The sequence below is a fragment of the Brevibacillus sp. BC25 genome (assembly GCF_000282075.1).
Taxonomy (GTDB): Bacteria; Bacillota; Bacilli; order Brevibacillales; family Brevibacillaceae; genus Brevibacillus.
This window is the reverse complement of the sequence record NZ_AKIX01000021.1, coordinates 1-55,133: the sequence shown is the minus strand read 5'-3', so window position 1 is coordinate 55,133 and position 55,133 is coordinate 1. Positions and strand designations below refer to the sequence as shown.

The 55,133-nt window shown below is 47.2% G+C and carries 46 protein-coding genes; 10 read left to right on the top strand and 36 right to left on the bottom strand.

Annotation, left to right across the window (positions count from 1 at the left end):
* Window positions 1–280: 280 nt before the first annotated feature.
* Together gntK and PMI05_RS05010 are read left to right on the top strand one after the other, a co-directional pair.
* Window positions 281–1,822: a gluconokinase gene (gene gntK, locus PMI05_RS05015; RefSeq protein ID WP_007718066.1), complete on the top strand. Its 1,542-nt coding sequence runs from the start codon at window positions 281–283 to the stop codon at window positions 1,820–1,822.
* A 25-nt stretch (window positions 1,823–1,847) separates the two neighbouring features.
* Complete coding sequence (locus PMI05_RS05010; protein WP_007718063.1) at window positions 1,848–3,176, top strand: GntP family permease; 1,329 nt, start codon at window positions 1,848–1,850, stop codon at window positions 3,174–3,176.
* 75 nt (window positions 3,177–3,251) lie between these two features.
* Here the strand turns inward: PMI05_RS05010 and PMI05_RS05005 are convergent, their stop codons facing one another.
* Window positions 3,252–3,674, bottom strand: coding sequence for a VOC family protein (locus PMI05_RS05005; RefSeq protein WP_007718060.1), 423 nt, complete (start codon window positions 3,672–3,674; stop codon window positions 3,252–3,254).
* Window positions 3,675–3,855: 181 nt separating this feature from the next.
* On the opposite strand from PMI05_RS05005, the gene PMI05_RS05000 reads away from it, so the two are divergent.
* A complete protein-coding gene (locus PMI05_RS05000; protein ID WP_369751196.1) occupies window positions 3,856–4,068 on the top strand; it encodes a glycine zipper 2TM domain-containing protein in 213 nt (70 codons plus the stop codon).
* Between the two features lie 62 nt (window positions 4,069–4,130).
* Here the strand turns inward: PMI05_RS05000 and PMI05_RS04995 are convergent, their stop codons facing one another.
* From PMI05_RS04995 to gltB, 4 genes are all read right to left on the bottom strand, one after another.
* On the bottom strand, window positions 4,131–6,089 hold the full coding sequence (locus tag PMI05_RS04995) for a hypothetical protein (protein ID WP_157230841.1): 1,959 nt from the start codon (window positions 6,087–6,089) through the stop codon (window positions 4,131–4,133).
* A 63-nt stretch (window positions 6,090–6,152) separates the two neighbouring features.
* Complete coding sequence (locus PMI05_RS04990) at window positions 6,153–6,776, bottom strand: WG repeat-containing protein (protein ID WP_369751195.1); 624 nt, start codon at window positions 6,774–6,776, stop codon at window positions 6,153–6,155.
* Entirely contained in the window at window positions 6,713–7,099 is a 387-nt protein-coding gene (locus tag PMI05_RS04985) for a WG repeat-containing protein (RefSeq protein ID WP_007718049.1), read from the bottom strand. The genes PMI05_RS04990 and PMI05_RS04985 overlap by 64 nt, the downstream gene beginning before the upstream one ends.
* 127 nt (window positions 7,100–7,226) lie before the next feature.
* Window positions 7,227–11,840: a glutamate synthase large subunit gene (gltB, locus tag PMI05_RS04980; protein WP_007718047.1), complete on the bottom strand. Its 4,614-nt coding sequence runs from the start codon at window positions 11,838–11,840 to the stop codon at window positions 7,227–7,229.
* A gap of 124 nt (window positions 11,841–11,964) precedes the next feature.
* On the opposite strand from gltB, the gene PMI05_RS04975 reads away from it, so the two are divergent.
* Together PMI05_RS04975 and PMI05_RS04970 are read left to right on the top strand one after the other, a co-directional pair.
* On the top strand, window positions 11,965–12,867 hold the full coding sequence (locus PMI05_RS04975; RefSeq protein WP_007718045.1) for a LysR family transcriptional regulator: 903 nt from the start codon (window positions 11,965–11,967) through the stop codon (window positions 12,865–12,867).
* 91 nt (window positions 12,868–12,958) lie between these two features.
* A complete protein-coding gene (locus PMI05_RS04970; protein WP_007718043.1) occupies window positions 12,959–13,393 on the top strand; it encodes a VOC family protein in 435 nt (144 codons plus the stop codon).
* A 112-nt stretch (window positions 13,394–13,505) separates the two neighbouring features.
* On the opposite strand, the gene PMI05_RS04965 is transcribed toward PMI05_RS04970, so the two are convergent.
* The 4 genes from PMI05_RS04965 to PMI05_RS04950 form a co-directional block, all read right to left on the bottom strand.
* Window positions 13,506–14,297, bottom strand: coding sequence for an SDR family NAD(P)-dependent oxidoreductase (locus PMI05_RS04965; protein ID WP_007718040.1), 792 nt, complete (start codon window positions 14,295–14,297; stop codon window positions 13,506–13,508).
* A 188-nt stretch (window positions 14,298–14,485) separates the two neighbouring features.
* Window positions 14,486–15,511, bottom strand: coding sequence for an AraC family transcriptional regulator (locus PMI05_RS04960; protein ID WP_007718038.1), 1,026 nt, complete (start codon window positions 15,509–15,511; stop codon window positions 14,486–14,488).
* Window positions 15,512–15,651: 140 nt separating this feature from the next.
* Entirely contained in the window at window positions 15,652–16,626 is a 975-nt protein-coding gene (locus tag PMI05_RS04955) for an ABC transporter substrate-binding protein (RefSeq protein WP_007718023.1), read from the bottom strand.
* A 145-nt stretch (window positions 16,627–16,771) separates the two neighbouring features.
* Window positions 16,772–17,488, bottom strand: a complete 717-nt coding sequence (locus tag PMI05_RS04950; protein WP_238543251.1) for a helix-turn-helix transcriptional regulator — start codon at window positions 17,486–17,488, stop codon at window positions 16,772–16,774.
* Between the two features lie 386 nt (window positions 17,489–17,874).
* On the opposite strand from PMI05_RS04950, the gene PMI05_RS04945 reads away from it, so the two are divergent.
* Window positions 17,875–18,699, top strand: coding sequence for a hypothetical protein (locus PMI05_RS04945; protein WP_007718018.1), 825 nt, complete (start codon window positions 17,875–17,877; stop codon window positions 18,697–18,699).
* Window positions 18,700–18,739: 40 nt separating this feature from the next.
* Here PMI05_RS04945 and ybaK read toward each other — a convergent pair whose 3' ends face one another.
* The 14 genes from ybaK to PMI05_RS04875 all read right to left on the bottom strand — a co-directional run bounded on the left by ybaK (window position 18,740) and on the right by PMI05_RS04875 (window position 37,429).
* Window positions 18,740–19,219, bottom strand: coding sequence for a Cys-tRNA(Pro) deacylase (gene ybaK / locus PMI05_RS04940; protein WP_007718015.1), 480 nt, complete (start codon window positions 19,217–19,219; stop codon window positions 18,740–18,742).
* A 115-nt stretch (window positions 19,220–19,334) separates the two neighbouring features.
* A complete protein-coding gene (locus tag PMI05_RS04935) occupies window positions 19,335–20,912 on the bottom strand; it encodes a glutathione ABC transporter substrate-binding protein (RefSeq protein WP_007718013.1) in 1,578 nt (525 codons plus the stop codon).
* Window positions 20,913–21,219: 307 nt separating this feature from the next.
* Complete coding sequence (locus PMI05_RS04930; RefSeq protein WP_007718011.1) at window positions 21,220–21,510, bottom strand: hypothetical protein; 291 nt, start codon at window positions 21,508–21,510, stop codon at window positions 21,220–21,222.
* 24 nt (window positions 21,511–21,534) lie between these two features.
* Window positions 21,535–23,193, bottom strand: a complete 1,659-nt coding sequence (locus PMI05_RS04925) for a hypothetical protein (RefSeq protein ID WP_007718009.1) — start codon at window positions 23,191–23,193, stop codon at window positions 21,535–21,537.
* 2 nt (window positions 23,194–23,195) lie between these two features.
* A complete protein-coding gene (locus tag PMI05_RS04920) occupies window positions 23,196–26,663 on the bottom strand; it encodes a DUF4132 domain-containing protein (protein ID WP_007718007.1) in 3,468 nt (1,155 codons plus the stop codon).
* A gap of 19 nt (window positions 26,664–26,682) precedes the next feature.
* A complete protein-coding gene (locus PMI05_RS04915) occupies window positions 26,683–27,822 on the bottom strand; it encodes a VWA domain-containing protein (RefSeq protein WP_007717998.1) in 1,140 nt (379 codons plus the stop codon).
* Window positions 27,807–30,209, bottom strand: coding sequence for a DUF5682 family protein (locus PMI05_RS04910; RefSeq protein ID WP_007717990.1), 2,403 nt, complete (start codon window positions 30,207–30,209; stop codon window positions 27,807–27,809). The genes PMI05_RS04915 and PMI05_RS04910 overlap by 16 nt, the downstream gene beginning before the upstream one ends.
* The gene (locus tag PMI05_RS04905) at window positions 30,170–31,270 is read right to left on the bottom strand and encodes an AAA family ATPase (RefSeq protein ID WP_007717988.1); all 1,101 of its coding nucleotides are present in this window, start codon (window positions 31,268–31,270) and stop codon (window positions 30,170–30,172) included. The genes PMI05_RS04910 and PMI05_RS04905 overlap by 40 nt, the downstream gene beginning before the upstream one ends.
* A 200-nt stretch (window positions 31,271–31,470) precedes the next feature.
* The gene (kynA, locus tag PMI05_RS04900; RefSeq protein ID WP_007717985.1) at window positions 31,471–32,331 is read right to left on the bottom strand and encodes a tryptophan 2,3-dioxygenase; all 861 of its coding nucleotides are present in this window, start codon (window positions 32,329–32,331) and stop codon (window positions 31,471–31,473) included.
* Between the two features lie 80 nt (window positions 32,332–32,411).
* Window positions 32,412–33,407 carry an aliphatic sulfonate ABC transporter substrate-binding protein gene (locus tag PMI05_RS04895; RefSeq protein WP_007717982.1) on the bottom strand — a complete coding sequence of 332 codons (996 nt, stop codon included), beginning with the start codon at window positions 33,405–33,407 and terminating at the stop codon, window positions 32,412–32,414.
* Window positions 33,408–33,437: 30 nt separating this feature from the next.
* Window positions 33,438–34,193, bottom strand: coding sequence for an ABC transporter permease (locus PMI05_RS04890; protein ID WP_039960273.1), 756 nt, complete (start codon window positions 34,191–34,193; stop codon window positions 33,438–33,440).
* Window positions 34,126–34,968 carry an ABC transporter ATP-binding protein gene (locus PMI05_RS04885; protein WP_007717977.1) on the bottom strand — a complete coding sequence of 281 codons (843 nt, stop codon included), beginning with the start codon at window positions 34,966–34,968 and terminating at the stop codon, window positions 34,126–34,128. Before PMI05_RS04885 ends, PMI05_RS04890 begins: the two co-directional genes overlap by 68 nt.
* Before the next feature lie 181 nt (window positions 34,969–35,149).
* Window positions 35,150–36,634: an amidohydrolase family protein gene (locus PMI05_RS04880; RefSeq protein WP_193375246.1), complete on the bottom strand. Its 1,485-nt coding sequence runs from the start codon at window positions 36,632–36,634 to the stop codon at window positions 35,150–35,152.
* A gap of 183 nt (window positions 36,635–36,817) precedes the next feature.
* A complete protein-coding gene (locus PMI05_RS04875) occupies window positions 36,818–37,429 on the bottom strand; it encodes a DedA family protein (protein WP_007717970.1) in 612 nt (203 codons plus the stop codon).
* A gap of 256 nt (window positions 37,430–37,685) precedes the next feature.
* Here PMI05_RS04875 and PMI05_RS04870 point away from each other — a divergent pair, with 256 nt between their 5' ends.
* Complete coding sequence (locus PMI05_RS04870) at window positions 37,686–38,513, top strand: hypothetical protein (RefSeq protein WP_007717967.1); 828 nt, start codon at window positions 37,686–37,688, stop codon at window positions 38,511–38,513.
* A gap of 81 nt (window positions 38,514–38,594) precedes the next feature.
* Here PMI05_RS04870 and PMI05_RS04865 read toward each other — a convergent pair whose 3' ends face one another.
* Window positions 38,595–39,101 carry a GNAT family N-acetyltransferase gene (locus tag PMI05_RS04865; RefSeq protein WP_007717962.1) on the bottom strand — a complete coding sequence of 169 codons (507 nt, stop codon included), beginning with the start codon at window positions 39,099–39,101 and terminating at the stop codon, window positions 38,595–38,597.
* A gap of 279 nt (window positions 39,102–39,380) precedes the next feature.
* On the opposite strand from PMI05_RS04865, the gene PMI05_RS04860 reads away from it, so the two are divergent.
* On the top strand, window positions 39,381–41,126 hold the full coding sequence (locus tag PMI05_RS04860) for a cysteine desulfurase-like protein (protein ID WP_007717959.1): 1,746 nt from the start codon (window positions 39,381–39,383) through the stop codon (window positions 41,124–41,126).
* A gap of 40 nt (window positions 41,127–41,166) precedes the next feature.
* Here the strand turns inward: PMI05_RS04860 and PMI05_RS04855 are convergent, their stop codons facing one another.
* The 5 genes from PMI05_RS04855 to cyoE all read right to left on the bottom strand — a co-directional run bounded on the left by PMI05_RS04855 (window position 41,167) and on the right by cyoE (window position 48,166).
* On the bottom strand, window positions 41,167–42,774 hold the full coding sequence (locus PMI05_RS04855; protein WP_007717956.1) for a SagB family peptide dehydrogenase: 1,608 nt from the start codon (window positions 42,772–42,774) through the stop codon (window positions 41,167–41,169).
* Window positions 42,775–42,796: 22 nt separating this feature from the next.
* Window positions 42,797–44,737, bottom strand: coding sequence for a TOMM precursor leader peptide-binding protein (locus PMI05_RS04850; RefSeq protein ID WP_007717953.1), 1,941 nt, complete (start codon window positions 44,735–44,737; stop codon window positions 42,797–42,799).
* Window positions 44,734–46,635, bottom strand: a complete 1,902-nt coding sequence (locus PMI05_RS04845) for a putative thiazole-containing bacteriocin maturation protein (protein ID WP_007717950.1) — start codon at window positions 46,633–46,635, stop codon at window positions 44,734–44,736. Before PMI05_RS04845 ends, PMI05_RS04850 begins: the two co-directional genes overlap by 4 nt.
* Window positions 46,636–46,785: 150 nt before the next feature.
* A complete protein-coding gene (locus tag PMI05_RS31750; protein ID WP_369751194.1) occupies window positions 46,786–47,010 on the bottom strand; it encodes a hypothetical protein in 225 nt (74 codons plus the stop codon).
* A gap of 232 nt (window positions 47,011–47,242) precedes the next feature.
* Window positions 47,243–48,166 (bottom strand): heme o synthase, encoded by a 924-nt coding sequence (cyoE, locus tag PMI05_RS04835; RefSeq protein ID WP_007717948.1) that lies wholly within the window; start codon window positions 48,164–48,166, stop codon window positions 47,243–47,245.
* Window positions 48,167–48,346: 180 nt separating this feature from the next.
* On the opposite strand from cyoE, the gene PMI05_RS04830 reads away from it, so the two are divergent.
* The gene (locus tag PMI05_RS04830; RefSeq protein WP_007717946.1) at window positions 48,347–48,946 is read left to right on the top strand and encodes a TetR/AcrR family transcriptional regulator; all 600 of its coding nucleotides are present in this window, start codon (window positions 48,347–48,349) and stop codon (window positions 48,944–48,946) included.
* A 13-nt stretch (window positions 48,947–48,959) separates the two neighbouring features.
* Here the strand turns inward: PMI05_RS04830 and PMI05_RS04825 are convergent, their stop codons facing one another.
* From PMI05_RS04825 to PMI05_RS04810, 4 genes are read right to left on the bottom strand one after another with little or no spacing between them, the layout of a single operon-like run.
* Window positions 48,960–50,156: a sugar MFS transporter gene (locus PMI05_RS04825; RefSeq protein ID WP_007717942.1), complete on the bottom strand. Its 1,197-nt coding sequence runs from the start codon at window positions 50,154–50,156 to the stop codon at window positions 48,960–48,962.
* Window positions 50,157–50,179: 23 nt separating this feature from the next.
* The gene (locus PMI05_RS04820; RefSeq protein WP_007717939.1) at window positions 50,180–50,554 is read right to left on the bottom strand and encodes a hypothetical protein; all 375 of its coding nucleotides are present in this window, start codon (window positions 50,552–50,554) and stop codon (window positions 50,180–50,182) included.
* Window positions 50,555–50,578: 24 nt separating this feature from the next.
* Complete coding sequence (locus PMI05_RS04815; protein ID WP_007717936.1) at window positions 50,579–50,914, bottom strand: hypothetical protein; 336 nt, start codon at window positions 50,912–50,914, stop codon at window positions 50,579–50,581.
* A gap of 10 nt (window positions 50,915–50,924) precedes the next feature.
* Window positions 50,925–51,869, bottom strand: coding sequence for a YafY family protein (locus PMI05_RS04810; protein ID WP_007717933.1), 945 nt, complete (start codon window positions 51,867–51,869; stop codon window positions 50,925–50,927).
* 114 nt (window positions 51,870–51,983) lie between these two features.
* Here PMI05_RS04810 and PMI05_RS04805 point away from each other — a divergent pair, with 114 nt between their 5' ends.
* Complete coding sequence (locus PMI05_RS04805) at window positions 51,984–52,799, top strand: alpha/beta fold hydrolase (protein WP_007717930.1); 816 nt, start codon at window positions 51,984–51,986, stop codon at window positions 52,797–52,799.
* 77 nt (window positions 52,800–52,876) lie between these two features.
* Here the strand turns inward: PMI05_RS04805 and PMI05_RS04800 are convergent, their stop codons facing one another.
* The 3 genes from PMI05_RS04800 to PMI05_RS04790 form a co-directional block, all read right to left on the bottom strand.
* A complete protein-coding gene (locus PMI05_RS04800; protein WP_007717926.1) occupies window positions 52,877–53,374 on the bottom strand; it encodes an SRPBCC domain-containing protein in 498 nt (165 codons plus the stop codon).
* Window positions 53,375–53,464: 90 nt separating this feature from the next.
* Window positions 53,465–54,811 (bottom strand): acetyl-CoA carboxylase biotin carboxylase subunit, encoded by a 1,347-nt coding sequence (accC, locus tag PMI05_RS04795; protein WP_007717922.1) that lies wholly within the window; start codon window positions 54,809–54,811, stop codon window positions 53,465–53,467.
* A gap of 14 nt (window positions 54,812–54,825) precedes the next feature.
* Window positions 54,826–55,133 (bottom strand): biotin/lipoyl-containing protein (locus tag PMI05_RS04790; RefSeq protein WP_039960267.1); only part of this gene is annotated, 308 nt, incomplete at its 5' end.

Here is a 55,133-nt window from a genome sequence, read left to right as displayed (position 1 = left end):
TTTAGCCGTATCCTTACGGCGGCAGGATGATACGATCGCCAATATCCAGCACATCCGCGAAGCCATCTCACTCAAACGCCTGTAAATCAGGCGTTTTTTCTTTTGCTTGCGTCCTCTTGCAACTTGCAGGAGAAAAATGCAAATCATACAAGCATCGTGTGAAGTGTTCAATTGTGAAATAATTTTTTTCTTAATGCTTAACAAATGAAAAAAATTTCGATATAATCGCGTTATCTCCATGACAACACGTTGAAAGCGCATTCAATTAGGGGTGACTACTATGACGCAAACCTACTTTATCGGGCTTGATATCGGGACAACCAGTACCAAAGCAATTGTTTTCACTCCTTCCGGCGCCATCCGCGGTACGGGTAATATCGATTATCAGCTACTCGTTCCCCAGCCCTCTTGGGCTGAGCAAGAGCCGGAGACGATTTTTTCTGCTGTCATCCAGGCATTGAAACAAGCACTGGAGCATGCAGGCATTGCCAAAAGCGAGATCGGTGGTATTGGCTTCTCTACTGCCATGCACAGTCTGATCGCTGTCGACCCGAGTGGCAATCCCCTGACGAACAGCATCATCTGGGCTGATAATCGGAGCGTGGCACAAGCAGATCGACTAAAAGCAGACGGTGTCGGTCATCAAATTTACTTAGCGACAGGCACACCCATCCATCCCATGTCGCCACTGCCCAAAATCATGTGGCTACGGGAGAACTTGCCAGATACGTTTCGGCGGGCAGCCAAGTTTATTTCGATCAAGGAGTATGTCATTTATCGGCTTTTTGGTGAGTACATCGTCGATTACTCTATTGCTTCAGCTACGGGGCTGTTCAATCTGAGAAAGCTGGACTGGGATGAGGAGGCGTTGCAAGTCGCAGGCATTTCCAAGCAACATCTCAGTGAGCCTGTACCGACTACTCATATCCTGCGAGGAATGAAGATTCGTTATGCGGAAGAGATCGGGATCGATCCAGATACGCCTTTCGTCGTCGGTGCCAGCGATGGGGTTTTGGCCAACCTCGGTATCGGTGCCATTGCTCACGGACAAGTAGCCATCACCATTGGCACGAGTGGCGCTGTAAGAACAGTTGTACCAGAGCCAATCACCGATCCAAAAGGACGGACTTTCTGCTACGTGCTAACGGAAGATCATTGGGTGATTGGCGGACCCTCGAACAACGGTGGGATCATGCTTCGCTGGTTCCGTGACGAATTCAGTTGGCCCGAAGTTGAAAAAGCCAAACAGCTCGGCGTTGATCCCTATGAAGTCATGATTCAAGCTGCTGAGCATGTTCGAGCTGGTGCCGACGGTTTACTCTTTCTCCCCTTCCTATCCGGCGAACGAGCTCCGTACTGGAACGCCCAAGCAAGAGGCTCCTTCTTCGGTATCGGCCTCCATCATAAGCGTGAGCATTTTATCCGAGCAGTTCTCGAAGGAATCTTGTTTAGCGTCTACAGCATCGGTATCGCCTTGCGCGATCTGGCAGGTGGAGCCAAGGAAATCCGTGCATCGGGTGGATTCGCTCGCTCGCGGGAATGGCGCCAGATTATGTCCGACATGTTCGGGTATGAAGTGCTGATTCCGGAGAGTCATGAAAGCTCGAGCTTTGGTGCCGCTCTCTTGGCGATGCATGCATTGGGGGCGATGGATCATTTGCAAGATGTGAAAAAGATGATTCATATTTCCCATCGCCATGAGCCAGATTTGGAACGATCCAGTGTCTATTTGGAGCTTTTCTATATATACGAGCGTGTTTATTACAACCTGCTGGAAGAGTACAAGCTGATAGCCGAATTCCAAAAGCGGTTGAACAACTAGAGACAACAACTATGGAGGGTTCATCATGCCACTCGTCATTACACTGCTGTCCATCGTCTTCCTGCTCGTTCTCATTACTCGCTTCAAACTGAACCCATTCATCGCACTGTTATTGGCCGCTGGATTTGTAGGAATCGCATCCGGCATGCCGCTTGTAAAAGTTGTGGATTCAATAAAAGATGGAATGGGTGGCACTCTCGGCTTTATCGCGATCGTGCTTGCCTTGGGAACCATGCTTGGCAAAATGATGGCAGAATCTGGCGGTGCCGAGCGCATTGCCCGTACTCTCATCAATCGCTTCGGTGAGAAGAACGTACACTGGGCCATGATGTTCGTCGCGTTTATCGTAGGGATTCCGGTATTTTTCCAGGTTGGTTTTGTTCTTTTGATTCCACTTGTGTTTACGATTGCGAGACAAACAGGTGTCTCCCTTGTCAAAATCGGTATTCCGCTCGTAGCTGGCCTTTCTATCGTTCACGGGATCGTGCCGCCGCACCCTGCTGCTATGGCCGCTGTCGATCTGTTCCAGGCGGATGTTGGTAAAACGATTTTGCTCTCGATCATTGTCGCGCTGCCTTCCGCGATTATTGCAGGACCGCTCTACGGCAGTTGGATTAGCAAACGAGTCAAGACGAGCATCTCTCCAGAGCTCGCTTCCCAGTTGGCAGAGCCAAAATCCGAGCGTGACTTGCCCAGCTTTGGGATCACCGTCTTCACTGTCTTGCTCCCTGTGCTGTTGATGTTATCTGCAACGGTTGCAGATGTGACTCTGCCAAAAGAACATACGATTCGCCAATGGGCTGATTTTATCGGAAGCCCGATTACGTCTCTGTTGATTGCCGTGATTGTTTCCTTCTGGACGCTCGGATTCAATCGTGGTTTTACCAAAGACGATATTCTCAAATTCACAAATGATTGCTTGGCTCCAACCGCGACAATCTTGCTCGTCATCGGCGCAGGTGGCGCATTTAACAAAGTACTGCTGAACAGCGGTGTAGGTGACTATATTGCTGAGCTCGCTACTGCGTCTGCGATCTCCCCTATTTTCCTAGGCTGGCTGATCGCGGCCTTGATCCGTGTAGCAACGGGCTCTGCGACCGTCTCCATGATGACGGCAGCAGGTATCGTAGGTCCGATCGCGCTACAAATCCCTGGAACAAGCCCTGAGCTTTTGGTACTGGCAACAGGTTCTGGCTCCCTGATCCTGTCTCACGTAAATGATTCCGGATTTTGGCTGATCAAAGAATACTTCAATATGTCTGTGCAAGATACGCTTAAAACATGGACAGTGATGGAGACCATTCTTTCTGTTGTGGCAATCATTTTGATCATGGGACTGTCCTATATCGTGTAACACGAAATGAAAAACAGGTCTTTCCATCCACATCGCTGGAGGTAAGACCTGTTTTTTGGCTGGCTGGGTAACTCGCTACTTCATTCGTTTGGCAATCGGATGATCTTCATTCAGCTCTAGCAAATCCCACAGGTTTCCGTATAAATCCTGAAAGACCGCCACCATACCATACGGCTGTTCTTTTGGCTCTCTCACAAATTGGATTCCTCTTGCGACCATCTCATGATAATCTCGCCAAAAGTCATCTGTGTTTAAAAAGAGAAAAACTCTCCCACCAGCCTGATTCCCGATAAATAGCTCTTGCTCAGGTTTGGATGCTTTTGCAAGCAAGACTGTAGTGCCAACGGAACCAGGTGGAGATACGACAACCCACCGCTTGTCCTGTTCTGGCTGATACGTATCTTCCACTAAAGTAAAATGAAGCTTCTTGGTATAAAACTCAATGGCTTCATCATAATCTTTGACCACGAGCGCGATATGCACGATGGATTGAATCATGATCTCGGTACCTCCAGCTTCAAATTTTTTTGGAATGAAAGGATAGATTTGGGGCACCCTATACTTTGGGGCTGCACGTTAGATATAGCAGAACTTCCCAACACTAATCGAGGGAGTGACAATCTTGGCTACTAACAACGAACGCAATCACAACGATGCTGTTGACAACGACGAAGCGAACATGGCAGGCGGTGGAGCTTCTGAAGCTGTAGGAACAGTTGGCGGTGCGGCAGTAGGTGCTGCCGTAGGTTCTATTTTAGGGCCGCTTGGTACCATTGCAGGTGCGGTTGCCGGGGGTGCACTTGGCAACGAAATGGGAGAAAATGTGGCAGCTGACGGCAATGACACGTGGGATGCTGCGAATAATGATGCCGATAGAGACCGAGCAGAATAAAGCAAGCTTCTACTAGGTTTGACAAATCGGGGTGCAAGGGTAAAAACCTGCACCTCTCCCCATTACTTCTTATTTAAATAATCTTCTACTGATTTTCTCAAATACTTGCCTGTCGCTTTTTCGATTATCTTTTTATATTCTTGTTGTTGTTCCTTATCATCTTTTCTTTTTTTGCGCGTATCTTCCCTAGTCTTCAGCGTTCTTTTCCCATTCATATTCGTTTTGTTTTTACTAACTGTTTTTTTGCTACCATTATCATATTCGATGTCAGAATTATAACCAGTTATCGCTCGTAATGCTTGTAAGCTACGCATTATTTTCTCTGTATATTGTGGATAGATCTCTTCCACTGTTTCCTTGTATAAATTCCTACCGATTCGATGGTTTTTTATCCGTGTTAGAGTTAGGGTCTGTGCCTCTAGTATTTTGCGATACTGGGCCATTGTTTGCTGAATACTTTCAATCTCATCCTTTTTCATATTCTCTAAATCTTCCATACATGTTGCGAACTCATTTGCTAGGTTATCGAACTCCTCCTTTTCTTTCTCAAACCTTACCTCTTCTTCTTGTTGCACATCAAAAAACGGGTAGTAATCCTCCTCTATTTTCTTAAGAGTCATGTATTCGTCTCGAATTTTGTTTTTATCTAATTGATAAATAAATACACATTTTTTCTCGTCACGTCCATCTAACTGAGAAATCCCTTCTGGAATAAACCTCATTTTTTCAGGCTTTTCTACATCACTAATTCCTTCAATCTCATCGATAAGAATTTTGTTTCGTTTCAGTTTGGCTGGCATGATTTCAAAAATATTGGTGGACGAAGCTTGCCCCTTTTTAACCTCACCAAAATGAGCAACTGCATTCGCTTCATCTCCCATCCATTCTACCGGTTTTTGATTTTTCAAAAAGTCTGTAGGTAATGATTGATGCATGGAATAGCGAATCCCTTTCACACTCTTCGCATCGAAATTATTGGAATCAATGTCATAGAGCTCCTCATTTCCGTCCTGATCGGAAAATGCGAGATTGAATCTTGCTGTGTGGCTTTTTCTCGTAAAATCCAAATTACCTTCATCCATTGTTTGAGAAAACTGTTCGAAAGAAGATTCACCCTCTGTTGGACTGGCAAATTTCCATTTCTTTTCATCTTTCTTGGTCATATCCGCCTTTGCATCCCATTTAAAGGGAATCCGGACTGGTAGCTGAATTTCCCATGGCTTCGTTGAATCGACCTGTTTCAAAGCACCTAGCTTTACCAATTGCTCTTGATCCACACTAAAGTTCCATTGATCGTATTTCACCTCAACAGAGTACGTATACTCTGTACCTTTCCCCGCTCCACGTAGCATTTTTTCAATCGTATTATTATAAGAATGCTCGTTATTTTTCACATCCTGCGGGGCTATATTCCACGCTTGGTTCGCTTCGATTCCTCTGATAATCTGATAACCGACCAAGTGCCCCCCATCGTATCCGGTTTTGGCTGCATCATTTTTTCCATCCCGTATCAATCGCTCTTCTGTACCCAAGTTGCCGATCGCACTTACAACAGAATCGCCTTTACGATCCTTTCTCGATGTGCCTTTTTTTACGATAGCCGTAACGGAATGAGGACGATCACATGTATCTCCTAATACTTCTGTCTTGGAAAAGAAGCTTTTATTTACATTGTCCTCACCATATGTTTCTTTCAACACGCCAAAAAAGGTAGGGAGGCCTTTATCTGCTTGCACAGCAGTAAATTTACCTTCATTATTTTTATTGTTATCATACTCATCTGTTGTGTAATCGGTTGGTTCAATACCCTTGAATTTACCTTGTATGACTGGTTGGTTATTTCTTTGCTTTTGGAGTAAATGAGTCATGGCTTTGTTTCCGATTTTTTTGGCGAGCTGCAAGACATGTGGCGTTGAGTTTTTAGCGCTTGGGGATTTTGAAGAATTTTCAGGGGTTTGACGATAACTTGCTTGCGATTCTTGATTATGGGAAAACATCACATCACCTGCCAGTATGATCATTAATAGAATCTTTTCTTATCATATCAAATTCTGACATTTTTCCAATCGAATTGAAGGAAAACGCTACTGGACACCGACCACAGCAAAGCCAGCGGGAGAAATGCTCCTCACCCAAGCAAACTGAGGTTTAATAACCCATACTCCTTTTTTGTTGATAAAGCCCCATTTTCCGTTCAACAAGGCCGGTGCCAAGCCATTTGACTGAAAGTCACCTGCGCTCGTATCCATTCCGTAATCGGGTTCAAACCTAGGCTTGATCACTAGCTTTCCTTTGGTGTCTATATAGCCAACCTTTCCGTTTGACAAAATCCACGCCAGGCCTTGATGGAAGTCGCCTGCCTCGGTATAGGCGGTTTTGAGCAATACCTTCCCTTTTTCGTTGATGTACGCCACCTTGCCATTGATCATCACCTTGGCTATCCTATTGACGAATTTGTTAGCTTGATCAAATTGGGGCTTGATCACCCAACCTCCTTTTCCGTCAATAAAGCCCAATTTTCCATTCTGATCCGCAACTGCCAAGCCGTCTGCACCGAACGAACTCGCATATGTAAACTGCGGTTTGATGACCCATTTTCCCTTGTTGTTGATATAACCGATCTTACCGTATTCCGTGTTGCCTTTTATGCGAGCCTCAGCGAGTCCATTCGAGGAAAAATGGGCGGCATAGTCAAACTGTGGCTTGATGACCCATTCTCCCTTTTATTGATATAACCGTATTTCAGGTTTTGTGCAGCAGGCGCAAGTCCGTTTGCAGCGAAGGAACCCACGTACGAGAATTGAGGCTTAATTACCCACTTTCCTCTTTGATCAATGAAACCCCAGGATTGGTTGGCTGGACTGTCTCCCAGTGTTGCAGCGTAGAGTCCTCCCGTGTCCTTCACTTCCTCGAACGTAGGTGCCACGCTCCATTCTCCCTTGCTGTTGATCACGCCTTCTTTAGCGGAGGCGATGACTGGCGAAAATAGCATAGCAGCGATGGATACAGCCATGATAGTGAATCGTTTCATCCATGATCCCTTCTTTCGCTGGCTTATTAGCAAAACCTTACACCTAATCCTATGACGTCATGGACAAGTGATTGGTTACCAAAAGAAAAAGCCGATGACTCACAAAATAAGTCATCGGCTATCCTCCTTATTTGCCCACAGAGACAAAGGGTTGCTCGGGCGCTTTCTTTTTCGGTCCTTTGGCATCGCCTTTCTTCTGACTCATCTCAAAAGCGGCCAAAATCGCCTCTTGGCGCTTCATACCGGATTTCTCCAACTCCTCCATCGTGGAGACGATTTGCTTGTAATCTTTTGGAATGACTTTGACAAACTGTTGGACGGTACGTTCCCACGCATCGAGCAGAGCTTGTGCATGACGGCTGCCTGTGTGGCTTACGTGGTTTTCCAGCAAGCGTTTGACCCGAGCGATCTCCCGTTGATCTTCCAGTGCCTCGAGAAGTACCATCTCCTGATTGCACATCGCAGCAAACTTCTCTTTCTCCTCAGCCAGAACGTACGCTGTACCGCCTGACATGCCTGCTGCAAAGTTTTTGCCGACGGGGCCTAGAACGACGACGCGTCCTCCAGTCATATACTCGCAGCCATGGTCGCCTACTCCTTCAACGACTGCCGTCACTCCGCTATTGCGAACGCAGAATCGCTCACCAGCCATCCCGTTGATATACGCTTCACCAGACGTCGCTCCGTAGAACGCAACGTTTCCGATAATCATGTTGTGCTCGGGAGCGAATTTGCTGTTTTTCGATGGTGCGACCGCAATTTTGCCTCCAGATAACCCTTTTCCTACGTAGTCGTTCGCATCTCCCTCGAGATGCAGCGTGATCCCTCGAGGAACAAATGCCCCAAAGCTTTGACCTGCCGAGCCAGTAAAATGCAGGCGGATTGTATCCTCCGGCAGACCGTGCTCGCCAAAGCGTTTGGTTACCTCGCTGCCCAGGATCGTCCCTACCACGCGATTCGTATTGGTGATGGCGAGTTTTGCCTCTACTGGCTGCTGTTTATTCAATGCTGGCTTGCACAGCTTGAGCAGCTTTTGACGGTCCAGCGTTTCTTCCAGCTTGTGATCTTGGTTTCGTTGATGATAGCGGCCCACTTCCTCGGAGACATCCGGTTGGAACAAGAGGGCGGACAAATCAACATGCTTGGCTTTCCAGTGTTCTTTTGCCTTGTCGCTCATCTTCAGCACATGGCTCTGACCGACCATCGACTCGATGGAGTGATAGCCCAACTCCGCCATGATCTCACGAACTTCACGGGCAACGAGACGCATGAAATTCACAGCGTGCTGCGGATCGCCCTTAAACCGTTTGCGCAGCTCGGGATTTTGTGTCGCCACACCCACTGGGCATGTATCGAGGTGGCATACACGAGCCATGACACACCCTATGGAAACAAGTGGTGCCGTTGCGAAGCCGAATTCCTCCGCACCGAGTAGAGCTGCAATGACGACATCGCGTCCCGTCATCAGTTTGCCGTCCGTTTCCAGAACCACACGGTCACGCAACTGGTTCAACAACAGCGTCTGATGTGTCTCAGCAAGTCCGAGCTCCCATGGCAGTCCTGCGTGCTTGATGCTTGATTTTGGGGAAGCGCCTGTGCCGCCATCGTGTCCACTGACGACAATGACATCAGCAAGACCTTTCGCGACACCAGCTGCAATCGTTCCGACTCCAGCTTTGGATACGAGCTTCACGCTGATTCGTGCACGTGGATTCGCATTTTTTAAGTCAAAAATCAGCTGGGCCAAATCCTCGATCGAATAAATATCGTGATGAGGCGGCGGCGAAATGAGTCCAACTCCTGGTGTCGATCCGCGTACTTCGGCAATCCATGGGTAGACTTTGCTTCCTGGCAATTGACCGCCTTCGCCCGGCTTTGCTCCTTGCGCCATCTTAATTTGGATCTCAGAGGCGTTGACCAAGTAATGACTGGATACGCCAAAGCGTCCTGACGCGACCTGCTTAATAGCACTGCGTCGCAAATCTCCGTTTTCATTCATGATGTAACGTGCCGAATCTTCGCCACCTTCCCCGCTGTTGCTTTTCGCACCCAAACGGTTCATGGCGATTGCTAACGTCTCATGTGCTTCCTTGCTGAGAGAACCATATGACATTGCCCCCGTTTTAAAACGATGAACAATGGAGTCAACAGATTCTACCTCGTTCAGCGGGATCGGCTGTCGATTGGACTTGAAATCGAGCAAATGCCGCAGGGCTACGAATTGCTGTGCTGTCGCTTGCTCCGCGTAGATTTTGTACTGCTCATAGCTGCCTTCCCGACAAGCTTTTTGCAGGGCATGAACCGTCTTCGGATTGAAAAGGTGGAACTCACCGTCTCGGCGGAACTGAAAATCACTGCCTGCCTCCAATGCTTCCTCGGAATGCTCTGGCAAAAATGCTTTCGCATGGCGAAGCAAAGTCTCTTGCGCAATCACATCCAGTCCGATCCCCGAAATCTGCGAAGGCGTACGACTAAAATAGCGATCGATGACGGCAGAATGGATGCCCACCGCTTCAAAAATTTGTGCGCCGCGGTAGCTCTGAATGGTCGAAATGCCCATCTTGGACATGACTTTTACGACACCTTCTACGGCTGTTTGCAGGTACACTTCGACTGCTTCGTCGCTAGTGAGATCCTTCAGCTTTGCCGATACAACCAACTGGTTCACCGTTGAGATGGCGACGTATGGGTTGATCGCGTCGGCACCGTAACCAATAAGCATAGCGAACTGGTGTACATCACGTGGTTCACCGGATTCGATGATGATGCTCGCTTTGGTACGTGTCCCTGCGCGGACGAGATGATGGTGTAGGCCACTTCCAGCTAGCAAGGCAGGGATCGCAGCCAAATCATGATTCATTCCGCGATCTGATAAAATGAGCATGGAGTAACCAGCAGCAATCGCTTCATCCGCCGCAGCGAATAATTGATCCAGTGCCAGCTCTAGCCCCTGTTCGCCCCCTTGCGCCGGGAAGAGTATCGACAATGTTTTCGCCTTGAACTCTTGGTATGGGTTCGCGCGAAGCTTCGCCAGCTCTTGATTGGAGATCAAAGGATTGGTCAAACGAATTCTGCGGCAATTGCTCGCATCCGGTGCAAGCAGGTTTCCTTCCGCGCCAAGCACAGTATGAGTCGATGTTACGCAGGCCTCCCGTAGTGCATCAATCGGAGGATTCGTGACTTGGGCGAATGATTGTTTGAAATAGTGGTACAAGAGCTGAGCGCGATCAGACAATACCGCGAGTGGTGTGTCTACCCCCATCGAACCAATGGGGTCTTTCTGCTCAGCCACCATCGGGGCAAGTACTTTGTCGACTTCCTCCTGTGTATAGCCAAATGCTTTTTGGTGCACAAGCAGGCTATCTCCGTGCAGCTCCTCCGTGCGACCTGCTACAGGCAAATCATCGATAGCATGCAGGTTGTTTTTCACCCACTCCCGATATGGCTGTTCGCTTGCGATTTTTTGCTTGATTTCCGCGTCTGATACGATTCTGCCTTCTTCGAGGTCGACGAGCAGCATCCGTCCAGGACTAAGCCGTCCTTTCTGGACAATCGTTTCATCTGGTACTTCGAGAACTCCAACCTCCGATGAGAAAATAATCGTATCATCTGATGTCACATAGTATCTCGCTGGTCGCAATCCGTTTCGGTCGAGAATCGCGCCGATGTGTCTGCCATCCGTGAAAGAAATAGCTGTTGGACCATCCCACGGCTCCATGAGGCAGCTATGATACTCGTAAAAAGCTTTCTTATTTTCGTCGATTTGCTCATCCTGATCCCACGGTTCAGGAATCATCATCATCGCGACATGCGGCAAGGAGCGACCTGCCAGCGAGAAAAACTCCACACAGTTATCCAAAATCGCTGAATCACTGCCCGCCATATCAATGACTGGCACCACTTTTGCCAAATCAGCACCAAACGCCTCGGACTGGAACATTTTTTCACGAGCCATCATCCAGTTAATATTTCCTTGCAAGGTGTTGATTTCCCCGTTGTGAATCAAATAACGATTCGGGTGTGCCCTCTCCCATGTTGGGAATGTGTTCGTGCTGAAACGTGAGTGAACGACAGAGAAGACAGAAGTGTAAGAATTATCTTTCAAATCAAGATAAAAAGCATCCAGCTGTCCTGGTGTGAGCAATCCTTTATAGACAATCGTACGCGAAGACATAGAAGCGGCGTAAAAATCAGCACCTGCTGCCCGTTCCACCTGCTTGCGAATGACGTACAGCTTCCGTTCAAATGCCATTTGGTCCTGTATATTCGAGCTGGCTCCGATGAATACTTGTCGGACATAAGGCTGACTCGCTACAGCCGTTTTGCCGATTTTCGTCGCATCGACTGGAACTGTTCTCCAGCCGAGCAGCTTTTGTCCCTCTGCTTCGACAACCGCCTCCAGCTGATCTTCATACTTTTGCCGTTTCGCTTCATCCATCGGAAGAAACAGCATACCTACACCGTATTTGCCTGGCGCCGGCAGCGTGATATTCAGCTCTTTACAGCTCGTTTTGAAAAAGGCGTGTGGAATTTGCGTTAAGATCCCTGCACCGTCTCCCGTTTCCGGATCACTGCCTTGACCGCCGCGGTGTTCCAGTTGGCACAGAATTTTCAGACCCTTTCGGACCATATCATGCGTCGATTTCGATTTCAAATTTGCAATAAAACCAATTCCGCAAGCGTCATGTTCGAAAATCGGATCGTACAGACCTTGCTTAGCAGGCATTCCTTGTGTCGTCATGTATCTCCACTCTCCTTGCTCTCTCTGGTATGTACATTTTAGATTGAGTGAAACGATACAAACAATATATAATTTATGCAAAATCTATCTCAAATCGAGATCAATGGGTAAGGTGGGGGTATTCATGGAGCTACGACAGATTCAATACTTCATCGAGGTTGCCAAACGAGAGCACTTCACCGAAGCCTCACATCATTTGCACGTCGCCCAATCTGCCCTCAGTCGGCAAATCGCCAATCTGGAGGAAGAGCTCGGTGTGTCGCTGTTCCTCCGTGAAGGTCGCAATATCAAGCTGACGGCAGTTGGAAAAATCTTTTTGCAGCACGTCGAAATGGCGATGAACGAAATCGAGAAGGCAAAGGAGAAGATTGAGGAGTTCCTCGACCCGTCACGCGGTACGATTCGTGTTGGCTTTACGAGCAGTCTTGCCGCCAATCCCCTGCCGACCGTCATCTCCGGTTTTCGCGCGCGGTATCCGGACATCGGCTTTCAATTAAAGCAAGGCTCTTATCAGGGGCTGATCGACTCGGTCATCAACGGTGAAATCGACTTGGCTTTTCTTGGGCCTGTTCCCACTCAGGAAAAAAATGTGCGCAGCCACATTTTCTTCGCTGAAAATATCGTCGCGTTGCTGCCCGCGAAGCACCCGCTGTCCAAGCAACCGAGCTTGCGTCTCAGTCAGTTGCAGGAAGATACTTTTGTGTTGTTTCCACCTGGTTTCATCCTCCGCAATATCGCAGTCAATGCTTGCTCACAAATGGGCTTTTCTCCTAAAGTTGCTTTTGAAGGGGAAGATATCGATGCCATTAAAGGGTTGGTAGCAGCAGGCTTGGGCGTCACATTATTGCCAGAGCTTACGTTAACGGATAACGTTCCTCGTGAGACAGTGAAAATCCCGATAAGTGAGCCATTGGTGACGCGAACAGTGGGCATTATCATCCCTAACAACCGTGAGCTTCCCCCTTCTGAAAAGCTTTTTTATCATTTTCTGAAAGAGTTTTTTGATGTACTGAGTAAGTACAGTTAAGGAGAAAGAATCTCAAACTACTGACAGACAGTTGTCAGTAGTGGGTCCTTATAATCGGAAGTACCATCCATTTTAAGGAGGAATTTCGATGATGAGTCACTACCAAACCTTTCGGGGCTTTGCTACGATTAGTTATTGGGCGGATGATGTGCAGGCGGCTAAAAAGTGGTATACGGAACTGCTGGGCATTGCGCCTTACTTCGAACGCACTGGACCGGATGGACAGCTCGCCTATGTCGAGTTTCGCATTGGAGACTACAAGCACGAACTTGGCCTCATTGATCGCCGTTTCGCACCTGCTGCGGCGGTACATGGTCCGGGTGGCGCTGTGATGTACTGGCACGTCGACGATATCGAATCCGTACTGGATAAGTTGTTATCTATGGGAGCAAGAGAGTACGAACCGCTGATCCAGCGTGGTGACGGATTCATAACGGCTTCTGTCCTTGATCCATTTGGGAATGTCCTCGGCATCATGTACAATACACACTACTTGGAGGTACTCGGTTCGTTCCAATCAGAGTAATCTAAAAAAAGTCCTGATGAACAGATGCATCAGGACTTTTGTGTATCTTTATTCAGTTGCAGAAAATTTCCATGTGCTGGCTCCTCTGGCTGGTCGCGTCGGTCTCGGTATTTTAAAAAATAGTTGGAACCATGCCCCCGTCCATACGAATTGGTGAACCTTTAAATGCGGTTGCATAAGGGCTAGATACGAATGCTACCAGCCTACCTATTTCAAAAGGCTTGATAAACCGCTGTAATTCGGATTGGGGCAGGTTTGCAGCCATAAATTGATTCTCTTTTTCCGAAAATGCCATATCATCAGGAAACAAGCTATCGATGATTTGATAGACATTTTCGGAAAGCGTTGGTCCTGGCATGATAGTATTGGATGTGACTTCTGTTCCTATCGTTAGTTTAGATAGGCTTTTTGACAGTGATAATAGCATAGATTTCGTCATGCAATACTGAGGCATTTGCCCTGAAGGCATGATCGCTTCTTCACTTGCTATAAAGATGATTCGTCCATCATTGTTCTTCAACATGTTCGATAAGTAAAATTTAGATAATCCATTAGCGGCAAGGACGTTTGTTCGGAAGTATTTTTCCCATACTTCATCGTCAACGTCTTCATAGGACATGATCTCATAAATACCCATATTGTTAACGAGAATATCCACGTGGGGATATTTCTCAAATAAAGCTTCTCTTTGCTGCCTATCCACAATATCGGCCGTAGCATTCTGAGGAGACGTATCTGGGAATTCCGCCTTCAATTCATTTACGATTCGTTCTACCTCTTCATCATTCCGTCCATTTACGAGGACATGGACGCCTTCTCTGGCAAGCTCAATGGCAATTGCTTTCCCAATACCTTTCGTCGATCCAGTTACTAAAGCAGTTTTGTTCCTTAATCCCATATCCATAACCCTTGTCCCCTTTGTAGTCATTCATGGCGAGCTGACTAGAAGTTCATCTTGGAACATCCTTGTGCTCCGGATAGAGATTATCGTACTTTTTCTGGATCGTTCGGTAACTAGCGTACAACGCCAAATTTCTTGCTGAACCCGCCAAATATGGAAACCAGGAAAATCGTAGCCCTGCTTGAAACGGGTTAGCTTGGGAATTCTTTGACGGAGGGATTGACCCGAAAGTATTCGGAACGCCAATTTGAAGGTGTATCGCCTTCCCAAAGGCGAAAGGCCCGGTAAAATGAGTTCTGATCTTCATATCCAAGTAAGAAAGCCACTTCTTTTATGTCGAGCTTGGGGTCGGCCAAGTATTCTCGTGCCTGTTCATGTCGAGCCTGTGTCAACAGTTGCTTGAACGTTGTGCATTCATCCGTAAGACGACGCTGCAAGGTACGATCGCTCATGCCCAGCTCGCTCGCAACAGCTCGAATATCAAGGCGGCCTCCGGTTAGACTTCGCTTCAAGATCCACTTGACCATCTCAGCAATTGAATGACTGCACTCTTCATCCAATGATCGGTCCAATACAGGTGTCAATATCTCCAACAATTCTTTGTTATACGAAAGAAAGAGGCTGTCCAGATCGCGTCGATAGAGTGTTAATCGGTTAACGCTGGCACCAATCCGTATAGGACAACCGAAATAAGCCTCAAGGGCAGTTACATCCCCCATCGATTGAGAAAATTCCACGGACTGTGCAGTTAAACGCTTGCCCGTGCCCCGTCGCCCAAGTTCTAGAAGAAAGGCTAACGTGGTTCCAACCAGGACTGGTGGTCCGGGCTGCTCGCTGTGCATCCACTCTAATTCGATTGTACAGTGCTCGCCCTCCTCTGTTATGCGCAACCTTTCCGGAGGGCACAGTTGTTTGTACCGGACCATTCGATTAAGCGCGTCGCGATAGTCACGAGCATGATAGGTCGCTAAAACAGTCGGAGGGTATTGTGCCGTTTCAAAGGTGGTCGAAAGCTTGATGATACCGATAGCAGTGTCACCAATTAGATCTGTGTACGCTTGCCAGATTCTGAAATATTGGGCAGTGGTGACTACAGCTGGTTCTGTAAGAATGGTGGTCGGCAGGCGCGCTTTGCGAACTAGGTCGTGGGGAGCAATCCCTAGTCGTTGTAATCCCGCCCAAAATCCCGCCGGGAATTTTATTCGGTCTGATTTCATTACGTATGAATCTCCTTTAATTGCTTACCGATTCGTTCCGATAATGATTAAGTATACATGAAGGCAACCCTCATTTTTCTTCACCAAAATAAGGATTGCCTTTCCAGTGACTCGTATAAAGGTGATCGTACCCGTTATTTTTACTTTCCCATCGCTTTCATGATTTCTTCAATCCCGTCTATTTTCGCTAGAGCCATCGGTCCTGGTAACGAAGGGTCTGCCAATTCATAGACCCGGTTGTTTTTGACGGCGTTCAAGCTATTCCAGACGTTGCTTCCTTTCAAGGCCTCTTTCACTCCACCCTGGATCGGCGCTTGCCAATTATTGATGACGAACAGATGGTCTGGATTTAATTGCGCGAGACTCTCCAGTGAAAGCTGTCCATTTTCATTGTCCCCTTCTGTTCCTCTCAAGCCAAGACCATCATAAAATGGATCGAAACGTCCATCGTTCCAAGTAATGAACTGCTCTTTCCCTCTGTACATGACGAACATGACTGACTCCTGACTGCGAAAAGCGAGCTGCTCTTTGTATGCCGCCGATTTTCGATCAAACTCAGCCAGCACATTCGTAGCCTTCTCCTCTTTTCCAATAATGGCTGCCATTTGTTGAAGGGTTTCACGCCAATCCCCAGCGTGAGGCAAGATGACAGTTGGTGCAATTTGCGATAATTTTTCGTATTGGTCGCGCATGTCATCTGCGGCAATGATGACATCAGGCTGAACTGCTAGCAGCTTCTCCAGATCAACCTCCATCCCTAGATCGATGATATTTTTATCCGCCACTCGTTTACTGAGACTGGGAAAATTCGACGTAATGGTCGATACACCTTGGGCAGCAATCGGATACTCATCCAAAACGGCCAAGTAGTCAACAAAAGCAATGTACGGCGTCGCGATTTTTATTGGTTTTTCCTGAATGACCGTATCACCTGATAGATGCGAGATCGCCCGTGGAAAAGCACTCTCGCTCTTTACAGGCGTTGAGTATTGGTGTCCCGCTTGTTTGTTCGTAGTTGGTGCAGTTGTTTGTTGGGTCGATCCTCCACCGCATCCTGATATCATCAAAACTAAAATGATAGCAAGGGCCATAAAAATAGTACCTTGTCGCTTCATACTCCGTCTTCTCTCCTTTTTGAGGCTCTCCTACATAAAACAATATATAAATGAGATTCGTTATCAACGCCCCAAATGATACTACTGGTCGGTCATCCATACTACCTGTAGACGGAATAGTTTGCTGGTTATCGGGATACTGAGCCTACCTGTTAGAGGAACGTCTCACGAATACGCTTGGGTTGACACCATATTTCTCCCGGAATGCTTCGGCGAAGTAGCTTGTATTCGTATATCCGATGGCACTCGAGGTTTCCGTCACATTCATTTCCCCTTGTTGAAGTAAAAATAAGGCTTTTTCCAACCTTTTTTCTCGCAAATAGCCAAAAACGGTCGTACCAAACATTGCTTTAAAACCTATCTTCAGCTTGTAGTCGTTTAAACCAATCATCCTGGACAGCTCAGGTAATGAAGGCGGGTCTGCCATGCATTCCAACATGATCTCCCTTGCTTGCACGATCTTTTCTTTGTCTCTTTTCGATAAGGGAACAGACTCCGTTTCGCTATCAAGCAGAAAGGATTGAAACGCCATCGAAAGCAGTCCCAAAACGCCAGTTTCCATCTCAATCTTTTTCGTTCCTGGTTTGGCGACGTACTGCATCACACGCTGGAGTGCAACGGAAGCGGCAGGAGACAGCTTTTCCTGAAAGATACGAAACGATTGTTTTCCAAGAACTTGCCCGAATTCAATGGAACGCCCTCCATTCGACTCCTCCATAAAATGATGAAAGGTCGACACAGGAATACCGATGCCAAGCATGTAGAAACGCTCATCTCCAACATATTCAAACCTTGCTTCCACTTCTGACATGAATTGAAGTGAACAAAGTCCTGGCAGCAACTGGTGCTCTTTGCCTTGCACGCTTATGCTTCTTTCCCCTTTTAAACAAAAATTAAGCTCTACCATAGGACTTTTCGTAGATAGAGAGATGCTCTGTGATCGGTATAATGTATAGTCGGATACAACAACTTCCATATCATACCGAGAAAGAAACCGACGAACATACCCCTCCCCCATCTCTGGATGAAGGGTCAGATTGGTTTTCTGATCCATATTTTGCGGTTCCAGATTCATTCTGTCGAAAAAAAGATGAAAGTTTTCTTGAATATCTGTCGAACTCAACGCTGTTCACCCCATCCGATACGTAAAATGCATATGATAATCATTCTCAAATTATAGCCGAATGCGGAATGTTTTACTATGATATGGGAATAGTGGCACATTTCAGCAAGAGAGGGGATGTTCTTATGCTAGATTTCGCAAGTCCTGTATGGGGTAAGCTACAAGGTCCTTATGGTTTTTCTGATCGCCTCCCTGCGCTCATCCAGCATATTCAGCACGACTATTTTTCCGAAGAAAAAGAAGAGTTGTATTGGGAGCTTCTGTATCATCAAAATACGATTTATCCATGTACATATGCTGCGGTCCCCTATATAGTAGAGATCGCTTTAAAAACAGAGAACCCTGATATTCTGTTGGACATCTTCATAACCTGCGGCATTTTCGAAGCCAGTAGCGAAAATGTGCCTCATATGGATGTTCCATTGGAGTTTTTACGAGATCAGACACCATTATTGGATCAAGAGACCATCAGAGAGATCTATCGTGAATACCGACGTGCCATTCTATCACTGACAGAGCAGACAGAATCAATCCTTCACCTAGCACGGATGGGAGAGCATGATGCAGACAAGCGCTACATACTAGCTGCGGACGCTGCGTTTCGTGGGGACAAAGACATTGCCAACATGCTTCTCACCTTTTCGGCGGGAGACGAATATGTAACGGTGTGTCCGACGTGCGATCAGTCTATCTACTTATGGCCAGATGAGGAAGAGGAGATTTTGTTCGCTTACGAAGACGATCCCGTTTCTCACGGTACAGCGGAACGATTATTAATCATCGCCAAAAGACCGGACATGACAAACGACAGCGGACTTCAGGGATTATACCAACGAGCGCTTGCGATTGAGGATAAAACGCTGCTTGCCCACCTTCCTTATCTTGCTGGTGAATTGAACTGCTGCTCATGCGACACCCCAATGCATGTTTGGACGGGACTTTTTCCATAAACAGCAAAAAGGCCCCAGCTAATGCCGTGGCCTTTTTGCTTTAGATTGCAGATACATCTGCCAAGGAGCCTTTCGTTGCTTGTAACAAGCCCTCTACTGCCATCTCGATCTGGACGCCAATGTGTCCGCCACTGACGATGATCGTCTCTAACGATTGTGCTCGTTGATCGATCACCGTCGGAAATAATTTCTTCATCCCGATTGGCGAACAGCCGCCACGAATATAGCCAGATACTTTGGTGATCTCCTTCACGGGAATCATCTCGATCTTCTTCTCTCCGACTGCTTTCGCCGCTTTTTTGAGATCAAGCTCGGCTTCAACGGGAATGACAAACACATAATACGATTTGCTCGTCCCTTGCGAAATCAATGTTTTATAGACAACGTTCTCTTCGCGACCGATCTTTTGGGCGACAGCGATTCCGTCGATTTTCCCATCATCCGTTGCATATGTAAGCATGGTGTATGCGATTTTTTCTTTGTCCAATATCCGCATCGCATTCGTTTTTCCTTGCTTCACGCCATTCCACCTCCGCTACACGCTGGTCAACAAAATATAATCTATCTTAGGGGATGGCGTTCTACTTTTCAACCCAAAAACGCCACTGACACAAGCATGTCAGCGGCGCCTCGTCTTATTGAATCGTTACTTCGTCAATCTCGATATGGCCTGCAGGGCTAATCCATACACCCTGTACATTCTTTTGAATTGCCGCCAAGTTCTCGGAGAATCGGAACGGAATGAGTGGAGCTTCGTTCATTTCGATTTGTTGTGCTTTTTCATAGATTTGTTTGCGTTTTTCTGCGTCTGTTTCTTTGCGTCCTTCGTCAATCAGCTTGTCCACTTCCGGATTGTTGTAGAAGGAGTGATTTCCTGGTGCGCCATGTGCTTTCGAGTGATACAGGTTCGCTTGGTTGTAATCGGGATCGCCCGTAGCATTCCCCCATCCACTCATGAACAGGTCTGTCTCCCCTTTAGAAGCTGCGTCAATATACGCACCGAATTCCATGACATCCAGTTGCAGGTCAATACCGATTGGCTTCAGCTGTTGCTGCAAAACCTCTGCTACGCTAATCCGTGCTTTGTTATCATTCAACGCGATTTTTGCTTTGAAGCCGTTTGGATATCCAGCCTCGGCGAGCAATTGCTTCGCTTTCTCGACGTCATACGGAATGTCTTTTACATTCGGGCTGTACCCAACCATCGCTGGTGTAATCGAGGAGTGAGCTGGTGTTCCCACGCTGTTGTAAACGCCTTCAATAATGGTTTTCTTGTCGATTGCATGGGCAATGGCTTGGCGGACACGCACATCGTCAAAAGGCTTTTTCTTTGTATTCAATCCGATGTGATCGACAGAGAACCCAGGGTATCGCCCCAATTGCATCGAGGGAGAATTCTGCACGCGATCGATGTCCGTCACAGGCAGGTTTTCTGCCACTTGAACTTCTCCTGTCTCAACCATGGCAAGGCGAGTTGTGTCTTCCGGTACGGTTTTGAAAACGACTTTATCCAAATTTGGTTTACCGCCATAGTAGCTATCGTTTCTCACGAGAACCACTTCTTGACCTGGCGTCCATTTTTCGAATTTGTACGGGCCCGTACCGGTTGGATGCTTGCTCAAATCTTTTCCATATTGTTCAATGGCTTTCGGGCTGATGATGCTTCCTTCTGCACTCGCCAAAACAGACAAGAGCGGTGCGTACGGGTAATTCAGAAGAAACTGTACCGTGTACTCATCTACTACTTTCACTTCTTTGATTGCTTCAAACATATTAATCCGGCTAGAGCCAACGGCAGGGTCCTGAACGCGACCGATCGTTGCCTTTACCGCTTCCGCATTGAAAGGTGCGCCATCATGGAACGTCACGCCTTGACGCAGCTTGAACTCCCACGTCAAGTCATCGAGCTGCTTCCACTCACTTGCCAGGGATGGGACGTATTTGCTTTCTTTATCCATGCGGACAAGCCCTTCGTATACTTTGTGATGAACGATTGCTGCTGAAGGGATTTGGGACAGGAAATGCGGATCGAGGTTGTTCGCATCGGACAAACGAGCGATGACGAGGGTTCCTCCTGTTTTGCCTGCTTCCGCTGTACCCCCTGCTTGTCCAGCGCTAGTGGGCGCATCCTGCCCCGATGAACACCCAGCCAAAGCCGCAGATACCGCGATTGTCATAGCAATCAAAGTGTGATAAAAGCTCTTCTTTTTCATCTGTGTTCCCCCAATTCTTGTTGCAAATGTTTTAGCATTCAAACATGTTTTATTTTAGATAATATTCAGTTATTATATTTTCACTTTGTTTACCTTTATTTTCAGTTTCTTTACAACTTTGTATATAAACAAAAAACTCTCCCCTGCGGTAGCGAGAGAGTGATTCAAAGATTATCTGACAAATTCACTTTTTAACAGCCCATATTGAAAATTTCCATCCCGGAGATCGCAGTGAGTCTAGTTATACGTACCGACCATAGAAAAAAGAGAGACTCTTCAAGAATCTCTCCCCCTTCGCTACACCTTATTACGATGATCGAGTCAAAGGTTTTTTCATCATATTGACGTACTGCACTACATACAAATACTGCTGCGTTAACAAATCCGCATTCGCTTTTACTTCCTGCAAATAGCGATTGCCCTCCACATGCAGGTCTTCTATCAATGAGCCGAGGAAGCTCATATCGTGTTCGGTCGCGAGCTCTTGCAGCCTTTTCAACTCCTGCAAATCTTGCTTATCAAGTTTATGGATTCCTTTGAGTAACAAGCGTTCCTGCCAATCAGTCAGCTTTTCGGTAAAGGAATATAACTCCTCCATGATTGTACGTCCACTCCCTCACCGTTATAAATCTAACTTAAAGCTCGTCAGCGATTTACCCTGCATGATGCTGATCGGATAAAGTCCATCTCCTATTTTTTGCACAAGCAAATACACATCGCGCAGCTCTAGTAGCCGCTTATTTTGTTCGAGATGACGTATATTGCGGGCGAATTCCCCCTGATAGGAGATGCTCAATTGGAGGGACAGACATTGCTCGTCTTCGATCGTAAGAATCAACTGCTGCGTCTTCTGATCGAAATCGACTTGGTTGAACTTGTTCGCTTTCAATAGAAAAACCGAGTCCAAGGCAGTCTCAAACATATCGCCTGCCGCGTCCTTCCAACCACTTGACCAGTCGCGAACGAACACCTTGCCGAGATCCAGCTCCTCGATATTGTCCCTGGGAACAATGGTTAGCCGTGTCTCTTCGCTGGATGACAAGCGTTGCTCCCGATTCGTCTTCGCCTGTGTCAGGATGACCTGTGAATGAGAGAGCTCCTCCATCGAGATCAACCCGCCCCAGGGTACCTTACCTTTATAGCTGTCCTTAAAGGAAAAGGATATGCCTTCATAATACACGGGGCGCGCTTCTGTATACGTGTAGATGCGTTGATCAGAAAGCGAATAAAAGTAATACGTTATCCCCTTGTACCCCGACCGCGTCTCCCATGGATTTGCTCCCAAAGCATACAGACTTAACTCTGGAACCATATGGTACTTACTCTTAAAGCTGCCGAGTAGCTGCTTTTTCGATTCGGTGTGATCGGTCTTCTCTAGAGCAAGCAAACTAAGATACACCCGGGAAAGTCGGTCGAGCAGCGCTTCCGTTGAAAACTTGACATGACGCTGAAAAAATAAGTTCAGCTCCCCATGAATGCCGCGAATGTCCTTTTCCACGCGGGGAAGATTGCCGTTATGTGCAGCAATAGCAAGCAACTCCAGCCGTGTACAAATCGTCTGGGATAGCTTCGCCAAGCCGATGCCAAGAATCTCTGCGATCAGCGCTTTGGCTTCCGCTACGACATCGGTTTCGTAGCTGACATCGGTTACGTATGCTTGTAACTGCTCACGATCCTGTAGCTCATGCATGGCCCGATAGCGCAAAATGACCTCTAGCTTGTGCAAGCAATTGCCCTTCGCCTTGCAGGTGCACATACTCTTCCCGATCTCCGATTCACTGTCAAAAGATACGGATATATCCTGGGTACGCAATGTCATGGTTAAAAAGGATGTTTCAACGACCTCCAGCTCCTCGAAATAGTCGAGGCGAAACAGCACTTCTTCCAGCTGCGCTGGGGTAAAAGCCTTACTGATGTGAGACGGCTGCAATTGCAACAGCCAGCTAAAGTCAGGCTTGTAGGTCGCAAGCTCTTCCTCGTTCTCTGCTCCTGCTTGCAAATGGTTTTGAGCATAGTTGACGATAGCGATGATGACATGCTTGCATATCTTGTCAGATGGACATGAGCAGGAAAAGCGATTAATATCTGCATGAAGTCGGCATACGCTGTCATCTGACAGCGCACACTCGACGTAATCATCTCCGAACTCGTAGGAAACGGTCATTCCTTTTTCCATTTCCTTGATAGAACGATTGTAAATTCCTTTGTTCGCGTATTTAATCAGATACTCTTCGTTGCACAGCGCGATAAACCGATGAAATTCCGATGTGAAATCCGCCATCGTTATTTTCCTGCTGCACGCATGACATCGTAGACGGTTTCGCTGAAAATGCGTGTTGGAATATCGGTTAGCTTCAGCCGATCCACTGGTTTGAAGTAAAAATGCTTGTACTCGGCATCTTTATTCGGATAGAAAGCCAACGTTTCCAGCTTCACATCCTCCATGCCCTCCCAATACGAAATGCTCGCCCCGCTGATTTTCAGCTCAGCCACCATTCCGTCATACAGTTTGTAAAACTCATAATAATAACCGGCATCGAGCGGCGTTCCTTTGACCCAGCCGAATTTCTCCATCATTTTCGCAAAAGCGGTAGGTGAATACGATTCAACAGGCAGTCGGAGCAATTCATTGGCTTTCATTTCTTCTTCCGTTGGCAGGAACGCTTCACGATTCAACTGCTCGAATGGTTGGGTAATTTCGTAATCTTCTAGTTGAGTACGCCAGCCGTTCAACGACCCTTCGTCCAGCTCCAGTGGGTGAATCAAACCAACGAGCTGCTCATCTGCCAACTCATACTCATCCTCGTCCACGGTGTTAAATGTCCCATCGTCCATATAGCGGAACGTATCTACGAGCTTTCCGTCCTCGTATACACCCCAGATGAGCCCGATTGCGAATTTTTGCATCAATACGTTCTCCACAAAGAGACGTTTCCATGCTTCCGTTGACCAATGACGCGATTTGGACAGGGACTCCTCCAGACGAAGAGATTGTACTTTCACCATATTTTTCAGGTCTTTTTTCAATTGAGCAAAAGTCAATCGCGCTTGTTCTGCCTTCTCCTGATCGTCTTTCGCGGACGGTGCAGGCAGATTTTTTACCGCTTTTCCTGTACTGTCGTTCGTGACTTCCAGCTCCAGCTCATTGCTGACTTTGACCGTGAAGGTGCGGTCGCCGTAGTCAAACACTTGCTTGCCCGACGCATCGAAGCCAAGCGTGGTGACCAGTCGGTCTTCCAGCTCCATCGCGGAAATGTTCTGATTCGCAGCCGCCATGGAGAGCGCCTCTTCTGCTGCTGATTTGACTTGCCTGTTTTTGATCGTACGCTTGATCTGGTCGATTAGGCGCAGCGCAGTCAAATCATTCGAGAACGACAGGGCACGCACGCCATCCGCAGCCAAAGCTCCGCGAGAGTGATCTGTCCACTCCTTAACCCACTGACCAATCGTATCGACTATACGTCGATCTCCAAAAGCGACGCAGAGCGGCATGACCCATTTTTCTTTGGCGACTGCCCCATTATCGAGCCATGAGCGCAAAACTTCTACGGTAAAGTCAGCAACAGATGCCGCTTGCAGAGACGGTTTCAAGTCAAGTACCAACTGGTTTGGCGCTGTCGGAAAATCGATCGAAGCGGTGAGCATGTACTCCATTACTTCCTGACCCAGCTCGTTGCCATCTTGGTCGCGAAGGGCTGGCATGCGCTCCAGTGGCATCCATTTAATTCGTGTGAGCTTGCGCCTGTCGGTCAGTTTGCCCAAATGGGTCAAGCTCGCATCTGGCCCTTGCTCTTCGGCGTCGATAAATGTTTGCAGCAACGTTTTCAATTTGCTGCTCTTTTCTGTAATCAGCAGCTCTTGGAAAATCTCCTTGTTATTGTCTAGGGAGCGAATCGCATCCAGCGCCATTTCCTTGACCTTTGCTTTTTTCTCAGTATGATAGACGTGCAAATAAAGCTCCTTGTCTTTGGCCTGAAGAAACGCTGCACCAGCGAGGCCGCTCACTTTCTTCGAGCTGTCAGCCAACCCGAGCAGAATCGTTTGGTTGCGCAATTCCTCTGCCAGCGTCTCCTTTGCCGCTAATAGGGTTTGCGTCACAAACACGCGAAGCTCCGTTTCCAGCTTGTCAAATTGAGCCAGACTCATTTCCGGATTCGCTACGACCAACGAACGATACACCTCTTCATTGACGTCTGTGTAATAATAGTGCGTCTCCTTGATCGACAAAATCTGATAAAAAAGTGTCTGGATATCTACAGCTTCGTCATTCCGGTAATGGTCGATGAAGGCGGTCAATTGATCCTGGAACGCATGAGCGAAGCACATATGGCCTACTCTGCGGTTTGACTTGTCTTTGTATTGGCACATGAACGGAATCAGACGCGTAATAAACGGATGGTCCACAGGCAAGAAGCTCAGCAGGATCATCTGCTGTCTTACGAGTTGTAAGTCCTCCAGATGCACATGCTCGAGCACATCCTCTAGGACAGCTTTATCATCCAAATAGTTCGCCAGCTTTGTCGAGCCCTTCGCACGTCGCAGCGCGTCTTGAATAATTCCTTCCAAAGAAGGCTGGAATTCGGAGAGATCCACGCCTTCTTCCGTCAACGTTTTGTGTAAAAATCCTTTGACCATCGGGATCGAAGCAATCTCAAGTGCTCGTCTTGATTTCGTTACGTCTTCCAGTACCAGTTGCTTTACTTGCTCCCAATTTGTCGGCGGGGATAGCAAATGCTCGCGCAGGCCCAACAGTAGATCGTAAGGCTCATCCATGTGCACGAGGTCAGCCAGTCTCTTATCTTCGGACAAGATATCAAGTGGGAACATGTCAAACAAGATTTGCAAGGTGTCATGCAGCTCCCGATCCATCTCGTCTTCCTTCTTCAGGAATGCACTGATCCCGCCTTTGACGTGAATGCGGAAATACAGCAAGCTGATGACCAGCTCCATATATCGCTTCAAATGTTTCTGGTTCAAAAGGGAGCCTTCCTTGACCTGCTCTCCTGGATAATGCTTTTCTCGTAGCGCAGCCTTTTTCTCTTTGACGTATAAAGGGTACAACGACTCGTTAGTCAGTAAATTATTGCTCGAAAACTGCATAGTCACGACTTCTTTTGCAATGATATGCAGCTCTTTTATATATTCGCGTGTATCACCTGTAAGCAGGTAATAGTAGATCGGCATCAGCTTTTCTTTTGCTTCCTCCAAAATGCTCGGAGAAATCGTGTACGCATACGAAATGAAGAGCAAAAAATTGGCTCGATCAAATGTTGAGGAGTAATCACGGTTGATACTTACGCGATAATCCTCCGCTGCTTTTAACAAAAATTCGCCAAACAATGCAGGACCAAAATGCTCGGCCGTTTTTCTCACGGCCTCCAATGCTTTCTGATCTCTTTCATGGATATCAGCATCACTGATTTCCTTCATACTTTGCAGTTCGATCTGATCCAGGAAGCACTCATCCATCACATTTTTCTTATCGTAAAAACGATTGCTTGCCTTATAGATCAGTACAGCTGCTCGATAGAAGGACTGCTCCTCGCCGCGTTTTTTCAGCTTGTCAAATTCGGATCGAACCGTATAGCTGTAAAACCGCGGGTCCTCTGCGATTGCCGGGCATTCGTCTGTGTCACCTGCAACGTAATCAGCGATTTGATCGTACAAATGCTTGTTTCGATCACTTGCACTGATAAACTCCTCCACAAATTTCTTCGTAACTGGATTCAGATCTGTCTTTCGTAAAACCATTCCTTACTCCTCCTTCTCTCTATTTGATAACCTTTCCAATCCATTGCGCGAGCTCATCAGGCGTGATCGCGGCGACATTTGCTCCCATATCGCTCAATACCCTCGCAGCATGCTGGTTGTACGTAGCGTTTCCATTGAAATCCAAAGCCGTCAGCACTAAAAACTTGCAGCCCGCGTCGATAATTTCCTTGCTTTGGCGATACATTTCCTTGATCGGATAGCCCTCCTCCAAATCGCTGACGAGGATAAATATCGTCTTCGATGGATTTTCGAGCAGTGTTCTTCCGTATTTGAGCGCCTGGGCAATATGAGTCCCCCCACCAAGCTGCACACTCATCAGCACATCGACCGGATCATCCAGTCTATCGCTCAAATCAACGACCTTTGTATCAAAAATAACCAAATGCGTCTTCAAGGCAGCGAGCTTGTAAAAAATACTTGCCATAACGGAGCTGTAAATCACAGAGTCCATCATACTGCCGCTCTCGTCCACGACAATGACGATGTTCCATTTGTTGTGATGCTGGATATTGCTGTGGAAATACAGCTCATCGATGATAAAACGGCTTTTTTTGCGATCATAGTTTTTTAAATTTTTACGAATCGTTTTATGGACATCCAGATTTTTCATCGACTTCGTATAACCGCGTTTGTGGCGATTGCGTTTGCCGACAATGCTGGTCTGTACTTCATTTTCAAGCTGACGTCGCAGATCGTCTACGACCTTGCGTACAATTTCCTTTGCACTTTTCACGACCTCTCCTTTCATCCTGCCTTTAAATTGGAGGATGTTTTTCAAGAGGGTCATGTTGGGCTCCATGCTTTCCAACACTTTTTTGTCTGTCAACAGCTCTGTCATGTTATAGCGGTCCAGAGCTTGCCGCTCAAGGACTTCTACCGTTTTTTTGGGGAACAGCTTGCGAATTTTGTTCAGCCAGACGGGAACCGTCAATGCCGAATCTCCTCGGCCACCCTCTTTTCGATAGCCTTGCTCTTCTCCGTATTCACGGTTGTATAAAAATTCAAGAATCGAGTCCAGTTCCTGATAGGAAAACTCGGATGATTGATAGCCCCCACTGCCTTCCAAAGATTCCTCGGCATGAGAGCCCAATAACAACCGCCAGCGATTCAAGGCTTCGCGGCTCAAATCAGGTTCCATTTGGCAAACTCCTCCTTGATCGCTTGATCGAGCATGCGGGCATCACGTAAGGTACGCTCATCGATGACTGGATTCGTGACTTGTTCCACCGTCGTTTGGAAGAGAGCTGCCACTTTTTCCGAGAGCATACTAATTTCCATTGGGCTAAAATATGTAAACGCCAATCGCAGTTCAGGCACTACTTGTAAAAAATCATCGTAGGCCAAGGATGTAATCATCTGATGCAGATCGCACAAGATTTCTTCTTGATGAAACAGGTAGTCACGAGCCACGATAAAAACGCCATGTAAATACGCGGCGGTATGCAGCATTTGCTCAGGCGAGCCGAACATATAAGCACGCGCACGTCTGGAGATTTCTGCTCGTTCGATCACTTCGAGATTGCACAAGATCGCAACTACTACTCCCTCCAGTTTCGCGGGGAGCTTGTCGTTACGCAGCAATTCCAGCAGTTGATCACTGAAAATCTCTCGGGAATCATCCGCCTGTCTCTTCTCACTCAGCATGTACAGGAATTTGAGCTGATCGGCCAACTCATCCAGTTCGTTGGGGTTCGGGTTTCCCTGCTCGACGATTTTGGTCACAGCCTGGTAATATACTTCTTCCACCAAGCTCTCCAGCCGTTCTGTCTCAATAAGACCGAACAACCGTTTTTGCTCCAAAAGAATCGTGAGTGTCTTCAACGTTTTGCAAAGAGAAAGAAAATGTCCATCCTGCTTAACGGACTCTTGTACAGAATCAAAGAGTCGTTCCGACAACTCTTCCAAACCCATAACGACCGCCATCAAAAGCCATTTTGCCAGCTCATGGCTCTGATGCTGCGGCAATTCTTTTACCATATCGGCTAGCTTATGCGCAGCTGCCTCCTTCACCGTCCCACCGTAAACCGAGCTCTCGATCAGACGGGCTTCGACAAAGGAGGAATAGCTGTAGCGCCATGTTTCTCGGACAAGATTGACATTTCGGTTGTTCATCCAGTCTGGGCCGGCTTCTTTCGCGCAAAATTCTGTACCCAAGAACTGCATGCAGTGAAAAAACTGACTGGCTTCGCGATGCGACTTCTTGGCATACAGCTCGAGCACCTTCTGATTGCGCCCTGTTGTCGTAATCGCGAGCTTTAGCGATTTACATCTGTCTTTGCAATCGCGAACGATGGGCACATCCAGTGAATTTGGAGCAACCTCACCGATTCCGTCTCCTGTCAACAGCTCTCGCAATGTCTCGATCGGCTGTGAAGTTGCAATCGAGCGCTCGCCTTTTGTAAAAGCAGAGAGAACGGAATCAATCAACTCATAGGCACCGCCCTCGGCCTTTTCTCGCATGACTGCCAAGCCGTTCATGAGGCTGTACGCTTCGATCGCATCCGCAGTCGACGTCGTTTCTCCCTTGTCACGCAGCTTTTTGAGCAGTTGCGGGAGGTACACCAAGGCGCTTTTCGAGAAAGGAGCACGCTCCTTCTTCTCCAGTGCCTTCCACACACTCTCGTAGTAGTGAACGTACGGCATCCCGCTTGCGTATCCATTCAACTGATCTGCTTCCTGGTACGTGTACACCATCGGATATATTTTTTCTTCCTGCACCTTTTGTATCTTATAGGAAGTCTTTCGTTCCTCGATGAGTCCGTATGTATGAAAGCCCCCGGTCACTACGAGAATTCTCGCGTGCTTTTGCTTGGCCTCTGCAATTTTTTGACGCATGTGCGCCTCACGGATCAAATCGCCTTCCGCTTCCAAAGCCGCGTCATCATAGCATTTTCGAGACAGGTAGCAATAGGCAAAGACATCCTTGACGAAATCCTGCGTCTGTTTGCGGATACCATCAATCTCAAAAACCTTTTCCCACAGCTCATCGAAGTTCCGGCATTTCATCGTCTGGCACAATCGCTGAATAAACTGCGAGCCTGCCAGCATGCGCTCATCGTGATAGGACAGCTTTTCATTCTTCTTTTTCAAATCATGGCCGTCTTCCAAGCTTTCGAGGCGACTCCCGTAGCTTAGATCAATAAAAGCTGCAGGTATCTGCCGACGTTTTGCTTCGACCAAGGCTACATATTCCGGCGAATACAGAAGAAACGGAAAGTAACAGACGTATTTTTGCTCTCCTGAGGCGTACGCGTAATAAATGCTCACAGGAGGCTTCGTCCGTTCATCCGTCAAGATCGGAATGATATGATTGCTGTGGTCCGGGCCTTCAATCAGAATGATTTCCGGTTGATACTCTTCGATCGTTTTTTTCAAATGAAATGCGCAGGCAGGACTATGATGACGAACTGGGAAATAGACGACCTGTTTGCTGAGGTTGTAGACCTCTTCTTCGACGAAAGATTTTATGAAGCGGTCTTGACCGTTTATTTGATCCATTTCTTCTCGTTGTAATAAGTTCCCCATAGACCCTCTTCCTTTGCCCGTTCTTTAACCACTTTGGTAAAGTAGGTTTTCAGGATATTTGCGTCCTTTTGGTTTTCCTTGACGACCGCTCCCAGCATGTTCTGTACCAGTCGATCCATGGAAATTGGCCTGCCATCGTAGTAATGGGACGTCATTGCACTTTGGACATAGACGGATACGGCTTCGGCTGTACTCATCACGGATTGAGGGGAATCGATTTTGAATCCTTCTTTAGTCTCGCCCATGCGGAGCTCCATGAAGGTCGTCGCCAATATCTCAACCACATCCCGATCGATTTCGATGTTTACGCCACTTTGCTCCAGAATCACTTTTGCTTGGGATTCGATAATTTGCGCTTCCATTTTCACATGATTAATTGGCGCGATTGTCTCGAAGTTAAAACGTCGTTTGAGCGCGCTGCTCATTTCATTGACGCCCTTGTCCCGCAAGTTCGCTGTTGCAATGATATTAAAACCGGGCTTTGCAAACACGATGCCGTCTGACAACTCGGGAATGTTCATCACCTTGTCGCTCAAAATACTAATCAACACGTCTTGAACCTCAAATGGACAACGGGTAATCTCTTCAAAACGAGTAATGATTCCCTTGCTCATCCCGGTGTATAACGGGGAAGGAACCAGCGCTTGCAGAGAAGGACCTTTGTCCAGCAGCATCGCGTAGTTCCAGGAGTATTTGATCATATCCTCTGTCGTTCCCGCGGTGCCTTGGATTGTATTCGTGCTCGTACCGGAGATAGCTGCAGATAACAACTCAGACAGCATCGTCTTTGCCGTTCCAGGTTCACCGACGAGCATCAAGCCACGATTGCCTGCCAATGTGACGATTGCACGCTCAATAAGCACATCGTCTCCATAGAACTTCTTCGTAATCGGTATACTTTCGCCCTCATAAGAGAGGGGTTCATCCGTTCCTAAAATAAAGTCGCGTACAGCTCTTGGCGACATCAGCCAATTGGGAGGTTTTGTCCCTGTATCATGGGATCGCAGTGCATTCAGCTGTTTAGCATATAACACTTCCATAGGTGGCTTCATTGTTTCCATCCAAATGCCCACTCCATTTCTGGTTGTACTTGAAAAATAAGGTATACTACAAAAAATGAAAACATATGTTTGTCAGGAAAAGAAGGGCATTTGTACCCAATATTAGGAAAGATATGTGAAAAGATGTGAAATGAGTACTACATACTAAAAAGCGCCTTGGGTCCCCAAGACGCTTTTCTCGCTTTTTTTGAAGAGTTTTTTTACAACAGCGTCCGCAAGCTCCAAAGCTCCGGGAAAAAACGGTGATCGAGTGCTCTGCGTAAGTACATGACGCCTGATGACCCACCTGTTCCCGGCTTTTGTCCTATGATGCGTTCGACTGTCGTCATATGGTTAAAACGCCATTGTTGTTGCTGGCTGGCGATATCCACCAGCTTTTCTGCCAACTCGTACAGATCCCAATACTGGTTCACATTTCGATACACGGTCAGCCAGGCTTGCTCTACACTTTGATTTGGTTGATAAGGCTGCGACCAATCGCGATTCAAACATTCCGGATCAATCGGCAAGCCACGAGCAGCCATCTCCCTAATCGCCGCATCGTAAATGCTGGGCTGCTGCAAGGCCGCACTCATTTGGGCGTGCAGCTCTGGTTGATGTGCATACACCGCTAGGACATGCTGGTTCTTATATCCTAGCGTAAATTCGATGAATCGGTTTTGATAGGATTGAAAACCGGACGAATGACCCAGCTTGTCACGGAACTGGAGGTAGTCAGCTGGTGTCAATGTAGAAAGGACATCCCACGATTTAATCAATTGCTGCTGGATACGCGAGACTCGCGCGAACATTTTGAAAGCAGGCTCCAGATCGTGGTTGCAGATGCACTCATTTGCTGCTGACAGTTCGTGCAAAATTTGTTTCATCCATAGCTCACTCACCTGATGAATGATAATAAACAGCATTTCATCATGATGGGTAGATTGACATTGTTGACTCGACAAGATTTGATCGAGCTGTAAGTAATCGCCGTAACTCATTTCTTTTTGGAAATCAGTATGAACCTGTGTCTCTAATGAAGTGTCGTTCGGTTGATTACTTCCTTGTTCATGTGGTCTCATCGCGGCGTGACCTCCTTTCCCATCTAATTCCTTTCCACCCCTCGTTCCTCCTGCTGAACCTCCCTCCTTCTCACCCAATTTTATTTCGCTGCTTCTAAATATTTCAAATCGATTAAGCCATCGATTTTATTACTGGAAATATAACCGGCTTCCTGGCTGATATCTGCCATTTCCTGAATGACTTTTTCATTGACCTCCGTTGTTACTTCCAAACGGGAAAAGGCTGCCTGCACTTCTTTTTTGCTCAACTCTTTGCCAGTAAGATTTTTCAAATGCTTGATGATCAGATCTTGGCTTTCTTCGGGATTTTCCTGAATGAATTTGACGGCCTTTTTATGTGCTTGCAGGTAGGCGGTTGCCAATCCTTCTCGTTTCAAAAATTCATCGCTGGCTGCTACCACAGTATTGGTTGATTCTTTCCCCCAAGCGAATTGATCCCAGTCCAGAAGCAATTTTCCTTCTGCCTGATTCTCAAGTACATATCCCCACGGCTCCTGAGTTGCTGCACCATCAACGGATTTTTGCACGAATAATGCTGCCGTATCTGCTGGGGCCGCCGCATACAGTTCCACATCTCCACCATTCGTCGTCGGTTTGAGGCCAACCTCATTCAGTGCTTTTCTGAGCATGACATCCTGTGTGCTGCCGATTACTGGAATCGCGATTTTTTTGCCTTTTAACTCTTTTAGTTCACTAATATTGGTTGAACCATTCACGACGAGCACAGCCCCGCCATTGACCGCACCTGAAATCAAACGATACCCGGGATGCTTGACATAAAAGTTCAAAAGAGGCCCTGGCCCCACCGTCCCTACGTCAATCGCCTTCGTTGCCATTGCCTCCATAAACAATCCGCCATTGGCGACCGTTTTTGTTTGAATCTTCATATCAGCACCGAAGGCTTCCTTAAAATAGCCTTTTTCCAGCGCGATGATCGTTGCGCTATGGGTCAGGTTTGGGAAATATCCAATCCTTACTTCCTTCTCAGAGGATTCTGCTCCGCCAGTAGAGCACCCGCTCACAATCCCCATCAATAATAGGGATGCAACAACAGTATTAAACACTTTTTTAAGCATGTGACGACACACTCCTTAGCCATTTTTCTTTTATGAATGAACTCCCCACTTCATCTGAACGTTGCGTTCGATGCGTGAAAAGACAACATTATCGACAATGGTACCGATGATCGCAATAATGATCATGACTGATATCACCAAATCCATTTGTCCAAGTGAACGTCCCATCTCGAGCAATTGACCGAGACCACCGCCACCCCCGAGCAATTCACCAGCCATGAGTGCCCGCCAGGAAAATGCCCATGCGATTCGAAGTCCGGAGATGATCTGCGGTACGGATGCAGGAAGAATGACTGTTCGTACAAAGTGAAAGCCAGTCGAACCATAAGTCTTGGCCACCCGCTGATATAGCGGTGGGACATTTTTAAAACCGCTGGTCGCGTTGACCGTCATCGTCCAGGTAGCCCCGATCGTCACGATGAACAAAATAGAGAAGTCATTTAAGCCAAACCAGATAATCGCAAGCGGGAACCAGACAATGCTCGGGATAGACTGAAGCGCTGTCACCACAAAGCCAAGCGTATCTTCTACGAGTTTGTACCTCCAAATGAAGTAACCCAATATCAGTCCGAGAATAATGGCAATGAGAAAGCCCAACAGGATTCGTCCCAAACTTTTTCCAATCGCGGCGGTAATTTGCCCGCTTATCAATCCATTTACGAGTGTTTCGAAAACCTGGGTCAAGCTGGGAAACATGAACGATGGCAACCCAGATAATCTAGATGTGACTTCCCATATCGCCGCTATCATAGCGATGAAGATGACCCGTCTTAAAGCTGTAGTCATTGCCCATTTCCTCCTTCAGCACCTTTTCTATCTCTTCTTGCAGGATCGACAGCACCTTCTGCTCCGTGTTTAATGTCACACTGTCCGGCATGACTCCATCTCGCATGGCAGGAACCGCAATGATCTCCTTGATTTTTCCGGGGCGTGTGGCAAAAACGACAATCCTCTCCGCAAGCTGTACGGCCTCCCGGATATTATGGGTGACGAAAAAAATCGTGACCTTGGTCGTTCTCCAAATCTCAAGCAACTCCTTATGAAGAACCATCCGCGTCTGTTCATCCAACGCCGAGAACGGTTCATCCATCAGCAAAATGTCGGGTTCCATGACAAGTGCCCGAGCTATGGCTACACGTTGCTTCATACCGCCTGAGAGCTGATGGGGATAGGAATGAACATACTTACTTAAATGGACCATTTTGAGCACATCCAGCGCCTTCTCGTTGGCTTTCGCAGCAGACATTTTTTTCAATTTGAGCCCGTATGTAACATTTTCCAAAACCGTTAGCCATGGAAATAATCCCGCTTCTTGAAAAACCACGACTCTGTCGGGACCGGGTTTATTCACTTTGTTGCCAGCAACGTGTATGTCACCGCTGTCCGGTTGATCCAATCCTGCTATTAAGTAGAGCAGCGTCGACTTTCCACAGCCAGAGGGGCCGACAATGGAAACGAAGCTGCCCTTTTCCACTTCAAGATTGATATCATCCAGCACCTTTACTTTTTGTTTCTGCTCATTCACGAAATGTTTCGTAACATTATCAATAGTCAGATACATGACTGCACCTCTTTTTATTCCAACTTAGTCGATGGGGATTATGAATAAATAATGATTAATCCTATCGTTTTTGTCAACTATAATCCAATAAAAAAGGGAAGGCGGCGGGCACCTTCTCCTATTCAATGCGGTATCAAAGTTTTATGTGCAGCATTATACGTCGTCTTCTTTGACTACTTACCTACAACTTCGTCGGGTCAAATCTTCTCTCATCCAAATAAGCTCGTGCATGCCCCCAGAAATACTTGCTTGGCTGCATGTAGATTTCCAGACCTGCCCGCTCGATTGTGCGATTCGCCTCTTCATTGGCATCTTTTAGGATTTGCTTTTCATCCACAGTCAAAACACGGCGCTCGTCCATAATCAGCTCACCATCAACAATGACATGGTTCACATCACCACCGACTGCCTGATAGACGACACGATGGACATGCATGTTCTCTGGATTCAAGTGGGCCTGATGCATATTTACAGTAATGACGTCCGCTTTTTTACCAGCCTCAAGCGAGCCCAGCTCGTCATCCCAGCCGACACAGCGTGCCGCATCAATCGTTACCATTTCCAGCAGCTTGCCCGGTGGGAGGTAATAATAATCGCGCAGCGCCGCTTGTTGCAGCAACTGCATTCTGCGCATGGCCTGAAACATGTCAAAAGGAGTCATCGGCGAGGTGCCATCTGTCGTGATTGCAACAGTCGCTCCCATCTCCAGCAATTCCGTAATGGGGGTGCGAGCATTGATTTGACCAAAACCAGGAGAAGCGCTCACATTCGTTCCTGTCTCGGCCAAAATTTTCGCCTCGTCAAAAGAAATTCCCCGACAATGCTGCAAGTGTACGTCTGGACCGAGCAGCGCGTACTCTTTGTCTTGAATCGCGAGGTGAATCATGCCGCCAAAAGCATCTGAATGGATGCGCGTGTCGTACTTTTTCGCTATCTCCCTGATTTTCCGCGCTTGGTAACGGTCGAAATCGGTTAAGCCAAACAATTGGTCAGCTGGTGTCGGATAGGACGGATTGACAGAGGTCACGATGACAAATGGCGTTATGTATGCTCTGGTTTTATCGTTATTCGCGTGATTCAGGGCTTCGATCACTGCTTCTGCTCCAGCGAGAACCTGCTCATAAGTGACTTCCTTCGTTACTTTTTGTCCATCGACCCAGCGGCTGAAGGGATGCGGCCACGGTGGATTGCATGGACCTGTCGCTACGATTTCGCGAACGCCAACCTCGTTGTACGCTTTGGCGTGATTCAAGGCAAAGATCGGATCATCTGAGCGCGGCATCGAGCCCAGGACGCTAACACCTGTTGTAATCCCAGCTTTAAGCCGCTCCAGTGCGGACAGCTTTCCCTCGTAGTACCAGAAATCGTCTGTCACGTAGTGCTTGTAAGTGTTGGTCATGATTGGCATCCAGTCGTTGATATTGTCCGTCGCAATCGTTTTGAACAACGAATGTCCGCCATGACCATGTGCGTCAACGAAGCCTGGCAGTATACAATGATGCGCGCAGTCAACTACCTTTTGCGCGGGATACTTGTCTTTTAGAAGTTGGGTGTCGCCTACCTCCAAAATTCTTCCTTTATCAATAGCGACTGCCCCGTCCTGTAATACCCGGCGGTCTTTGTCCATAGTAATGACTACACCGTTTACGAGTAACAAATCGATCAAGTTGCATACCCCCAGCTTCAAGAATAAGGGTGGTGCCCATGTCACCTACTCCCCCTCCCTACACCTTACCGCAATTTCGACAACTTGTATTTGCAAGAAAATTACAACTTTTTATATTATGTTTACCTGTTGGTTCCAAATGGAAAAACCACCTTCCCTTGAAGGAAAGATGGTTTGAAGGATTTAGGCATCCGCTTTTCGTTTGCGGAGGAAAAAAATGAGAAACGCTATCCCCGCAAATGCGAGTGCAGCATAAGCGACATTGGAATAGAGATCGAAATAGTACAGAATGTCTTCCCACGATTCCCCCAATAAGTGACCAGCCATCACTAGGACGATGTTCCAAATAAGCGTACCGAGTGTTGTAAACAGCAAAAACAGCGGGAAATTCATTTTGGTCATACCAGCTGGAATGGAAATCAGGCTTCTGATTAATGGGATCATGCGGCAAAAAAAGATCGTCCAGTACCCGTATCGGTCGAACCATTCATTCGCTTTATGGATATCTGCCGTTTTAATGCGCAGAAGATGCCCCCATCTCTCTACGATCTTCTCTATTTTTTTGACGTCTAGGTAATAACCGATTCCATAGAGCATGATTGCCCCGATCACCGAACCGATTGTAGCCGACAAGATTACGCCAAAAACCGTTAAGGATGATTGCGTCGTCATAAATCCACCGAAGGTCAAAATCACCTCAGAAGGTATGGGTGGAAAGATGTTTTCCAGTGCCATCATCAGTAAGATACCGAAGTAACTATATTGTTCAATAATTTGGGTCATCCAGTTCTGCATGCTATCCCTCACAATTATCTACCAATGCTTATCTCTCCAGTATAGAGACACGCGTTGCATAGTTCAATGAAAAGCGATAATCTTTTCCTTTATTTCAATACGAAAGAAGGAAGTCTTGGGTTACCCTTCCTTTGAAAATTTTCATGCAGACTATTTTTTAAATAATATTGCAATTCAAGGAAATATGTGGAATATTGGGATGGTACCAACCACATCACATAACTCAAAGTTGATATCTTTAGGAGGTGGAAACTGCATGTTTCGCAAGTTTGTCTATTCCTTTGTAAGTCTATTACTGTTTATGACTGCTGGTGCTGTTGATGTAAACGCAGCCGCACCAATAGTAACTGGCACACTATTCATTGAGAAACCATTCAAGAAAGAAGGACTTCGGTTTCAAACGACCGTTACTGAAATCGACAATCCAAAATACGACTCACCAGTGTACCACGTAAATACAATTGTCACGAATATTTCGCGGAAACCGATCACATACACGACTGGTCATTGCTATGGTGTGACAACACGACTAGAAGCGTATGCCTCTGGAGACTCTTGGGAGCTTCCTTACCCTGAAGACGAACCTGCCTGTCCCCCGGTCATCCAGGAAAAAACCTTAAAGCCCGGGAGAACTATCGAGCAAGATGAATATTTCCGAACAGACGAACTGCCGGATGATCTTACGCCAGACTATTTTCAAGTGAATTCTTCTGTACGTGTCCTCGTTGGACCGGAAGATAAGGAACGCAAAGAGGAACTCGTAAAGATGCAGACGCAATTTCTTGCAGGGCTAGCTCTCCATCCGGATGAGATTGTGCTCGAGGCTGAAGCGAGTAAGCTCCCTAAATCGTATTACGAACTCAAAGTGACAGGGAAAGCCCCCAATAAAGATATCAAACGCGTAACGATTCAGGTCTTCTATTCGGTCATTACGTTGCGAATCGACTCGAAATCAGGAGAGTTTTCCACGAAGAAAAAAGTAAAAGCAAAAGGCCCGTCCCTTCAATCAGGTGTACTCGAGGTCACGTATAAAGATGGCACGAAACATATCTACAACATTCCCATAGAAAATTCCAGTAATTGATGTTCTCCATGAAAAAAGGACGGCCATGTGTCCGTCCTTTTTTTCGTTTTTCACTCTGGTTCTGTTCTGTCGTGCTATTCCCTACTGCTTAGACCAGTAAATCAATGTGTCGTCCCTCTTCATTTCTGTAAAGCCCATTTTGGCTAATATTTTCGCGGAATCTATGTTATCTAGCAAGCACTTCGCTGTAATCTTTTTCACATCTGGCTGCAACAACGCCCTATTCACTAGGCCTTCTGCCGCCTCGTACGCGTAGCCTTTTTTTCGCTCGGCTTCAATAATTCCATAGCCGATGTCCACTTCTCCCTCCGCATTCGGTACTCCCTTGAACCCTGCATCCCCGATGATCTTCATGCCATCTATTGTAATGATCATCCACGATTCAAATCCTGTCGGTTCCCCTGTGAGTTCAAGTGCTTTGATGATTTTCGGTATCGTTTCCATCGCATCCTCATCAGGCCAGCCTTTTCCTAATGTAAGCCCCATATCCAATAACTCTTCGTAATTTTCTAGCAAAACATTCGTCGCTATTCTATGTGTAAATGGAATCAATATGAGCCGTTGTGTGTGAATGCTTTTTTCATTCATGGACAGGTACCCCTTCCTTTTCCTTCATAGCCGGTGACGATATTTACGGTAAATTTACGCTCCATATGTTTTTTCAGAAAGGGTCTATTCCTACACCTCAGCTACTTTTTCATTACTCCGACAGGAAGAATCACTCGGGCACTACCATTATAGCATGATTTTCCATCCCTTTTTTCTCAGAACGAATTGAAGATTGATTAATTGGAATCTTTTCCGAATAATGAGAGTTAACGAATGATGATGGACACCACGGAAATCCAGTTGGTAAGGAGTGAGAACATGTCCACAACACTAGACACTGAGCTTGTCCGCATTCAGCCCTGGGCGGATCACGATCTTCCCTTGCTGCGTCTTTTGAATGCGCCTGCCATGATGGAGCATCTTGGAGGCCCGGAGACGGAGGAGCAGCTCCTCGCTCGGCACAACCGATACGTTAATAAGGACGGACAGCTAACGAGCAAGATGTTCAGCATCGTACTGCTGCCACATCACACCCCTGTCGGAAGCATCGGCTATTGGGACCGCATCTGGCAAGGGGAAAACGTATACGAAGTAGGCTGGAGCGTCCTGCCCCCCTTTCAAGGTAAAGGAATCGCTTCTGCGGCTTTAGCCTCACTCATCACACGCATCAACCTAGAACGAAGACACAAGTTTATTCATGCCTATCCCTCCGTGGACAACCCTGCCTCCAATGCCATTTGCCGTAAGCTCGGTTTCACTTTGCAATCAGAATGTGTCTTTGAATACCCTCCTGGAAGTTTTATGCGCTCCAATGATTGGCGATTAGAAGTTGCATCAGGACATTTCCCCATTGAAAAAGTCCGGGAGCAATTCCCTGCGCTACAACGAACTTACAAAGGTAAACCAGTTGTTTATCTGGATGGCCCAGGCGGCTCGCAAGTCGTAAAATCCTCCATGGACGCGATCTATCTCTATATGGCGAGCGGTGGAGCGAATTTACATGGCTCCTTTCCAACGAGCAAGGAGACAGAAGCCATCCTTGCAGATGCGAAGCAAGCAGTAGCAGACCTCTTCCACGTGAAGCCGCTGGAGGTAGCCTTCGGTGCGAATATGACCACCCTGACCTTTGCCATTGCGCGTGCATTAGGTCGACATTGGAAAGAAGGGGATGAAATCATCGTCTCCGAGATGGATCACCGCGCCAATGTAGACCCGTGGCTGACTGTTGCCGCTGATCGTGGATTAACCGTTCGGTGGTTAAAAGTGAATAAAGAGACACTTACGTTACAACTAGATGAGCTCGATACCCTACTTACTTCCAGGACCAGACTTGTGGCAGTCGGGCTTGCTTCCAATGCTGTCGGAACGATCCATGATCTCGCTGCCATTTCCCAAAAAGCACGTGCTAAAGGAGTCATTGTTGCTGTCGACGCCGTGCATGCGGTCCCTCACTTCTCTGTCCATCGAGACGAGATTGGAGCCGATATCCTGCTCTGTTCCGCTTACAAGTTTTTTGGCCCTCATGTGGGAATCGCTATTATCCGCAAAGAAATTTTTGAAGCACTCGATGTTTACAAACTGGTTCCTGCCCCCTCTTCTTATCCAGATAAACTGGAGACCGGAACACAAAATCATGAAGGAATCGCTGGCATCAGACCCGCTATCGAATTTGTTGCTTCGCTTGGTTTTGGTGATACCTTCGCTGAAAAAATCCGCTCTGGTTACGAGGTGATCGAAGCCTATGAAAATCAATTGGCTGAAAAGTTGCGAAAAGAACTAGGCGCAATGAATGGTGTCACCATCTATCAAGCGTGTGAAGATGTACCGAAAACACCAACGATCGCTTTTCGAATCGAAGGGTTTACTCCCAAAGAAATATGTGAGCGATTGTGTGAGGAGCATAGCATATTCGTTGCGGACGGGGACTTCTATGCGACAACACTCGCCAATTGTTTGGGCATCAGTGAAAGTGGCGGCTGGATACGAGCGGGGCTCGCACCGTACAATACCCACGAGGAAATTGACCGTTTCATTCAAGGTATCAAAGCCATTATAAGGGCATAAAACAAGACCCGGGTCTACGCGACTCGGGCCTTCCACGTTTTTATCCATGAAGCCCGCCCTGAAATCTGGCGCGGGGGCGATAGTGCCCGACCGGGATTTGAATCAAGCAGGTTTTCTCTTCTGTCTCTAGGTTGTAAAGTTCGTCGCAATTTTCCACGTCAAATCCGAGTAACGGATGACCGCCCATTCCACACGTGAACGCTGCCAAAAGCAAGTGATGCACGACGATTCCCGCCTCCAAATGCTGGATGCGATACCCTCTAAACCCTAGCTGATTGATCAAATGATCGCGTTTACCCGCCACATGAAAGCAGAGCGGCACTTGATACAAATTCACGTTGTCCAGCGTCATTCCGTCTTGAAGGCGTGCTCGTAAATCTCCATAGACAATCGGATAAAGAGCGTGCTCCAGTGGATCGTAAGCGTATGCCCCATCTCGTATCCCTTCTACCTGATGAATGCTTACAAAGAGAGAAAGCCTACTCCACGCTACTTCTTGATTTTTTCCCAAATCATTGCCATACGCTAGAGCACTCATCGTCATTTCCACGATACGCGCTACCTGATCCTGGTCTGTTTTCCTCCTGATATAGTCCATTTCCGGCGAAAAACGCTCCCGACAATATTGCGCCAGATCATAGTTTGGTTTCTGCAAACGCGGGAGAAGGATTCGCTCATCGGAACGACGAGGCCACTTGCTTTCCAACTGATCTGAATAACGTGTAATCGAATAGGTAGATTCCTGCATGGCAGCTTGATTCATTTGCAGGAGCGCAGGATATTTTCTCATTCTTTTTGAGCGCATCACCTGCACATGCTTTTGCTCAGGCAGTTCTCGGATTAACTCGCTTGCCGTCTCCTCTTCTGGCTCTGCCCAATGTGTGGTTGAGTGCGAATGCCTCTCCCCTTCTGTTTGAAGCGATAAGGGAACTACCGCGTATACACTCTCTTGATCGGCAGACAATCCTAGCAGTGTATTTATTGCTCTATCTAGGAACTGGTAATGTACCGCAGTCGTTACACCGAACTGGTTTGCCATTTCCAGCAATTGTCCAAGCAGTACTCCAGCATCGAGGCCCTGCAATCGATAGGAAAACTCATCATACTTAAAAAAGTTCTTCCAAAAATAGGTGGATACGAACGCAACTCCAAAGCAAGCATGTACCGGGCAACTGCCGCCAAGTGCTCGGCTTAGGAAGTGATCAAAATTCCCTTCGCGCAATTGTACGAGTCTGTGATGGGCCACATCGTAGTGGTATAGACCTGAAGGAATACTAGACAGCTTCAAATACACGTACAGCTCACTCGGATAGAGCGCCCCTCCAGACGGAACTGGTCTTCGATTCGTTACAAGTGGCACAAACGACTCAGATCCTATATCTGTCGGCGTTGTGGTTAACAACGATTGGCTGATTTGGATGAGGCCATAGCTATACCATAACCAAGCACCCAATTGAGGAAGAGACATCTCTTGTGAAACCGTATGATCTGCGAGCGATAGAGGGACGTCTTCTGGAAGCGGAATAACAGGTAGCCCCCTGTACAGCTTGTATGTCAGTGGCGCATCCCCCCAATCCACTTCGAGATCACTTGGCCTGGCGTTTTCCGTATCAAAATGAAGGCGGTACAAGAAATTTTCGAGACTCATCCGGCTCACTCCCAGATGCATGTTATGGAAACGGATGCGGAAAAGGATTCAACTCGTCTACACGCAGTGGTTGTTTCGTATAACCCAGCTTCACAGGGACCTCTAATACTCTTTTCAATCCTGTTACACGCGTGAGATGCTGGCCAAAAGTCATCGGGAGCATGCCAGGAATCAATACACGTACGCAAGATAAGCCGTGGCGCGCTACCTCTGGTGTCGTTTGATCTACCACAATGACATCGAGATCTAACTTTTGGAACACACCGAGCAACTCCCGCAAATCGTCTGTTAGATCACAATGCTGGTTTCTTCTAGGAAATTGTTCAGCGAAAGAGACCATCGGACGTGAATTATCCATAAGAAAGGCTAAGCGCTCCGCTGCTTCCGGTAAGCTGTAAAGCATCGCATGATCGTCCATCTTTTTTACTAGGGACGAATCATGGAGCATGCCCAAATATTTGTCTCGGTTCGCTTCGTACTTGTCTGTCAAAGTCATGAGCATAGCAGCCGTTTCGTAAATCGAGCTTTTTACAGCGCGGATGGGGTCTGGATGCGCTCCTGCTGCACAAACGAGGTGTAAGCCTTCTTCTCCGCGGTTTTTCGCAATCGTCCATACAGCGGGAATTCCATTTTCCATTGTCGCATCGAACAAGTACAAATCGTAATTGGTAACGGTCTGCATCCGATCAATTAGAAGAAGCAATTCCCGATCATTGACCGTAGCGGGATCGAGACGCGGTAATGACAATTGGGCATACCAGGTCAACAGGAAAGCATCTCGCTCCACCACTTCGAGGATGCCGTAAAAGATCGCCTCCTCCAAACTGCCGCCTAATGCACAGCCATTGGAGGTCTCAAATACAACTCCCTCCCCGAATCCCATACTGTAGTAGGCCATGAGCTCAGGCACAAGAATGGGTCGCTCTTCTTTAAAGGAATAACCCCATACCCAGTTCATTTCTCGCTTGGGATCAAACGGCTTAAAGGGAAAATCTGGCAGGGCATACTGCTCTTCTGAATGGGTCCCCGCCGTTGTCGGATCAAGGGCATGCGGCGCAAGGTTTGCATAGCAGTCACGCACCATCGTCTTCTTGCCACGCGGCATCAGCCCGCAATATCTTTCCATTCCTTCCAAAATCGCCGTTATCTCACTATCCGCGTATGAAACAGACCTGCCAGCCGTACCCTCGTCATGTGAAAATAACGGCAGATTGACACTTACATCTGCGAAGACAGAGACAAGATCACGTACTTTCCCATTCAAAAACCCTGTTCGGGAATCCAAATATTCGTTGGTAAGAGCTTGCTTCAATGCGGCTATGGATTTTGTCCGGTAGCTGTCCGGACTTTGCTTTACGATAGGCTTCAAGCGTATTCTTGCCTGCTCTTCTGAATCCTCAGGCAGTCGACTGCATACCGAACATAAAGGATTGGGCAAAAAGAAGTGGCGCGTGCTGGTCAATGTTTGCAAATCAATAAACTGGATATGCTCGGATAACTGGGCTTGCCTGCCCTCTACTATACGTTCAACCTCCGCACTGACATGGTATGCCACTTGTAACAACCCTGAGCGAGATGACCATGGATCACGGGGTATGCCGCCTTTCTCCCTCAGCATATGTTGTACCTTCCACATCTCTTTGCGATCGCGTCCCGCCATCAATCGCCGCATATCTGCACACTGGGAGCACCCTGTTTGATCTGGACGAACCAACGGACCTACGATTGCCTCCCCGAACGAAACGAAACCGCGCAACCATGGAATATTCGCTTTTCGGAAATGCTTTTCTGCCTGCAAATGCAAAGCAGGATCATACGTATCTTGCAACAGGAGTGCCAAATTTGCTCCACTTGTCTCCGACTCCATGTTTTCGCTCTGCCATACGCGATAGTCCTTGCTCAAATGTTCTGAAACCAGCTCCGCCAGTACTCCGTCTCCAACTACAAGAATGTCAACGCTCATTGAAGCACCTCCTGCGAGAGCAGCAAGGCGAATACACCGCCAAGGTCTTCTAGGAAAGGCTCTATCGCGGCATTCATGACTCGAGAAGAAAGGTGTTGAAGCGCCAATACCTCAACCGCTTGTTTCCAGACCTCTTTTTCAGATTCTTCCTGAATGCTACTAAGTGCAAGTTCGATGGCTTCACCCGTCAAGCCGACAGATTGCGCTGTCAGTACATACTTGGACACTTTATTTGTTGGCGTCTGAATCTGATGCAAGGCATACATCAGCGCTTTTCGCAATGCTTCTCGCTCTAGCAAGCCAATACTCCCGTACCATCCCGTGCGCGTTTCCACCCAAAACACCGGAAATCCGCACACCTCATGACCTTTTGCAATCATCAGTTTCTCACCTAATGTAGCGAAAGACCGTACATAAAACTGGGACTGTTCATCCACAATCGAATCGACATGCACAGGCCTAGCTGTTGGTTGTCTTCCTTGCATTTCTGACACATACGTGAGTGTCAAACAATGCTGTAACGCCCGACATAAACCTTCTGCTGCCGTTTCCCCTGCTCCAATTCCGATGTTGCGGTGGTTCACTAGTCTTCCCACATACATCTCTGCCCCAATCAATCCTGCTTCTCTACGCGCCTCGTCATGGGTATATCCTGCGCATACAACTGTTGGCAATAGCTCTGCGGGTCCATCTGCCACAGGATCGACTGCTGTCACCCTACACTGTGTCAGTGGTAGCTGCGTAAGCTCTCCCTCATCCCAGCTGTGAAAAATTCCGTTATCAGGGGAGGTCCATGACGGAAACAAAGACAATAGACTTTCTTTCTGTTTTGCCTCTTTGGATATCCGCAATTCAAGCTCCCTCTCATCCAATACCTCCATGCTCATGTCTTCTTTTCGCATTGGGTGAGGCATGTATGACTGCCAGCTTCCTTCCAACGTCTCCAGATTTAACAAATAAATTTTGTTCGGGTCCTCTGCTTCATTGACACCTGAAACGTATTTGAACCATTCAAAAACAGCGATGTTCGCCAGCATGGCTGCTGCGGTCATGGAATATGGATGTTGCTCGGGGTCCGCACACAAAGCCTGTCGATGTAAACGACGCCAAGCCGATTCAAAGCAAGCCTCTGACTGTGGATGAATCAGCGGCCCTACCATTCCTTTTTGCTGGACAAATAACGCCGGAACAAACACCTTCTCACGCTCTCTGCACGCAGACTGGATCACTCCTACTTCGCCCTCGTTTACGTTTGCTGACGTGTACAAAATACCAGCGAAAGGCTCGATGGTCGCTGACCAATCGGCACCCTCCCACGACGTCGGCTTGAGTTCATCCAGCTTCACGTGTGGGTCTTTCCTACGCGAATGTTCGATAATCGCCTCTAGCCGCTCACGATTGGTCGAAGCCTCATTCGTGATGGCGTAATGGAATTGAACGCATCCCGATTCCAGCAATGCATGGATGACAGAAAGGAGAAAGGAACCTGCCCCGATCACCAATACTTTTTCAGTTCGATATTTTTGAAACCGATACCCTCCTGATCCACCTAACTGATCCAAATATTCAATCTGCGCTGCATACCTCGACATGACCTCCGGTGATAATTCATGTGGTTTCTCCAGGCTCACATCTTGAAGGAATCCATTTTCTAAAAGTGTACCGGCCACTTGGAAAATTTGTTGCTGATATTCTTCCGGCAAATCTTCGGTCAATTGCTCCAACGTATGCACACCATTAAACATGGGAAATAACTGATCTACCCATCGATCGATCATGTCACCCTTCAAACGGAAAGTTCCGATGTTATTGCGAAAATACACACTTCCGTCTGAATCGGGTACATACACTGTATCCCGCTTCACTTTTATACGCATCGAAGGATTCAGCTTATCCATTCTCCTCCCCCTGACGTTGTGAAATAAACCAATTTGCGAAAAGACATGTCACAGCTATTTTATGTATCACTCTTTGTCTCACATTCCAGTTGGAAAAACAAAGCCCCTGCCAAGACACAATTTGGGGCAGGGGCTTCATTTACGTATGGATTATAAATCGTCATTAACCACGATAAAGCATGGGAAGAAGCAAGAGCAACTGCAAGAGCAAGAGCAACTGCAGGAGCAGGAACAGCTACAGCTACAGCTACAGCTGCAGGAGCAAGAGCAGCGACTGCAACGACCACAACTACATCTGTGGCATCTGCCACATCCGCCACATCTACTTCGAACTAGCGTCGCTTCATTCATTTTTTCTTTGTCCCAACGCTGCATTCGATCCCCTTTTATTTCAGAAGACTTCAATTTTTTTAGCTCTTTTTTGAACTCATCCATTCATTTTCACCTCCGCCACTTCATGGAACTACTCTAGATTTATGAAGTGACGTTGGGTATTCGTGCACAGATCATGCGCCCATTTTTGGTGGAACATGAGAAAAACCCGCTATGCTGCAAGGTTCCCTGACAAAAAAAGAAGCCGCCCTCAAAGTGAAGGCAGCTTGGATGATCACTGATACAGTTTGAATATAATGCCCATGAGTGAGTAAATAATCACCGTCGAGAACAGCACCGTCATATGAATCAGCGAATAAATAAACATCGTTTTCGACCATTTCTGTGAATCCATTTTCCGGTATCCAAAAACACTCAGAACCAGCCATAAAATATTCAGGAGCAGGGCCATAAACGTAAGACCAGCGCTTAATGACCAAAATAGAAAACTGCTAGCAATTAATATAACCAAATAAACATTTGTTTGAATGTAGGTACGTCTTGCACCTTTGACCACGGGCAACATAGGAACCCCAGCCGCCTTGTACTCATCATGCTTGCGAATCGCAATCGCATAGAAGTGAGGCATTTGCCAAATGACCATGATGATAAAGAGACCAAGGATAGCAGGATGCGTGATATCTGGGTGAATGGCAGCCCAACCGATGAGTGGCGGCATTGCGCCAGAAATACTTCCTACCTCTGTATTGTAAACTGTTCTTCTTTTGGTCCACATTGTATAAGGCACGACATAAAAAAACAGTCCGAGAAAACCCATAATAGCAGCCAACGGTGATGCCAAGACGAGAGCCACCAAGCCAAAAATCGTCATCAGGGATGCTAGCCATAAAACTTTCTTCGTTGATATTTCTCCTGTCACCGTAGGTCTGTTCTTCGTCCTCTCCATGACAGAATCGATATCGCGATCGTACACGTTATTAAAAGCACCCGCTGCGCCCATGATTAAAATAGAGCCGATTGTAGCAAATAAGATTTCTGGCAGCTTATCTAATAGACTGAAGTGATACGTATATAAAGCCAATGTTAATCCGGCAAACATCGGAATCAGATTCGATTTGATAATCCCCGTCTTAACCGTTTGCGCCAAAATATTGGACATAGGCCGATTCCGCGTTGCAACGCTTTCTTCCCTCTGCATTCGTACACTGTCCCCTCTTACTAGATGATCTATATCTATCGTACTCCAAAATAGCATGACATAGTAGACGGTTAAATCCTACAAAACTGCCATTTGTATCTTACATACCGATAAGGATTTAAATACTATATGGAATGTTAATTCTATATGGTATGATTGTCAAGAGAAGGAGGCGGACGAATGAACAGACGCAGATTAACCCAAGCAGAGCGTAAACAGGAAACACGGCAATTGCTCATTGACGCTGCCATTGAGACCTTTGCTCAGTTAGGATTCCACGGGGCTTCCGTTGATAAAATCGCAGATTATGCTGGATTTACCAAAGGTGCTGTTTATTCTCATTTTCAGTCCAAAGAAGATCTCTTTCTCGCTATTTTGGAAGGTCAGATGCAATTACATGTGTCTAATATCCATCACGTAATTGATCGCCAGCCATCATTATCGCATTTTATAGAAGCCATGGACGCCTATTTTATGTCCGTTCAGCAACAAAATCGCACGTGGAACATGCTGAATCTGGAGTTTTTGCTTTATGCCATGCGCGAAGAGTCTGTTCGAAAGCGATGGTCGAACATGATCATAGAGTCGGTACAGCATCTTTCCAAGGCCATACAGACCTTAATGCCAAAAGAAAGGGACTCTACTCTATCCGCTGATGAAATGGCATGGACGATTCTTGCTCTAGAGAATGGCATGAACATCTTTTATTACATTAGCGGCGACATGGTGCCCCAGTCTTTATACGGAAAAGCTTTGCAAAACATGATATTGTCAAAATAGCGATTGCCTTATACTAGATCGTTTCTGACTGGGCAGCCCGTTGCTTCATGATTCGATTGACTCTCTCCGAACCATATAGCATGAACGCAATGTAGAAGGCTGTAAAAAACGGTAAAATAGAAACGGTCGTCTGTGCAGCAAGCCACCCCAGCAACGGAGGCAAAAGTGTGGCACCGGTGTACGCAACCGCCATCTGATAGCCCATCAGCTTTTGTGTTTGCTCTTTCCCAAAGCGTTCAGGGGTATCATGCAGCATACAGGGATAAATCGGAGCGAAGCCTAACCCGAGCAACAGAAAACCGATTAGCGAGCTGAAAGTCGGTAATGGCAACATCAACAGCGCTGCCCCAGAGAATGATACGAGAAGTCCACTGCGAATCAGGACGCGGTTGCTCACTTTGAAGGTAACAAAGCCCGTGATAAATCGCCCCACGGTAATGCCACCGTAATACATGGCTACCCACACCGCCGCTACAGCCGCAGGTAGCTCCTTCACATTTACCAAAAAGCTGCTCCCCCATAATCCCACCGATGCTTCAGCCCCACAATAGAAGAGAAAGGTTAGCAAAGTCAGCTTGACGCCTTTCGTCCGCAAAGGCTGTTCACTCTGCCCACGAGACGGCTGAACCTGTGACTCTTTGACAGCATGACTCTGCATGTTCTCCATTCGTTTCCATAAAGGAAGTGTAAACGCTAGAAGTACGACTAACGCAAATTGAATGAGAGAAATGGTCAAGTATCCATTCCGCCATAAATCATGTTCGCGCATAAAGCCAGACATAATAATGGGGCCAAGTGTAGCACCCACTCCCCAGAAGCAATGCAGCCAGCTCATATGATGGGCTTGATAATGCGTGGCGACATAATGATTCAGAGCAGCATCCACAGAGCCAGCTCCTAATCCCAGCGGCAATGCCAAAACCATCAACCATATAATCGAAGGAGCAAAAGAAAATCCGAGCAAGGCCGCCGCCGTCATCAAACAGCTAATCAGCGTGATCTGTCCTGTCCCGAATCGTTTTATTAATGCACCACTCATCAAGCTAGATACGATCGTTCCAGACGCAATCACAATGTTGATCACACCTGCCATACCAAATCCCGCACCATACTCTGCTTGCATGACCGGCCAAGCTGCCCCCAGTAACGAATCAGGAAGGCCCAAGCTGATAAACGACAAGTAAATCATGATCAAAAAGAATGTTGCCACTATCCCCCGCCCCCTGCTCGCTTTTACATTCTTACTGTGAGTCTATTCAGCAATTTCTCTCCCTCTGTTTTGAACCGCTTGTTCTTTTCGAGAAATTCGTCCACTTCATTTAATTGGGCTGGCCGGTAGCCTGGGCCACCACAACCACAGGAATGATAGGTAAACCCATGCTGATAGAGGATTTCAACCTTTTTCCACTGCTTCACATTCGTTTGTTTCGGAGCCTTGAAATCATGCCCCATATCCTTCATTCCCTCACCACATTGCGGACAGCTATGCTTGATCTTGTCCCATTCTTCCTCCGTCAACTCATACTTGGAGGTTTGCTTGAACACTTTTCGGCAAGGAAAACAGGCGTATATTTGTTTATACGGACCATACATCCCATATCGACACATGATGATCAACCCTCTCCGGTATTGCTATGTATCCCCTTTTTTGACGAGCGTACTACCGATGAAATCAAAGCTCAAAGGCCCCCCCTTTTTGTCAGGCTGCCACCCCAGCTTGATCGCCTCTTCAATGATAGCCGCGACGTCAGATGGCTTTATCACTCTCATATCCAAATGCTGCACAAGTGGAAACTCCGCCCAAAAGTCATTCACATCTGATTTTACATACACGCGAATCAATTGCCCTAAACCTTCATTGTGCTGAATCGTCAACGCGAGCAGCCCCTTCGCTGCTGGGCTAATGACCCATCGATATCGCTGCTCTCCGACCGTTATCCCCCGCGTGCCTTTTTTGGGTAATGCCACAGCTACCTCCTCATTGCGAGTAAATGTTTATCAGTTCTGTCAAATATGTTTTTATGCCGTCCACTATTTCGGGTGAATGCTGCACAGTCACTTCTTTCCCCAAGCCAAGCAAGAACTTTGCAAAAAATAAGATGTCACTTCTCGCTACATTTCCTTCCAACCAACCACTTCCATCCTGCCGCGCATGCAGCATGGATGCAAGCCAAAGTTCAGCCTCACAAGCCTGCACACCTTCAGTCGTCAGCTCTGCAAATAAGTAGACCGTCTCCTGATCCTCAACTGTTGTGATGTGTCGATTTTCCAAGTGAATGTCTCGAAGATCCAACGGCTTCGATGCCGATTGTTCGACGGAATGGATACGGTCACAACGAAACACACGAATATCTTGATGTTGATAACAATAAGCGGGGCTGTACCATAAACCGTTTTTTGTATAAATTCCAATCGGCTGCATCTCACGCTTGGATTGTTGTCCGCGCGTTTCATAAGTGATAAGAAGTACTTTTTGTTGGATGGCAGCATCCAGCAATATGGATAAATGCGGAGATCTGGCTTGCCGCTTCGGTGTCACGAAATCGACACGGCGTTTCATCTGATCAATGCGATCTCGAATATCCGGTGGCATGAATTGATAAAATTTGTTCAGCGCCGAAGAGGATTCTGTCTCAAATGGCAGAGAGGTATGGTGTCGAAGAGCATGGATCGCGAAAAAGATTGCGACCGCTTCCTCCTCTGAGAATGCAATAGGCGGCAAAATTCTTTCCTTCAAAACATGATATCCGCCATGCGGTCCCACCTCAGAGTACAAAGGTACCCCTAACTCACTCAGCTCTTGCAGGTCCCTTAGGATCGTTCGCCCTGAAACGCCAAATTCTTCTGCAAGCTCACTCACAGTAAACTTGTGCTTCCGGTTGACAGTCATCATCATTTCTAGCAGTCTTTTTGATTTTGGCATGGCATAACTCTCCAAAAGTTTTTATCATGACAATTCCTGTCACTATTATCTGTTATTGTGAAGGTGAAGTCGAGTTAGACATGATGCTGATTATCAATAAGGAGGAATTGCTTTATGCTTCAGCCAAAAGAAAAAGGGACAATAACGAGGAAATTTTTCCAATCAGGTAACGTAAAACTATCTTACCTCGATTTTGGCGGGGACAGTCAGAGAGTCTTGCTCCTGCTGCATGGTCATATGAATGATGCCCGAACATTTTCAGAGTTTGCTTCCAGATTCACAGATTGGCGCGTGATTGGATTGGATCAACGAGGTCACGGCTGGAGTGAGCATGCCCCAGATACTGATTACTCACGTGAAGGCTACCTCAACGACATTCTCGCCTTTGTTAAGACCGTTTTGGATGGAGCTCCTGTTACGATCGTCGGGCATTCTTTAGGAGGCGTCAACGCTTATCAATTTGCCGCTCGTTATCCTGAGCTTGTGAACGCGGTCATCGTGGAAGATATCGGGGTAGAAATTAAGGCCGACTTATCCTTTGCAGAAAAACTCCCACATCGCTCCCCTTCTTTACACGATCTAAGGAAATCACTTGAAGAAGTCGGCGTTCGAGCGGTCGATTATTTTTCGGAAAGCGTATTTGAGGATGAACAAGGCTGGGGATTCCGTTCTGACTTAAATGGCATGCCGATTTCTCAACGACACATTACGGGGGAGTGGTGGAGCGATTGGCTAGCGTCTTCTTGCCCGATATTGCTGATCCATGGCAAAAAAAGCTTTGTACTGGATGAAAATCAAGCGGAACGCATGGTGAACCAAAGGCCAAACACAAAGCTTGCAAGTTTTGCTGAGTGCGGGCATGATATCCATTCTACGGACCCTGACGGATACCATCAGGCTGTAAGAAGCTTTCTTGACGAGTTGAAATAATAGCCAATGCACGCACAAAAGGGGGAAGAGATATTGGAAAGTCTCTGTTCCCCCCTTTTTTTAAAGCATGTACTTGTTTAGCCTTGATAACTAATTTTTCCTGTTTCCACTAACTCTTTTAGGCCCATGAACATGAGATTCCAGCCATGTTCCGAGCCATCATGGTATTCTCTCAACGCTTTTTCAATATCCGTCTGCGTCCAATTTTCTTCATGTGGAACGACGATGTTTTGCGTAAAAGTCATTTCACAGCCTTGCTGTGTATCTTTTAGCTCCACGATTAAGGTATCGGTAGAATCGCTAAACTGCGGCATCTGAAAAGTAAAGACGATTTTCTTTGGACGATTAATTTCAATGTACTCTCCTATCGCGCGATAATCTTTCCCGTCTCGGTGATCAACAATTTCCCATGTTCCCCCTACCTGTGGGTTATTTTGTGCCACTTTATTGGTTCGCTCCAATGTAAAAAACCATTTCTTTATCATCTCTTGATTCAGCCATGCATCAAACACTTTTTCAGGTGGGACATCAAAATTTCTGGTCATGTTTAGTGCAATCGTTGAATACTCACTCATTTACATAGCTCCTTTTTGCGATTTTCCTCGTTTTATTATAAAGAAAAACAAGCCACGATAACCCCGCAACTTGTTCCATCTATTCTTTCTTTACAATTCCAATGTATGTTTCTCCAAGAAGTTCGTAGCGAAATTCCCTGCCACAAAGTCAGGGTGCTCCAGCAGTTTCTCATGGAAGGGAACCGTCGTATGCACGCCCTCGATGACAAACTCACCTAGCGCCCGCTTCATACGAGCCAATGCTTCGGTGCGATCTGTTCCCCAAACGATCAGCTTGGCGACCATCGAGTCATAGAAAGGAGAGATTTCGTAGCCGGGATAAACCGCACTGTCCACGCGCACACCGTAACCGCCAGGCGGCAAGTAATTGATGACCTTGCCTGGTGATGGCATAAAGTTTTTCGCTGGATTCTCCGCGTTGATTCGGCACTCGATTGCCCATCCGTTGATTTTCACATCTTCTTGTGAAAAGGATAACGGGTTGCCTGCTGCGACAGATATTTGTTCTTTGATCAAGTCGATCCCTGTGATCATCTCTGTCACGGGATGCTCTACCTGAATCCGTGTATTCATTTCCATGAAGTAAAATTGGCCGTGCTTGTCTAGCAAAAATTCAACGGTACCCGCTCCGTGGTACGAAACCGCTTTGGCTGCCGCCACCGCAGCTTGCCCCATTTGCTCGCGCAGCGCTTGATCCAGCGCAGGAGATGGCGCTTCCTCCACCAGCTTTTGATGACGACGTTGGATGGAGCAATCCCGCTCTCCCAAGTACACAGCGCTGCCGTGCTTGTCGCCCATGATTTGAATCTCCACATGCCGTGGCTCTTCCACGTATTTTTCCAAGTACACGCCGGCGTTGCCGAATGCCGTCTCCGCTTCTTTCTGGGCTTGCCGAATCGCCTTGGACAACTCATCGGCGTCAGTAGCGACACGCATTCCTCTGCCGCCGCCTCCAGCCGTTGCTTTTACGATGACGGGATAGCCAATTTTCTCCGCCACCTGCAATGCCTCATCGATGTCATCAATCAAGCCGTCTGTGCCCGGAACTAATGGAACGTTCGCTTGACTCATCGTTGCTTTTGCTACGGATTTGTCACCCATTTTGGTGATCGCTTCGGGATCGGGGCCGATAAAGGTAATCGAGCAATCTTGGCAAAGTTGGGCAAACGAAGCATTTTCCGCCAAGAAACCATAGCCAGGATGGATAGCGTCTGCCTTTGTGTGAAGAGCGACTGTCATAATCCGTGCCATGTTCAAATAACTGTCCTTGGACGCCGTAGGTCCGATGCAATACGCTTCATCCGCCAATTCTACGTGCAATGCTTCCCGGTCCGCTTCAGAAAAGACAGCGACTGTGCGTATCCCTAGTTCCTGACAAGCTCGGATAATGCGGACAGCGATTTCGCCGCGATTGGCAATCAATACTTTCGTAAACATAGGCGCACTCCTTCCTACTGAGTTTTGACAACGAGCAATGCTTTTCCATAATCGACAAACTGACCATCCACGACGAGAATTTCCGTGACGATGCCGCTAACAGTGGATGTAATGTCGGCAGAAAGCTGAAGAGCTTCCGCCGTGCAGCGTCCAACTTTTTCGCCTACTTGAACAGTCTGCCCTACTGTCACTTCCGCATAGAACAGTCCTACTCCCGGAGACATGACTTGCTGTGTCACTTCCTTGGGCACCTCAGCAACGACATTGACGGACTCAGCAGTGGCGGCTGCCTCCTGATAGCCATGCTCCACTTCGCCCACCT

Bases quoted from the DNA above. Each gene is read 5' to 3' on its own strand.
- gntK (WP_007718066.1), top strand. From the start codon at position 281: ATGACGCAAACCTACTTTATCGGGCTTGATATCGGGACAACCAGTACC.
- PMI05_RS05010 (WP_007718063.1), top strand. From the start codon at position 1,848: ATGCCACTCGTCATTACACTGCTGTCCATCGTCTTCCTGCTCGTTCTC.
- PMI05_RS05005 (WP_007718060.1), bottom strand. From the start codon at position 3,674: ATGATTCAATCCATCGTGCATATCGCGCTCGTGGTCAAAGATTATGAT.
- PMI05_RS05000 (WP_369751196.1), top strand. From the start codon at position 3,856: ATGGCAGGCGGTGGAGCTTCTGAAGCTGTAGGAACAGTTGGCGGTGCG.
- PMI05_RS04995 (WP_157230841.1), bottom strand. From the start codon at position 6,089: ATGATCATACTGGCAGGTGATGTGATGTTTTCCCATAATCAAGAATCG.
- PMI05_RS04985 (WP_007718049.1), bottom strand. From the start codon at position 7,099: ATGAAACGATTCACTATCATGGCTGTATCCATCGCTGCTATGCTATTT.
- gltB (WP_007718047.1), bottom strand. From the start codon at position 11,840: ATGACGACACAAGGAATGCCTGCTAAGCAAGGTCTGTACGATCCGATT.
- PMI05_RS04975 (WP_007718045.1), top strand. From the start codon at position 11,965: ATGGAGCTACGACAGATTCAATACTTCATCGAGGTTGCCAAACGAGAG.
- PMI05_RS04970 (WP_007718043.1), top strand. From the start codon at position 12,959: ATGAGTCACTACCAAACCTTTCGGGGCTTTGCTACGATTAGTTATTGG.
- PMI05_RS04965 (WP_007718040.1), bottom strand. From the start codon at position 14,297: ATGGATATGGGATTAAGGAACAAAACTGCTTTAGTAACTGGATCGACG.
- PMI05_RS04960 (WP_007718038.1), bottom strand. From the start codon at position 15,511: ATGAAATCAGACCGAATAAAATTCCCGGCGGGATTTTGGGCGGGATTA.
- PMI05_RS04955 (WP_007718023.1), bottom strand. From the start codon at position 16,626: ATGAAGCGACAAGGTACTATTTTTATGGCCCTTGCTATCATTTTAGTT.
- PMI05_RS04945 (WP_007718018.1), top strand. From the start codon at position 17,875: ATGCTAGATTTCGCAAGTCCTGTATGGGGTAAGCTACAAGGTCCTTAT.
- PMI05_RS04935 (WP_007718013.1), bottom strand. From the start codon at position 20,912: ATGAAAAAGAAGAGCTTTTATCACACTTTGATTGCTATGACAATCGCG.
- PMI05_RS04930 (WP_007718011.1), bottom strand. From the start codon at position 21,510: ATGGAGGAGTTATATTCCTTTACCGAAAAGCTGACTGATTGGCAGGAA.
- PMI05_RS04925 (WP_007718009.1), bottom strand. From the start codon at position 23,193: ATGGCGGATTTCACATCGGAATTTCATCGGTTTATCGCGCTGTGCAAC.
- PMI05_RS04920 (WP_007718007.1), bottom strand. From the start codon at position 26,663: ATGGTTTTACGAAAGACAGATCTGAATCCAGTTACGAAGAAATTTGTG.
- PMI05_RS04915 (WP_007717998.1), bottom strand. From the start codon at position 27,822: ATGGAACCTGATTTGAGCCGCGAAGCCTTGAATCGCTGGCGGTTGTTA.
- PMI05_RS04910 (WP_007717990.1), bottom strand. From the start codon at position 30,209: ATGGGGAACTTATTACAACGAGAAGAAATGGATCAAATAAACGGTCAA.
- PMI05_RS04905 (WP_007717988.1), bottom strand. From the start codon at position 31,270: ATGGAAACAATGAAGCCACCTATGGAAGTGTTATATGCTAAACAGCTG.
- kynA (WP_007717985.1), bottom strand. From the start codon at position 32,331: ATGAGACCACATGAACAAGGAAGTAATCAACCGAACGACACTTCATTA.
- PMI05_RS04895 (WP_007717982.1), bottom strand. From the start codon at position 33,407: ATGCTTAAAAAAGTGTTTAATACTGTTGTTGCATCCCTATTATTGATG.
- PMI05_RS04890 (WP_039960273.1), bottom strand. From the start codon at position 34,193: ATGACTACAGCTTTAAGACGGGTCATCTTCATCGCTATGATAGCGGCG.
- PMI05_RS04885 (WP_007717977.1), bottom strand. From the start codon at position 34,968: ATGTATCTGACTATTGATAATGTTACGAAACATTTCGTGAATGAGCAG.
- PMI05_RS04875 (WP_007717970.1), bottom strand. From the start codon at position 37,429: ATGCAGAACTGGATGACCCAAATTATTGAACAATATAGTTACTTCGGT.
- PMI05_RS04870 (WP_007717967.1), top strand. From the start codon at position 37,686: ATGTTTCGCAAGTTTGTCTATTCCTTTGTAAGTCTATTACTGTTTATG.
- PMI05_RS04865 (WP_007717962.1), bottom strand. From the start codon at position 39,101: ATGAATGAAAAAAGCATTCACACACAACGGCTCATATTGATTCCATTT.
- PMI05_RS04860 (WP_007717959.1), top strand. From the start codon at position 39,381: ATGTCCACAACACTAGACACTGAGCTTGTCCGCATTCAGCCCTGGGCG.
- PMI05_RS04855 (WP_007717956.1), bottom strand. From the start codon at position 42,774: ATGAGTCTCGAAAATTTCTTGTACCGCCTTCATTTTGATACGGAAAAC.
- PMI05_RS04850 (WP_007717953.1), bottom strand. From the start codon at position 44,737: ATGAGCGTTGACATTCTTGTAGTTGGAGACGGAGTACTGGCGGAGCTG.
- PMI05_RS04845 (WP_007717950.1), bottom strand. From the start codon at position 46,635: ATGGATAAGCTGAATCCTTCGATGCGTATAAAAGTGAAGCGGGATACA.
- PMI05_RS31750 (WP_369751194.1), bottom strand. From the start codon at position 47,010: ATGCAGCGTTGGGACAAAGAAAAAATGAATGAAGCGACGCTAGTTCGA.
- cyoE (WP_007717948.1), bottom strand. From the start codon at position 48,166: ATGCAGAGGGAAGAAAGCGTTGCAACGCGGAATCGGCCTATGTCCAAT.
- PMI05_RS04830 (WP_007717946.1), top strand. From the start codon at position 48,347: ATGAACAGACGCAGATTAACCCAAGCAGAGCGTAAACAGGAAACACGG.
- PMI05_RS04820 (WP_007717939.1), bottom strand. From the start codon at position 50,554: ATGTGTCGATATGGGATGTATGGTCCGTATAAACAAATATACGCCTGT.
- PMI05_RS04810 (WP_007717933.1), bottom strand. From the start codon at position 51,869: ATGCCAAAATCAAAAAGACTGCTAGAAATGATGATGACTGTCAACCGG.
- PMI05_RS04805 (WP_007717930.1), top strand. From the start codon at position 51,984: ATGCTTCAGCCAAAAGAAAAAGGGACAATAACGAGGAAATTTTTCCAA.
- PMI05_RS04800 (WP_007717926.1), bottom strand. From the start codon at position 53,374: ATGAGTGAGTATTCAACGATTGCACTAAACATGACCAGAAATTTTGAT.
- accC (WP_007717922.1), bottom strand. From the start codon at position 54,811: ATGTTTACGAAAGTATTGATTGCCAATCGCGGCGAAATCGCTGTCCGC.